This window comes from Roseibium sp., assembly GCF_965232425.1.
Taxonomy (GTDB): domain Bacteria; phylum Pseudomonadota; class Alphaproteobacteria; order Rhizobiales; family Stappiaceae; genus Roseibium.
In genome coordinates, this window is sequence record NZ_OZ246971.1 from 5,738,957 (window position 1) to 5,796,461 (window position 57,505).

Consider the following 57,505-nt stretch of genomic DNA (forward strand, 5'->3'; position numbering starts at 1 on the left):
TTGAACTCGTGAGTTACCCGGACGGCAAGGCCTACGAGGCGGATTTCGACGCGCGCCTCTGGGATCCCCGGTCCTGATCGATATTTGGAGGAACTGCAAATGGCTGATTTCAGCACCGATGTCCTGATCATCGGCACAGGTCCGGCGGGCTCCGCGACAGCGGCGCTTCTTTCGACCTACGGCATCGAGAACATGGCGATCAACCGCTACCGCTGGCTCGCCAACACGCCGCGCGCGCATATCACCAACCAGCGGACCATGGAGGTCCTGAGGGATCTCGGACGCGAGGTCGAGGACGAGGCCTACCTCTTCGCCGCGCACCAGGAACTCATGGGCGAAAACGTCTTCTGCGAGAGCCTTACCGGTGAAGAAATCGGCCGCATGAAGAGCTGGGGCAACCATCCGCTCTCAAAGGCCGAGCACCTGATGGCCTCGCCGACCATGATGAACGACCTGCCGCAGACCTTCATGGAGCCGCTTCTCTTCAAGACGGCCTGCTCCCGGGGAACCCAGGCGCGCATGTCGACCCAGTACCTCTCGCACGAACAGGACGCGGAAGGCGTGACAACCACCTGCCTCGACCGGCTGTCGGGCAAGGAGTTCACCATCCGCTCGAACTATCTCGTCGGCGCTGACGGCGGCAATTCCCTCGTTGCCGAGCATGCCGGCCTGCCGTTCGAAGGCAAGATGGGCGTCGGCGGCTCGATGAACATCCTGTTCCGGGCGGACCTTTCCAAATATGTCGCCCACCGGCCCTCCGTTCTTTACTGGGTGATGCAGCCTGGCGCGGATGTCGGCGGTATCGGCATGGGTCTGGTCCGGATGGTGCGCCCCTGGAACGAGTGGCTGATCGTCTGGGGTTACGACATCAACCAGCCGGCCCCGGAGGTCGATGAAGCCATGGCGACCGACGTGGCCCGCCAACTGGTCGGTGACCCTGAACTCACCATCGAGCTGATTTCGGCGAACACCTGGACGGTCAACAACATGTACGCCACGCACATGCAAAAGGACCGGGTGTTCATCATGGGCGATGCGGCGCACCGGCATCCGCCGTCCAACGGTCTGGGGTCCAACACCTCGATCCAGGACAGTTTCAACCTGGCCTGGAAGCTTGCTGCGGTCCTGAAAGGACAGGCGAGCGAAGCGCTGCTCGACAGCTACAGCGTCGAACGGGCACCCGTCGCCAAGCAGATCGTGACGCGTGCCAACCAGTCGATTGCCGAATTCGGCCCGATCTTCGAAGCGCTCGGCATGGGCGAAGGCGTCGATCCGGAAGTCATGCAGCAGAACCTGGTGGCCCGCTGCGACAGCACCGACGCCGCTGAAGCGCAACGCGAGGCGATCCGCAAGGCGATCGCCTTCAAGAAATACGAGTTCGATGCCCACGGCGTGGAAATGAACCAACGTTACAAGTCAAATGCAGTTGAAACGGACGGCCAGCCGGAACCGGATTTCGAGCGCGATGCAGAGCTTCACTACCAGGCGACCACCTGGCCGGGAGCCCGCATTCCCCATTGCTGGCTGTTCGATCACGACACGGGCGACAAGTTTTCGACGCTCGATCTGTGCGGCGGCGGAGCCTTCACCGTCTTCACCGGCATCGGCGGCGAAGCCTGGGAAGAAACCGCGAAGTCCGTCGGCGCGGAGTTCGGCCTCAATGTCGTGGTGCATGTGATCGGTCCGCGCCGGACATATGTCGATCACACTGGCGACTGGGCGCGGGCGCGCGAGGTCAGCGACAAGGGCTGCGTCCTGGTGCGTCCGGACCAGCATGTCGCGTGGCGCAGCACCGGACTGACAAGCGATCCCGCCGGCGATCTGCGCCGCGTCTTTTCCAAAATTCTCGCACGTTAAGGAGAGCCCGATGGAAGCTCATGAGCTTGGTTATTTCACCGAAGAAAATTCCGCAGAAGTGGTCACGGGCCGGAACAAGAACGCCAGTGACCCGCGCCTGAAGGAAATCATGGAAGTCGTGACGCGCAAGCTGCACGAGGCGGTCAAGGAGATCGAGCCGACCCAGGAAGAATGGTTCAAGGCCATTCAGTTCCTGACGGCCACCGGTCACAAATGCGACGACTGGCGCCAGGAGTTCATCCTGTTGTCCGACGTACTCGGTGTCTCGATGCTGGTCGATGCCGTCAACTCGCGCCGCCCGACCGGCGCATCGGAAAACACGGTCCTCGGGCCCTTCCACCTGGGCGATGCACCGGAATACGAGATGGGCCACAACATCTGCCTGGATGAAAAGGGCGAAGACCTGCTGGTGCGCGGCATGGTCAAGGACATCGACGGCAATCCCATGGAAGGGGTCAAGATCGATGTCTGGCAGGCCAATGACGAAGGCTTTTATGACGTCCAGCAGAAAGGCATCCAGCCGGAGTTCAACCTGCGCGGCGTGTTCCGCACCGGGCCGGACGGCAAATACTGGTTCCGGGCGGTGAAGCCGAAACACTACTCGATCCCGGCAGACGGACCCGTCGGCGACATGCTGAACCGGCTCGGACGGCACCCGTTCCGCCCCGCGCATCTCCATTACATCGTGTCCAAGGACGGCTACGACGAACTGACCACGCATATTTTCGACCCGGACGACGAGTACATCGATTCCGACAGCGTGTTCGGCGTCAAGAAAAGCCTGATCGCGGACTTCCGCATGATCGAGGACCCGGGACAGACCCGGGACGCCGGATTCAGCGGCCCTTCTTTTTGGGACGTCGAGTTCGATTTCGTGCTGGCTCCGAAGAAAGCGTAAGATGTCAAAGCCCTGCATCATCTGCGTCGCGATCACCGGCTCCCTGCCGCGCAAGGAGCACAATCCGGCGGTGCCGATCACGGTCTCCGAGCAGGTCGAGAGCACCCACGAGGCGTTCGAGGCCGGGGCGACGATCTGCCATGCCCATGTGCGCAACGACGATCAGACTCCGAGCTCCGATCCGGAGAAATTCGCCCGGCTCAAGGAAGGATTGGAAAAGCACTGCCCCGGCATGATCATCCAGTTCTCAACGGGCGGCAGATCCGGCGCGGGCAAGGCGCGCGGCGGCATGCTGCCGCTGAAGCCGGACATGGCCTCGCTTTCGGTCGGCTCCAACAACTTCCCGACCAGGGTCTACGAGAACGCCCCGGACCTTGTCGACTGGCTGGCCGGAGAAATGCGGACCCATAACGTCAAGCCTGAGATCGAGGCGTTCGATCTCAGCCATATCCACCAGGCGGCGGCGATGAACCGGGACGGACGCATCCCGGGCGAGATCTACATCCAGTTCGTTATGGGTGTGAAGAACGCCATGCCCGCGGACAAGGATGTGTTCGACTACTACGTCAGGACAGTCGAGCGCCTGATGCCGGATGCCGAATGGTGCGCCGCCGGCATCGGCGCCAGCCAGCTCACCTTGAACGAATGGTCGATCGCTGCCGGCGGCCATGCCCGCACCGGGCTTGAGGACAATATCCGCCTCGACCGGGACCGGCTCGCACCGTCGAACGCTGCCCTCGTCAGGCGAACAGCCGAAATCTGCGCCGCCAACAACCGGCCCGTTGCGTCGGCCGCCGAAGCCCGGTCGCTGCTTGGCCTTGCCCCCAAATCCCACTGAAAAACCCAGGAACCCGCAAATGAGCGATCCCTTCGAAGCCGCACACGTTGAAGCCAGAGAGGCCGCCCGCGCCTTCCAGGCCATGGAACATGCAGCGGACCCGACAACCCTCGAACTCCTGTTCACAGTCGCCCGAACCCACTACGGCTGGCAGGACCGCGATGTGTCCGAAGAGACGCTTCATGCGCTCTACGACATTGCAAAAATGGGACCGACCTCGATGAACCAGCAGCCCATGCGAGTGCTTTTCATCCGTTCGGACGATGCCAAGGACAGGCTCGAGCCGTGCCTGATGGAGGCCAACAGGCCCAAGATGCGCACCGCTCCCGTCACGGCGATCATCGCCTATGACCTGAACTTCTGGGAAGAGCTGCCGAAGCTGTTTCCGCCCAATCCCAATGCGCAGGACATCTTCCGCAACAACTCAACGGCAGCGCAGGTCAACGCCTTTCGGAACGGGACGTTGCAGGGCGCCTATTTCATGCTCGCCGCGAGAGCCGTCGGGCTGGATGTCGGGGCCATGTCCGGTTTCGACAACAAGAAAGTGGACGAGGAGTTCTTCCATGGGACGTCCCTCAAATCGAATTTCCTTGTCAACCTTGGTTACGCCGACACATCGAAGATTTTCCGGCGCCTGCCCAGGTTCGACTACACCGACGTCTGCCAGACGCTTTAGGAGGACCACGCCATGTCAGGCCCGCACATAACCAAGGACGACATCCTGAAGGCCTCGGCGGGGATGCTGCAAAAGCAGCTCTTCGTCGTCTTCACCAGCCCGACGAACGGAATGGGGCCGGTGATGGAAAACATCGAAGAACACCTGAAGTTCCAGGTCGACCTGGAACAGAGGGGCATCATGCTCGGCGCCGGCCCCTTCTGGGCCGATGACGAACACACCTGGAACGGCGAAGGCATGGTGATCATTCGCGCCGACAGCCTCGCCCACGCCCGAGAAATCGCCGAGACAGACCCGATGCATTCCTCGGGTGCACGCAGTTTCACGATCCGGCCCTGGCTGCTCAATGAAGGCCGGATCACGGTCGAGGTGAATTTCTCGACAGGACGCCACGCGGTCGCCTGATGACCGCCTTTTTGGGAGGAAAACGCATGAAACGCATGATAGCTGCACTCAGCTTTGCCGCCGTAGCGGCCATGGCACCGGCACAGGCCGAAACCTACAACCTGACCATGGCATCCAGCCATCCGACCGTCCTGCCCTGGGTCGGACAGCTGTCCACCCTGGTGGTCGGCGAATCCAACAAGCGCCTGGAGGCTATGGGGTCGGAAGACCGGATCGAATGGACGGAAGCCTATGGCGGATCGCTCTACGGCTTCAAGGATACACTGGAAGCCGTCGGCGATGGTCTGACCGACGCCGGCTGGGTCGGCACGCTCTGGGAAGGCTCCAAGATGCCGCTCCAGAACATGACCTACTTCACGCCGTTCGTTTCCGATGATCTTGTCGCGACGCTGAAGATCATGAACGAACTGCACCGCGAACTGCCCGCCCTGCAGAAAGCCTGGGACGATCAGAACGTCGTCTTCCTCGGCGCCAGCGGTGTGGAGACCTATCACCTGCTGACGAATTTCCCGGTGAACTCCCTGAAGGACCTGGAAGGCCGCAAGATCCTGGCGCCCGGCCCGTCCGCCAACTGGATCAAGCATCTGGGCGCGGTCCCGGTGAACGGCGCGTTGCCGACCTACTACAACCAGATCCAGACCGGCGTTGCCGACGGCATGGTCGTCATCGTGACCGGCGCCTTTCCGAACAAGCACTACGAGGTCGCCCCTTACGTCACGCTTGTCGGTATAGGCGCGCAGATGACCGGGGGTCTCGGCATCAACAAGGATGTCTGGGACGGGCTGTCGGACGATGTCCGCAAGGTCCTGACAGAGCTTGGCGAGGAATACACGGTTGCCCATGCCGAGGAAGTCATGGCGCGCTACGAGGCGTTCCTGGCCAAACTGCCGGAAGTCGGCGCGACCGTGACCACGCTGCCGGCAGAAGAAGTCTCGATCTGGGCCGACGGTCTTCCGAACCTTGCCAAGGACTGGTCCGACGCCAATGCCTCAGACGGCGCCGAGGACGTGCTGCAGGCCTACATGGCCAAGGTGCGTGATGCCGGCCTGGAGCCGCGCATCGACTGGACCAAGAAGTAAAGGGAGGTTTCGCCGTGGCGATCACATCAAGACAATTCCGCCACGGCGCCGACCGGACGGTGAACGGGGTTTCCGCGCTCACCGGTGCCGTCAGTGCGGCCGCCTCGATCTGGATCTTCTGCCTGATGCTCCTGATCTGCTCCGACATTATCGGACGCACCTTCTTCAATTCGCCCGTGCAGGGCGTTGCGGAGATCGTTGCCAACTCCATCGTTGCCATCGTTTTCCTGCAGGCCGGCCACACTGTCATGAGCGGGCGCATGACCCGCACCGACATCCTGATCGGCAGCATTGAGGAACACCGGCCCTTCGCTGCCGCCGTCATGCGCGTGTTCTTTCACCTTGCCGGCATCTTCGTCTTTGCCCTGATTGCCTGGGGCACCTGGCCGAAGCTGGTCGATGCCTGGGTCGAAAACGAGTTTTTCGGCGCGCAGGGCGTCTTCACCGCCCCGGTCTGGCCGATCAAGGCCTGTCTCTTCGGCGGCTCGATCCTGACGTGCCTGGCCTTCGCCACACAGGTCCTGACGGATGTGAAGGAAATCCTGAACGCTTCGCGTGTCGAATCCCTTACCGTCCGCCACTCCGTCGACCTGCCGCCCCGGGGACTGCCCATCCTGATCGGGTTCGCGCTGCTGCTGGTACTCGGCTACGGGGTGTTCTTTGCCGATCTCGGCCGGATCGAAATCGGTGTCGCCGCCATCTTTTTCATGCTGATGCTGATCTTCTCCGGCGCGCATATCGCCGTGGTCCTGATCCTGCTCAGCTTTCTCGGCATCTGGCTGATCCGCGACAACCCGAATGTGGCCATGCGCTCGCTGGCGCTGGCCGCCGACGGGGCCATCAACCGCTATCTCTTCGGCGTGGTGCCACTGTTCGTGCTCATGGGCCTGATTGTCGACACGGCAGATATCGGACGCGATGCCTACCGGGTCGCCGCCTGGATGCTTCAAAAAATCAAGGGCGGCCTCGGCATGGCGACAGTAGCCGCCAATGCCGTCTTTGCCTCCATCACCGGCATTTCCATCGCCTCGGCAGCGGTGTTCTCTCGGGTCGCGGTGCCGCAGATGGTGGCCAACGGCTATAACAACCGCTTCGCGCTCGGTGTGGTTGCCGGGTCGTCCGTCCTCGGCATGCTGATCCCGCCGAGCCTGCTCCTGATCATCTACGGAGTTCTGGCGGAACAGTCCGTCGGGGCGCTTTTCCTGGCCGCGATCGTCCCGGGCATCCTGCTGGCGCTAGTGTTTGGTGTCGGCATCTACCTGATGGCACGGTTCCGTCCCAGAATGGTGATGCAGAGCGACCGCCCGGCCGTGATCGAGGGGGAAACCTGGGGTACGGCCGTCGTCAAGCTGATCCCGATCACGGTTCTTGTCATCATCGTGCTCGGCGGCATCTATTCCGGGTTCTTCACGCCGACCGAAGCCGGTGCGGCAGGCGCCGCCGCCTCCATTGCCGTCGCCGTTGCCAAGGGCAGCCTGACCTGGGCGCGGTTCTGGAAGGTGCTGGTCGATACCGGTCTTGTCTCTGTCTCAATCCTGCTCCTGATCATTGCGGCCTCGATGTATTCAAGGATGCTGACGCTGTCGACGATCCCTCAGGAAATCACCATGCTCTTTTCCGATGCCGGGCTCGGGCTGATGGGCTTCATGATGATCTACCTGCTCTTGGTGATCGTTATGGGCATGATCCTTGATTCCACCTCGATCATGCTGATCCTTCTGCCGCTGTCGCTGCCCATCGTCACGGGGCTTGGCGGCGATCTCATCTGGTTCGGCATCGTCACCGTGATCGCCGTGGAGATCGGTTTGCTGACACCCCCCTTCGGACTGACGGTCTATGTGGTGAAGGCGACGATATCGGACAGCAGCACGACGCTCGGCGACATTTTCATCGGTACGTTTCCGTTCGTGGTCATGATGACCATCGTCACGCTGCTGCTCACCTTCATCCCGGCGCTCAGCCTAGTCTTTGAGTAGGAACCACCATGCATTTCGTCATCTTTGCCAAGGACCGCCCGGACGCCCTAAACCGGCGCCTCGACGTCATCGATCTCCACCGCGCCTATCTGGGCGAAGCCCCTGCCCGGCATGGCGTCAGGGTGCTGCTCTCCGGGCCGCTCACACGGGACGACGGCGAGACCATGAGCGGGTCGTTCTTCCTGCTGGATGCGCCGGACCGGGCGTCGATTGAAGCGCTTATCGAGGGTGATCCGCTCAAGGCGGCAGATGTGTGGGAGACGGTCGACATCTCTGCCGTCCATGTCAGGCAGAACAACATGACCGGTTCCTGAAACCGGTCAGGGGAGACGAAGAACATGCCAGGTTTCAAGGGCGGGTGCCTGTGCGGCGCGATCCGCTACGAGGTGTCGAGCGATCCGGTCAACATGTGGAACTGCCACTGCGACGACTGCCGCAAGTCATCCGGAGCGAGCTACGCAACCAATGTCTTTGTGAAGCTCGCGGACCTCACGATGACCAGAGGCGAAACGGCGAAGTTCCAGCACAGGTCGGACAGCGGCAACACCATGACCAAGGAATATTGCGCCGACTGCGGCGCGCAGATCTACAACGCCAATTCGGGCCGTCCGACCATTGACGCGACTTGCAATCATGCGCGCCTTGGCGCTGACAGTCTCAATCTTCAATGCCAGTGAACAACCTTTGTGATTGCGACACCGAGAAGCCGAAATGCAAAAAAGGCCGGGAGTTTCCCGACCTTTCCGTTCGTCTCATCAGTCCGTGCCAGTACATCCGTGGTCACGGACCCGGGACGGGAATCAGGCTTCTTGCAGATTGTCTGCGGCGGACTTGCCGGAGCGGCTGTCCTTGACCACGTCAAAACTGACTTTCTTGCCTTCTACAAGCGAATGCATCCCGGCGCGTTCAACGGCGGAAATATGCACAAAAACGTCCGACGCACCGTCTTCCGGCTGGATGAATCCGTAGCCTTTGGTTGCGTTGAAGAATTTCACGTTTCCGATGGTCATAACGACTTCCTTTCAATCGGTCATGAGAATGTGTGCGGCATGCCCTGAGGCGCACCGCAGCGAATATGTCGACGTTGAGAGGGAAGATCGTTCGAGGCGCAATTCGCGCAGAGACAAAGTTCATCAAGCAAAATCGATCGTGGCTACATAGGCGGAAAAAGAGATTTAAACAAGGCGGGCCGAAAAGAATTGTCAGACCCGATCGCTTCGGCAATCCGCTCCGCCCAATCTACAAGGTGTTCGCACACGCACATAAAAGTGGCCCGCAAACAGCGGGCCAGGTTGGGTTAATCCGTAAATCCAAGGTCAGGCTTCTGCGGCACCGCGTTTCCGGCGCGCGACAAGACCAAGTAACCCCAGGCCACCCAAGAGAAGCGGGAGTGCTGCTGGAACTGGAACGGGAGTGACACTGTACTCGACGAGATAGCCACGAATGTCGGAGTTGTCAGGTACATCATTCCAGCTTCCGGAAAGGCTGTCTTGCCACCAGGCCACAACATAGTCTTCCCCATTGTTCTGCTGGAAGTTATTCGGTTCTCCAGCACTCCAATTCGTATATGTCAGCGGATTGCCGCTCTCTGGTCCGCCAAGCCACTCAAAGTTACCTTCGGTGTTGCGATCTGTCGCGCCAATAAGGAAGAAACTGTAACCGTTAAATTGACCGGTAATGCTCCCTGCACCAGGCCAAGCCGAGTTCAAGAAAGCCTGTTCGGCGGCAGACGTTATTGTTGCCAAGTAGCCACCCAAGCCCATAAAGGAAGAAGATTCAGCAAGCGCTTCCGCCTGTGATGCCGTCAAAGATGGATCTCCGGCCCCGAGAGCAACAAACTCATACCAGTGATTGTTGGCACCAGATCCGGAAGACCATTGGACAGGTGCAGCTACAGCCGACGAAATCATTGCAAGGCTTGCAGTCATCAATAAAAGGATTCTTTTCATAAGGTTCCCCCAAACTATACTTAATCAGCTTCAAAAAGTTCCGGGATAGACTAACAGTTAATTTTTTGGCAAAACCGACAACATGCCCTCGATTTCCGCCAAATCGCGTCCGGTTGTCGTTATCGTCGTGTTTCCCGACGCCAAGCTGCTGGACATCACCGGTCCAATGCAGGTTTTCTCCGATGCGAAAATTTGCGGCGGTACAGACTACGAGATCGTACTTGCGTCTGCGAAAGGCGGCGTTCAGCTGATGGACACAGGCGTCGAACTCAGCACGGCGGCCATGAAGCAATTGCGTGGTAGGCAACTCCATACTCTCTTGATCTCAGGCGGCTGGGGCGCGCGCGCGGCAGCGCAGGATCCGGAACTTTTGCAAGACACCATCCAGTTGGCCGATCAAGCCACGCGAATTGGCTCCGTATGCACTGGCGCATTCGTCCTTGCGGCAAGCGGTCTGCTCGGTGGCCATCGCGCAGTGACACATTGGTATTCATGCGATGATCTCGCAAATCAGCACCCAGACGTGAAAGTTGAGCCGGACCGGATGTTCGTTAAAGATGGCAATGTCTGGACATCGGCGGGCGTGACCGCGGGCATTGATATGGCTCTTGCCATGGTGGCAGAAGACTCGGGGCGAAAGGTGGCGGTTCGACTGGCGCAAACATTGGTCATGTACATGATCCGCTCCGGTGGCCAGTCGCAGTTCAGCTCCGCGCTTCTGAGCCAAACCAATGATGCCAGCGGCCGGTTCGACGCACTTCACTCCTGGATTGGGGAGAACCTGAACCTGGATTTGCGCGTCGACCGCCTGGCTGAGCAAGTGGGAATGAGTGAACGGAATTTCACCAGGGTTTATCGGAAAACCACCGGCCGGACGCCTGCCAAAACCATCGAGCTGTTTCGTGTTGCAGCTGCGCGTGACCTACTTGAGGATACGGCACTTCCCGTCATGACGATTGCGCAAAGAACCGGCTTCGAGGATGACGAACGATTGCGACGAGCCATGCAACGTGTCCTCGGCATTTCGCCAACGGACTACAGAAAGAGATTTGGTGTCGAACAGGACTGACGCTTAGTGTCTGTTCCGGGTATATTTTTGAGCTTGCACAAGTGCTTAAAGGAAGCAGCTCTGATTGATCCACAACTGGGATGGAAAAAGCGCTTGAAACGGTGTTGGGATCGCAGATTCGCCGCGCCATCGCTTGTCGGACGCTTTCTGGTGCATGCAATTCGACGACTCTGATCTCCCACCCCTGGAGACAGTCGGACAACAAATCCCGGCTTTCGTCAGTGCCCGAATATCAGCAGGTTGCGCACAGCTCTCACAAAGCTATCCGGCGGGAAGCGAATTAGACTCTAAGTTATTGAAAGTGTTGGTCGGGGCAGCAAGATTCGAACTTGCGACCCTCTGGTCCCAAACCAGATGCGCTACCAGGCTGCGCTATACCCCGATCCGTTGATTTTGCGGGTGTACAGACGTTCGCAGATTGCGTCAAGCGGGAATGATGCGTGATGTTTTGTCCTTTGTGGACATGCACCAACAAAAATGTTCCCAGGCCAATTCCGCGAAACGGGCATCGTGCGGTCCTGTTTCGAACTGTTCCTGAAACAGCAAGAAAACCGACCACGAGACAACGAGCATTCGCACGGAATGCGCGCGATTCGTGTCTTTTGTGACGGATATCATAACGAAATTACCACGGCGTCGCTATTTCAGCATCCAAGCGAAGCCGGCACCTTGCCGGCCCAATTTGCATGGAGACTGATGATGAGTTCAGTGAAAGCGAAACGTGGCTACAAGGGGCCCTATGTCGAACAGTTGCAACGTCAGCTCAACCGGTCCTCAATCGGTATTACGCTCACACCGGACGGCGATTTCGGGTCCAAGACCGAAGGCGCGGTTTACGCGTTTCAAAGTCAGGAAAGCCTCATGGTCGACGGCGTTGTCGGCGCATTCACCGACGCTGTCCTGTTCGAAAAGGACCATCAAAAACTGAGGCAAAAGCCCAAGGAAGTCTTCCAGGGGGCAACGTCCAACTGTTGGGCCGCCGCCACCGAAAGCTGGCTGACCACGCGCTCCGGCCGGCGCAACTATACGCAAGAACAGATCATCTCCGGCATGATCTCGGAAGGCGGCGCAAGATCGAATGGCGCGTTGCGGATCCCGAGCGGCCAGACACTCTGGGAACTCTACTACGGTCTGCGTCCGCTCTCTGTTTCTTCAGACGAGTTCTACGCTGAAACGGCCTTCACCCGCATGTCCTGGCACGGGCCCCTCATGATCGGCTACAAACCCACCGGGTCCGATGTCGGGCATGTCGAAGTCATGTGGGGAACCACGATCCACAAGGGCAAGCCCGCCGTAATTACAATGGATCCCCTGAAGCAGACCAACCCCATGAAAGTGATCAAGATCCCTGAATTGCACGGCATGGGCGGACGGGTAACAACTTGGATGCCGAAAGTGCCGTTGCTGATCTAGTCGACGTCATGATCTGGCTGAGCAGGCGCAAAATAAGCGTGCAGAAAACGCGTTTTCTCTGGACCGCTATGGGTTCAGACAAAAGCGCAGCTGACTGGGTCTTTCTGGAAAGAAGTGGCAACCTCACGGGCAAACATAGGGTTACGGAGGATCACGCGCGAGGTTGCCAAGCGATGCCTTTGATCGCAATTTGACGTTACGGTATGTTTGTTAATGAACCGTTTCGTCTCAAAATTTGTTAACCCGCCTTCTGCAACAGAAATAGCGTAGTAGGCGGACGGCAATCCGGCAAAGCTGGTTAGATACGCGTCAAAGGACACCTTTGTTTTTCCGTTTCGCGCGCTCATTCACCCGTCATGGACGCGCTGGAGACCCTGTCGCCGACCTTGATGCCACGTTCTGCCGATGTTCCGGCGTTGAGTTCCAGGACGTATTTGGCAGGTGCGCCTGAGGGAATTGTCTGCTCGGAAAAGGGCGTCGTGTCGGCGGCAATGCTGACGATCCCGCCGGCCGCGTCGATATAGATGATATCGAGCGGCAGCGGCGTGTTCTTCATCCAGAAATAGCGGTCTCCCTCCTGTTCGAAAATGAACAGCATGCCGTGGTCGGCGGCCATTTCCTCACGGAACATCAGGCCACGGGAACGCTCGGGGGCGGTCACCGCGACCTCCACCGTGAACTCATGCGTTTTCGCGGAACTTTCAACCGTCAGAGGTTCGGTGCGAAGCCGCTTGCCGTCATCCTGTGCGACGGCGCCGGCCGACAAGCCCGTCACCATGATCAGGGCAAGGAACACCCGGGCGGCTGAGCGGAAATATTGGGACACTGTTTTCACCTTCAACACTTACACATCGACGGAGGTGCAGTTGCACATCTGCCGGTCAATTCGAATGCGGGACTGCGAGTTTTCAGGATCACCCCGCCTGTCCGGGGACATTCGGCAAACAAAAAGGCCGGAACAAGTCCGGCCGGAAGGAAAGTCCGCGCATGCGATCGCCGTTCAGTGCGACGCGGGAATATGTGTTCCGGTTCCCACGGGCCGGATCTCGGCCGCCATGCGCCCTTTCGGCCCCTGGCCGAAACGCACCTGCACATCCTGCCCGGGCCGTAATTCCGTGATCCCGAAGCGGCGCAGCGTCTCCATGTGAATGAAGATGTCTTCCGTGCCCTCGCCCTGTGTCAGGAAACCGAATCCCTTCACACGGTTGAACCACTTGACCGTCGCCGTTTCAAACCCGCCTTCGGGAACGACCTGAACATGGGTTCGTGACGGCGGCAGCTGCGAGGGATGGGTTGCCGTGGTCTCGTCCATCGACAGGATGCGGAACGCCTGCAGGCCCCGGGGCCGGTCCAGCACTTCGCAGACGACGCGCGCACCCTCGTAAGCCGTCTGGTAACCGTCGCGCCTGAGACAGGTCACGTGCAGAAGTATGTCGCCGTCTCCGCTGTCGGGTACGATGAAGCCATAGCCCTTGCCCACATCGAACCACTTTATTGTTCCGGCAATCTCGAATACGTCGACGGCAACGTCCTCTGTCGTCGTTTCGAGCGCGCGGGGTTCCCGTGCGGTTTTCACCCCCATAGCGATATTGTCCCGTCTCTGGTCCGCATCATTTGGCCGAGGGCAAGTTGCGACTCACCTCACGACCGATTCCTAATAAAAGGATAACATTGCGACTTATAGCGAGAAGCGAAATTGTGGAACTAACCACAGACCATTTACAGGTTTTGATCAAATTCTTCGACAAAACCTGAAAAAGTTTGTGCCAGCGGCGTTCGAATGACAGTAGAGGCCAGCGAATCGAGCGGCGTTTCTTGTCCATTGAGAATCACAAGTTCGGCGCGGTAGCGAACAGCATTTACCGGCAACTGGGCCGCGGGGTGCACCACAAGCGAGGTTCCCATCGCCAGAAAGACGTCGCAGGCCTGCGTGGCCTGAAAGGCGGCTTCCAGCTCGGCCTCGGGCATTTGCTGGCCGAAACTGATGACCGCGGCCTTGAGCAGGCCGCCACAGGCGGTACAGCGCGGCGAGCGCCTTTCTTCCACGTCCTTCCTCTGGTCGGCGAGTTCCGCCCGGCTGCCGCAATCCAGGCAGGTAGCAAACGTCGAGTTGCCGTGAATTTCGATCAGCCTGTCCTCCGGAAACCCCGCCGCCTGATGCAAACCGTCGACATTCTGGGTCACCAGGCATTTGAGCTGTCCCATCTCCGCCAGTTTCGTCAGGGCCCTGTGCGCGGCGTTTGGCTTGGCCTTTTTAAAGAAGTCCGCCATCTCGAAGCGCCTGTCCCAGTCTTCAAGACGGCTTTTTTCGGAGGCAATGAAATCCTGGTATTGAACCGGCCTGCGCTGGGACCATATCCCTCCCGGGGACCGGAAATCCGGAATTCCCGATTCAGTCGAAATTCCCGCGCCGGTCAAGGCAACGATGCTCAGGCCGTCATCCTGCAAAAAATCGGCTACAAAGTCTCTGGCTTCGGAAAGGCTGGTGATAAGGGTCATGAGCCGGCCGGGCACCTCTGGATAGATCCCTCGATTGAGGAAAAGGACAAGCTATGCGTTATCTGCACACGATGGTTCGTGTAACCGACATTGAAGAGTCCCTGGACTTTTATTGCAACAAGATGGGCATGACGGAGATTCGCCGTCACGAAAGCGAAAAAGGCCGTTTCACCCTGATCTTCCTTGCCGGTGGGGACGATATCGAGGCGGCAAAGGCGAACAAGGCTCCGCTTCTCGAGCTGACCTACAACTGGGATCCGGAAGAATACAGCGGTGGCCGCAATTTCGGTCACCTTGCCTTTGAGGTAGACGACATCTACGCGTTCTGTGACGACCTGCAGAAAAAAGGCGTGACGATCAACCGTCCGCCGCGCGACGGCCACATGGCTTTCGTTCGTTCGCCGGACAACATTTCCTTCGAGTTGCTTCAGAAGGGCGAAGCCCTTGAAATCAAAGAGCCCTGGGCGTCCATGCCGAATACCGGCGAGTGGTGATTCCGTCCGGTTTTCAACATGTGCGGGTCCGGAATACCGGGCCCGCAAAAAATTGTCGCAAAGGCTCTTGCGGGCAAGTCCATTCCCGCCTATAAGCCTCCCCACGACGCAGCCGCGTCGACCGCGCGCCCATCGTCTAGCGGTCTAGGACGCCGCCCTTTCACGGCGGAAACACGGGTTCGAGTCCCGTTGGGCGTGCCATCTTCCCTCTCGATATTCCGGGTCAGGCAGCAAACGCACTCGCGTGTGCGTCAACGCGTTGGTGAAACGTAGCGCCCTTCGATCGCCTGGGCCGGGTCGTCGCTTCCAAACAACGTTCTGCCCGGAAAATGGCGCCGGTAAAATGCGGCCAGGTCGCTCGCGCTCGGACCTGCATATTCAATCCTGCCATCTGGGAAGAAGACATCAAGATCGTCGTCCTCGTGATCCGAAGCGTAGGTTTCCTGCGACCCGTGCAGGATCATGTTGACGCCGATGCGGCTGTTCACGAAATTCTGGACATCGACGAATTTCGGCGAACGCGCGTGGGTCTGTCCGAGCCTTTTTTCCTTGACCCTGACGATGCGATCCGGGGCGTCCATGTCGACAATGCCGTAGAGATCAAAGTCGCCGTGGATGCATTTCCCGGCCGTGATCAGGGAGCCGGAGGTGAACTTGACACAGCCGAAATACGGATCATCCGGATTGCGTTCGACGAAGTACTGGCCGCCGGCGGGAATGTAGGTGAAGCTTTTCTGTTTTTCATGAGTGGACATTTCCGGATGCAGCTGGCCCGCGAATGAGCGCCACGCCGCCAGCGCTTTTGCATATTTTCCGTCGGTATAGGCGCCCTCCCCGAACAAATTCGGATCAACCACGAGGCCGGCAATCACACCCCGTTTGGCTTCCGGCAGACGTGCTCCGGTCGGCGCAACGTTGAAATCGGCTGTCTTTGCCTTGCAGTCCAGCCTTTTGGGCACCGCGTAGGGTTCACCGATGTGCTGCAGCGACGCGGTGTTCGTTCGCCTCACCAGAATCGCGACGTTGTAGAGCTTCGCCGCCGTCTTGAAGACACCTATGTGCGGGCCTTTCATGTGAGACAGAATATCTGAATGACCAGCCATCAAACCCGCTCCCGCTCGAACTCGATTGCGGCCATCCGGTATTGCCGCGTATTCGGTGCCATTCTACCAAGATCCGCTGCGGAACGTACGTGATCTTCATCACTCATCTTGTCTAATACCGAAGGATTGTCAGCGCCGCCGCCGGACAACTGTCCTCCATCTGTTCAAAGGGCGCCGCTTCTGCCGGAAATCGACAAAAAGTTGATACAAAAATCGTTGAAGCATCTGTGTGAACAGTGGAATCACGCATAAAGTTTGTCTATGATTGGGGCGGAGATTCAAGCGTTCTTGAAACTTCGCACTCGGGCAGGTGGGCATTTTTAAGAGCAATTTCACCAAAACGCATACTTGTGACACTTATTACACAACGATTAATGCCGCAGAGGTAGGTTTAAGAAGAAGAGGACACTCGCCTCAAATAAAGATCGGACAAACCGACGGGCAATATTGATCTTACGAGAGGACAGGACATGTTCACACGAATGATCGCCGTGCTGGCAATATTATTGGCAGGGACAATACCAGCTCTGGCAAAGCGCGTTGCACTTGTCATCGGCAACGGCGCCTACGAACACACGGTTCCGCTACCCAACCCATCGAACGATGCGGAAAAGATGGCTGCAAAACTGCGCAGCCTGGGTTTTGAGGTCGTTGCCGGTCAGGACCAGACCTACAACGACATGCGCCGTTCCGTCATGAATTTCGCGAAGAAGGCCTATGGTGCTGAAATCGCCCTGTTGTTTTACGCCGGGCACGGTATGCAGGTCGGCGGCCAGAACCTTCTCGTCCCGATCGATGCCCGGATCGAAGACGAGACGTCGCTCGATTTCGAAACCATCTCCGTCGACTTCATCATGCGCCAGATGTCCAAGGACGTTAAGGTGCAGATGGTGTTTCTCGACGCCTGCCGCGACAACCCGCTGGCGCGCACCCTCGCACGCCGCATGGGACCGAGCCGGTCCGGAAGCCTCGGTACAGGCCTTGCGGAAATCAAGGTCGAGGAAACCGGCGGCGAAGGCTCCGTGATTGCGTTTGCAACGAGCCCGGGCGATGTCGCCCTGGATGGCGAGGGACAGAACTCTCCGTTCACGTCTGCTCTCATTCGTCACATCGACACGCCGAACGCTTCGATCCAGACCGTGATGACGCGGGTTACCGGCGATGTCTACGACGCCACCGAAAAGCGTCAGCGTCCCTGGGTCAACGCATCGCTGATCGGCGAAGTTTTCCTGAACAAACAGGCTGCTCCGGCTGCTGCAGGAACCGAAGTCGCGTCCCTCGGAAGCACCGCGACAACAACGCCCGTGCCCAACCAGGCCGTGACCAACGCTGCGACCGCAGCCGCGGCCACACCCCAACCGAACCTCGACTGGGAACGCGAGAAGCTGATCTGGGAAGCTGCGAAATCCAGCGATACGGTTGCCGACTACGAATCCTACCTGTCGGCTTATCCGAAAGGGACTTTCGCGGACTTTGCCCGCAACTCGATCAAGCGTCTGCAAGGCGGCGCACAGGTTGCCGCGGTCAATCCGGCGGCCACGGCTCCGGCGAACGCTGCGCAGGGCGCAGTACCGGGTGCAGCGGTCACGTCCCTGCCGAACCCGCAGACAGCCGTTCCGGGCACTGCGGAAACCGAAGCCGCGCTCGGCTGGAACCGCACCGCACGCCGGGAAATCCAGACACGCCTGAACCTTACCGGGAACAATGTCGGACGCCCTGACGGTGCCTTCGGGCCCAAGACCCGCGCCGGCATCGTCGCGTGGCAGACGGCAAACGGACTGGTTCCGTCCGGGTTCTTCACGGCGTCTCAGCAGTTGCTGCTGACCAACCAGACGGCAGTGCAGTACTCGGCCTACATCGCTGAAATCAAGCGCAAGCAGCAGGCTGCTTCCGCCTCGCGCAGCACCACGACCCGCCGGAACAACACGACCCAGCCCCAGCGTGCGACCAACACGCAGCGGCGGAACACCGGCGGAGGCGTTAACCCGGCAGGTGCCGCGTTTATCGGCGGCGTTGTCGGCGGCATCATCGGTGGTGCGATCGGCCGCTAGGCGGGCACTACAAAAACAGGAGAGCCCGGCACATCGCCGGGCTTTTTTTTCGGTCAGTCCAGTTTGAGACCGACACGCTTGAGTCGCGAGGTTTTCGCGACATCCAGCACCCTGACCACCTGCTGAAAATCGATCGTGGCATCCGGGATGAGTACGGCGGTTGCCGCACCCGCCTCCGCGAGGTTGTCCAGTTCCTCCGCCAACTTGGCCAACGGTACATTCTTGCCGTTCACAACGAGACGCGGCTGCGCGTTGCCCGGTCCCGCCCTGAAATTGATCAGCACGGCGGGAACACCTTTTGCGGCAGAGGTATCAGAAACATCCGTTGCCTCTCCGCTGCCGAGAGCCACGTCCAGCGGCCGCCAGATGCCGAATGTCGAGGACAACAGGAAGAACATCACGAGAATGAAGATCACATCGATGAGCGGTGTCAGCGGTATCCGTCTGCGTTTTCCAATCGGTGGATGGATCAGGATCATCTGTCGCGTCTTCAATCACAAGGCTTGAGCGGTGCCGACCTTGTCATATTCCGTCTGTCTGCGTCAAACGGCACCGAAACGGCAAATTGACCCGCGTGGCGCTCCGTCATAGCGTAAGCATTCAATGATCAGAGAGTTCTTCCTCATGGCGAGAGCCAAGCATGCCGCGTATCGCATCCCATGCGCACGGCACTTCGACCGGGCCGCGGCCGTCCTGTGCGTTGCGTCAGTGCTGTTGTTCGTGGCCTCTCGGGATGCGCAGGCCGGACTTCGGGTGTGCAACGGGTCCGTCGATCTGGTGAACGTTGCCATCGGATACGACACCGACGAGGGTTTGCGCACCGAGGGATGGTGGACCATTACCGCGAACGCGTGCAGCCAGGTGCTGCAGGAACCCTTGAAGGCAGAAAACTATTATCTGCACGTTTCGGACGGTTTCGGCGAAGGCCGCCTCGGCGGTGACGTGACGCTGTGCATCCGGCAGGAAAAATTCGTTCTGTTCGACGGCGACCAATGCTGGCAACGAGGCCTGATCGAGGCCGATTTTTTCAAGATCGAGACTGAAGGCGCTGAAGACTGGACTGTTTTGTTGTCATATGACTGATTTTTGTGTCAGATGGCGTTGAGTGCTGATTTTGTTATCGTTTCAGCGTGATGTTTTCGGGGGAATTACATGCGGTTTTTGACGCAATTCGTCGCAATCTGTTTTCTGAGCATCGCCTCGGTCACGCCAGGCCTGGCGCAGGCACCGACCGGCAATATCAAACTTGAACTCAATCGGCTCGAACCGATGCAGGACGGTGGCTGCCGCCTTTCGATCGTCGCGCAGAACGGGCTTGAAAGACCGATCAACAATCTCGGCCTGGAAGTGGTGTTCTTCGATGCCGACGGTCTGATCGAACAGTTCCTGCGCCTGCAGTTCTCGCGCATATCCGCGGGCAAAACCAGAGTCCTGTTCTTCGACCTCGCCGGGAAGTCCTGCGACAGCCTGTCCAGACTGCACATAAACGACGTGACCAATTGCGTTCCGGCGAGCATAACAGACGTTTACTGCCCCGATTTGCTGGCCCTTGAAAACCGAACAGCGATCCAGTTCGGCGACTGACCGTGTCACCCGAGGCCGCATGGAGCCGGATCTGAATGCCTGAATCGTCTTCTTCACTCCTGGAACTTGGCGGGCCGGTCGTCCTGGTGCTGCTCGGGATTTCAATCCTGGCGCTTGCGGTCATCCTTGCAAAGGCGTTCCAGTTCTCGAATGCCCGCGTCGGCCGTCACACCCTGGTACGGCAGGCCGTCACCATGTGGCGGACCGGAGACCGGACCAAGGCGACACAGGTTCTGCTCAAGGACCGGTCCCTCTCCGCCGGGCTTATCCGCAGCGCAATGGATGCAATCCAGATGCTGGAAAACCAGCCGCTCGGATCACAGGAACGCGACATCCGCGAAGAACGTTTGCGGGAGGAGATTTCTGCGCGCGCGGCCGACCGGTTGTTCGGGTTGGCAAGCTGGCTCAAGGCGCTCGATCTGGTCATCCAGATCGCCCCCCTGCTCGGCCTGTTCGGAACCGTTCTGGGGATGATTGAAACCTTTCAGACGCTTCAGGAATCCGGTTCTGCGGCGAACCCGGGCACCCTGGCAGGCGGTATCTGGGTTGCGCTGCTGACGACCGCCTGCGGCCTTGCCGTCGCCATTCCCGTTTCGGTCGCAGTCACCTGGTTCGAAACGCGCCTGGAGAAGGAACGTGCCGCTCTCGAAGTGCTTCTGACAGGCGTCTTCACGGCGGGCACAGGCAACCCTCAACCGTCATCTTAGCATCCGGAAGGCCTCGATCGAGTAGACGCCGGGTTTTTCCAGGACACTCGAAATCCGGCTCGCCGGCAACGTCCGGAAGGCGGCCGGTTGATTTTGCTTGGGCCTGTTCCAGATTGCCAGCACCAGATTGTATTCGTCTTTTTCATTGGCTGGAAAAGACACGGGAAAACGGAAGCTCCAGCCTCCTATGGAAGCCGTGCTCGTTTCAGCACGAATATAGCTCCTTGCATCATGTATCTGTCCGTCCCGATCTATCAGATAGAGCTCGGGCGGCCCCTTCCCGTTCAGCTCCACTCCCGAAGCTTCCGCCTGCGCAATACGCCCGATGGGCAAATCGCGCTGGATCACGCCGGACAAAACCGATCCGTCTCTCACGACCGTTCTTGTCAACTCGACCAGGCCAGGCGCTTCGACGCCGTTCGAAGAACCGAGCGTGTCGAGCACAGCGCACTGCCGGTTCGAAACCAGGCGTACCTGCAAATCCGCTTCGTAACCCTGATCCTGTTGAAATCGTCCGTAGAACTCTGCAAATCGCGGGAAATCCGCGCCAAACGCTACAATCTGCGCTGTCTTTGTGCCTGCAGACACGACGGAGAACTGCGCGCACGCCCCAATGTCGTAGCCAGACACATAGTCCGTCACTTCCGTCAGAGGGTCGGTCGTTTCAGCTTCCTGCGCCGGGACCCTGGGTTCCGGACCTCCCACGACAGGCGTTGGCGGAATGTTCGGCAGATTGGGTTCGGTTGGCAGCAGGGAGGGTGAGACAATTTCGGACGGCTGAACAGCCGCCAACTGCTGCTCGGCGGGCGCGACTGTCGGCACCTCCACCGTTTCAGGTACAATCTGTGCAGGACTTGCGGTGACGGCCGGCGCTGCTGCGCTCTCGACGCGGTCGACCGGCGTGCCAGCGGCAATTGCAGCGCTTTCCGCTGGTCTGGTTGTCGGCGCGATCACCACGTCACCTGGCGACACGGACGCAACCGCCTGCGGGTCGGAGGCGACCACGACTGCCTCCGGACCGGAGTTTGCAGCAACGCTCTCTACCGGCCCGGAACCGGTCACATCCGAGGGTGCCACGGCCGATGGAGCCACTACCGGCGCCACCTGGACAGGTTGCGGACCGGCCGGAACAACGGCCACCTCGATCGACTGCGCGGGTTCGGCTGCCGTGACCAATGCGGCGTCATCGGCGCCACTCTGGTTCGGCTGCAGGTTTTCAGGAACGGTCTCCGGAACAGTAACGGGTGCAGGTGTTTCCGGAACGATGATCGTCGGTGGGGACACGGCGGCAATCGTGTCCTGCTCAAACGCTTCAACCGTTTCCGGCACGGCGGCAATGACCGCTTCAACCGGTGCGCTGGATACCGCTTCCGCGGAGACCCGAGGCGCTGCTTCAATGTCGCCTGCATCGGGGCTCGCCGCCGGTGCCACGGCAGCCGCACCTGCCTCGATCGTTTCGGGAACGAGCGCCGCCGCGCTGGACACCACCGTTTCGGCTTCTGGCGGCGACACTGCCTCACTGACGGTCGGCTGCACTTCAACAGCCTCGGGAGAGATCTGCGCTTGAGGAGCCGGCTGTACCGGCGGCAATTCTGCGAGCGCAGACGATTGCGGAACCAACTCGGGCGGGATCGGCGTTTGAACCGGCGCCGGCGCAGGTTGCACGGCATCGGCGACATCGGATTGCGCGGCTTCGGCAATGGTGGACTGGACCGCTTCCGCGGTCTCGAAAACAAGGTCATCGCTTTCGATGACGATTTCCGTTTGAGTTACGTCAGGGTCCTGCGCGTCTTCTGTGAACGTCAGCGAAATTCCGTAGACAACAAGCGCGATGTGCGCTGCGACGGAAACGCCGAGAACGGCCGTCCATACATAGGCCGGGATGCGGGCTTCACCGGCGAAATTGTAAACGGCAGCCGTCACGGATCTTCCGCCTCGATCGTGACGAAACTCAGCCGCGCTATTCCGGCGGCGCGAAGCGTCGCTGCCAAACGTGCGACGTCTTCCATTTGTGCATGCCGGTCGACCTGAAGCGACAAGGTGTCGATTTCCCCGCCAAGACCTTCCAGGAAATCGTCCACACCTGCCTCATCAAGGATCGCCCCCTCGAACCAGACGTCACCCGCGCGCGTGAGCACGAGAGTGTTGCGGACCTGTCCTTCACCCTTGGTTTCGGTTGTCTCGGCCCATTCAAATGCATCAGGCAACGGCGGCCGTAACGTTCCGGACACCAGAAGAAACACCAACAGCAGAAAGACGACATTGATCAGCGCAAGAGAACTGTCCGCTGACCGGCCAGGCAACGGTTTGGGCAAATGGATCGGCTTCGTGTAACGCTTCATTACGACCTATGATCCGCCTTCCAGGCTCCTCTGTGTTCACGGAACGACTTTGACGGTCGTTGCGGTTGCCCGCAAGATGGGGAGTTCATCCATCAACGCGGCAAAGTAGGCGTCGGCCTGCTTTTCACTGCGACCGGCGAGCTTCGCCACCAGGCCGTCCCCGACCAGGGAAATGATCAGGCCGGTTTCTTCCGAAGGCGTTTTCAGATTGAGCGGCACCACAAACCCGGCGCCGCCGTCGTCGGACTGAAGAAAGGGCGACAGGTTGACCACGCTTCCGCTGCTCGCGACGAACAAGAGCCCGAGTTCCCCGGTCGACGCATCGAAGCCGGAGATCCTGCCGGCCATGTTCTCGCCGTTCGGTACCACGGTCCTTTGCATGTCGAGCCGGAGTTCCGTCTTTTCGCTGCCCTGAGGCGTTGCCCTCAAAAAGGCAACAGCCGGACATTGGGCGTCCGACACGAGATTGGCCTGTATCTTTGCCTCGAATCCCTGCGACCGGGTGAAGTCGCTGTCGAATGCGATGAAGGGCGGCGTGCGCGACGCAAACCCTTCGATTTCAGCTGAATTGGCGGCGATCCTGACAGGCTGAAGATACATGCATTCGTCAGCCTTGTAGTTGTTCACATAGTTGCGCACGCGGTCTTCAGGCTTCGCAGGCTGCTGGGCCACGGCGTCCTGGACCGTGCCGTTGTCCTGCTTGTCCTTAGACAGCTGACTGAGGTCAGCCGCATCGTCCTGATCGTCCGTCCTGACCGGTATGTCCGGAACGGTGTTGTCCTGAACGCTGTTGTCAGAGGCCTGGTCCGTCGTGCCGTTGTCGGCAACGCCGCCTTGCGAGCCGGTATCTCCCGCCTGCCCCGTGTCTTGCACCGGCGGATCGGGCGCATTGTCCCTGGGCTGTGCGACCAGAACCGGTTTCTGGTCCTGCTGCGGAACGGATTGCCCTGCCAGGAAATAGACGCCGGCAGCGCCGACACCGGCAAATCCGAGCAGCGACAGCCCGACAAGAATGCGCCTCCCCCACCTGGCTTGCGGCGGTGGCATGTCCAGGGCCGTTTGTTCCGGAGGCGGCGCAGACGGCCTGATGATGGTCTTGTCTTCGCGCGGCTGGGACATGGGCGCACCCAGCGTCCACTGCGCAATGTCGGCCATCGATGCCGGCCTGTTCGCCGGATCGGGTTGCAGCATCGCCTCCAGCAGAGGCCGGAACCGATTGTCGATACCGTCCAATGACGGAACGATCCGGCGCTTTTCGACCATCTCGACCTGGGAACCGCCCATATCCGGCTGTCTTCCGGTCAGTGCTTCGGCAATGACGAGCCCGAGCGAATATATGTCACTTCTGGCCGTGACCTTGCCGTCGAACAGGCCAACCTGCTCCGGCGAAACGTAGTTCACCTTGCCCGCGAAGCCGTCGCCGATGATCGTCGGGCCGCCGGTGTTGGCCCGCGAGATCCCGAAATCAATAATCTTCGCCTGACCGACGTCGCCGTTCTGCAGGATAATGTTGTCGGGTGAGAGATCACGGTGGATGACCTCGCTGTCGTGCACATCCTGCAGGGCGGAGGCCAGGCGTATGACGAGCCTATAGGCCGCCTCGGGTTCCAGCGGACCGGATTCCAGCCGCGACTTGAGAGACGGGCCACCCACGAATTCCATCGCGAGGTAATAGACACCAAGCGTTGGTTCCTTGGCGAAAACGAAATACTGCGTCAGCGCGTCGTGCTTGAGTTTTCGAAGGATCTTGGCTTCACGCTTGAAGAGATCGAGGATCAGCGGATCCTTGGCAAAGTTGGCCAGCAGGACCTTGATCGCAACCGGATCACCGCTTTCGACATCACGCGCACGATAGACGATCCCGATACCGCCATCGGCAATGTGTTCCTCGATTTCGTAGAGGTTGTTCAGCCTGGTCCCGATCGGCAGCAAATGGTCATCCGGCTTCATGTACGGCCTGCTCCTTCACTCCGATTGACCTGGTCGAAGTCCACCACGACCACCGTGACATTGTCCGTGCCGCCCTTTTCCAAGGCCCCGTCCAATAGGTGCTGTGCCACCGATCTCTGTGCACCGTCAAGGAGCATGTTGGAGATGACCGCATCATCGAGATGGCCGGTCAATCCGTCTGAGCAGAGCAGAAAGCGGTCACCGTGCCGCAGATTGCCAGAAACCAGTTCGAGCTCAAGCTCCAGTCCGGAGCCTATCGCACGCGTGATCACATGTCTTCGGGAGAAATTCTTCGCCTCTTCGGGCGTGAGAACATTCTGATCCACGAGTTCCTGTGCCTCCGTGTGATCGGTCGTCAGCTGCTCCATCGTCCCGTTTCGCAGGCGGTAGACGCGGCTGTCGCCGGCCCACAGGCAAGCGAAATCCGTTCCGTAGGCCAGGAGTGCGGCAATCGTGGTGCCCATGGCGGCACCATTGGCCTTTGCCGCAACGCGTTCGATGTCTTTCTTCGCGTCGATGACCCGCCCTTCGAACTGGTCCAGCAGATCAACCGCGCTGCGGGGTTCTCGGATGAATCCGAGTGCGTTCTTGACAAGCCCGGATGCCATTGCGCCCGCATGCATGCCCCCGGCGCCATCCATGACTGCGAAGACACCCTTTGCTTCGTCGCAGAAATAGGTGTCCTGATTCTCGCTTCGAACGCAGCCGACGTGAGTCAGTGCGATCGAAAACCCCTGCAGTGCTTCGGAAACCTGCTGGTTCATGTTCGATGATCCTCCGCCTGGTATCGCCCATGGTGTTGCCCTGCCGTTTTCCCGTCATCCGAGCCTGCCTTGAAATCCTCCGGCAAAAGCAGCCAGCGGAATGCTTCTGGCGCAGGCAACCCGTTGCAGCCGAACCGGTATGTGCGCGGACCGGCCTGGCACCAGAACCGCGATGCGACCTGGTCCCGGGTTGCGTGGGCTGGCTCCATGTGTTCGCAAGAGGACTCGTCATCCCGTTCAGCGCCCTCGAACGGCGCGGCAAGTTCTGAAATTGCCTCCTGGAATTCCTTGAACGTTGCGTCTTCCCCAAGCGCACCGAGCAGAACTTCCTCCACACTGTCATACCAGGCCCCAGATGGCCGGCAGGCATCGCCGTACCCCTCTGAAGACCCGACCACCGTCAGCGGAAACTTGCGTCCCACCCTGTCGACACTCGGCATCAGCGCACCAGCCAGACACGTAGACGGCAAACCGTCCGGTACGGACGGCTTCATCCAGAAACGCCAAACAGGCATCGTCATATAGGCGTCCTCCCAGTCACCTCCGAGTTCCTGCCTCGATTGCGCGAGACCGTGTATCAGGAACGGTTCCCACAGTTTCAGGAACCCGTCCGGACAGCTCCCTGTTACAAAGTCCGCGCGGTCCGGCAGCTTCCCGAAATATCCGGCCAGGTTACGCTGCATCCGGTTCCCCTCAGAAACTCGTCGGACACTTGAAGTCGCCGACCGCCGACAGGAAGAACGGGTTCGGCTTGGTGCGAAGCGTGACCGTGAAAGCGACCTGGCGTCCGCCAAGCGTCTTGCGGATCACGAACTTGTTCTGTCCCGAGCTGACCCTGTTGGCCCTTATGAACCGGTAGAACGCCCAGTCTCCATGAACCTCCTGACGCGATCTGTAACCGGGTACTTCCGGCTGGATCACCAGAACGACGCGCGGTGTCGCGGTGTTGCTGGGCCAGTCAAAACTTGCCGGCAGAGGCTGAATGTCGGCATTGAAGCCCGGTCCGCGGGTGACCAGCACCAGGTTGCCGTTCACCTCAAGGCTTGCCGCGTCCGCCTGCTGCGACAGCGCGCGCGGCACCACCTGCAAGCCGATCGACGGGAAGGCATTTCCGGTCGGGAAAAACGCTTCCTTGATCAGGTCCGCCCGCTCGAACTGGCGCAGCGTGGCATTGGACAACCGGTCCGCCTGCGCCACCTCCGGCTTCCAGTTCCAGGGCCGTGACGACGTGTCCACGAGCGCCTTGAGGTTCTGATCGAAGAACTGCTGCATGATGCCCGCCGGGGAGAACAATTTCGCGAACTCGGTCATCGGCACTTCCGACCGCCCGTTCGTGAACGGATAGTTCCGCGCGACGATCCTCCGGCACTCATCGACCACCTGGGACTTGAGCTTCTCGTTCAGCTGCGTGATCGACGTTTCCTTGAACTCCTCGTCGAACTCCTTGGCAGCCTGCAGGATGAGCTGGTCAAAGGGTTTCGGGAACCGGGTCGCGTTGCTGCGGAGCAGCGAGGCCTGGATCTGCACGTTGGAGTTTGCCGTTTCGCTCTGGATCGGGTTGTTCGCAACTACAAGGAGATTGTCGAGAATGTTCTTGAAGTTGACCAGGAGTGCATCGATCTTGCGGCTGTTTTCGCCTTCGACCAGCACATGGTACGGCCGGAAGTGATCCTCGATGGCCTTGCCGGGAATGATCGCCGGCCCCCCGCCCCCGGTCGCCGCATTCAGGGCGTCCGCAACACTGCTGGGAGCAAGCGCCTTGATCCCGGCCTCCAGACCGATCCGCTTCAGGCCGCCGGCCCTGTCCAGAACATAGTACTGGAAGACCTTCTGACCGGCTTCCTTGCCTGCGTCCCCGGCATTGCCTCCACCAGCAAGCGCGCCGGAAGCGCCTTCCTGCGACAGGTCCTGCGTCAGGAGCGTTTCCCTGCGGATGCTTTCCAGAAGCTGGACGACCGGCGAGGTCGGCGCGGACACTGCCTGCAGCGTCGTGTAGAGCGGTTTGTCATTGCGCATCGACTTGAATTTCAGATTGCCGAGCGCTTCTTCCCAGGCCTCGATAAAGTCCTTGGTGTAAAGCGCGAGCACTTCGCCGGGCAACGACTGGTACTGGTCGGCAAAGGCATCGGCATCGCCGATCTCGCCGAACACCCATTTGTCGCGTTCAAGTTCCTCGCGAATGCCGGCCAGGTTGGGCAGCACGGAAAGGTGGAAGCCGGGATAGGTGTAGAAGCGGTCGACAAGAACCGTGTCGAGCGTATCGCCGTTCACCGTTTCGAACACGGTCTCCATATCCGGCCCACCGCGCTGCTCGGCGATCCAGTCCTCGCTTGCAATGCCCTTGGACCTTGACTTGAGCAGCGCGTAGCCGCGTTCGGCAAGGCTCACCCGCGCCAGTTCCCGCTGCACTTCCGCCACGAGGACGCCGTCCAGTTGGTCCGTCAGCACGTTGCCGCCGAAATCCAGATCCAGCATGGCCGCGATGTGGGAGTTCAGCTCATTGCGCAGAACCTCACCCTGAGGGCCCGGGAAGCTTTGCAGGAAATCGGCGCGGAACGAATTCTTGATTTGATCCTTGTCGATCTCCGGAGCGTCACCGGCGACCATCCGGTAGAGCTTGGTGAGATTGTAAAGCGTGTCGATGTCCTGGCCGCCGGGGCCCGTGCGATTGTCGAGAACGTCGGTCATCTGCTCTTCGATACGCAGCAGAAGACGCGGACGGAGCAGTCGTTCAAGGCCGCTGCGATAGGACGTGATCCCGGCCGCCTCCAGGCGTTCGCGCTGGCTCAGGCCGAGTTTTTCCATGAAGGGCGTCGGATCGTTCCGGCTGTCGTACCCGACCGGAAGACCCCGCAGGAGCGACAGGATGTAGACAGAATCGCGCAAGCTATCATCGCGCACGACCCTTTGATCAAGGACACCTTCCCCTTCCGCGCGCACCGTGGCGACCGCCTTTGCGGTTTCATCAATGAGCGACTTGTTGTTCAGGTAACTCATGGTCCAGAGACTGCCCAGACCAAGCGTCAGCAGCACGATCGCCGAATAGGCCGCGATCCGTGTGGCCGTCGCCATACGAACGGCCTGCCGGTTGTGCGTGACCCAGCCGGCTTCACCGATAATCACCTTGTTGACCAGGTCGCGGAGGAAATAGCTCTTGCCCTGCCCCGACAGCGCGGCTGCCTGATAGGAGGTTCCGAAGGCCTGGCTCATCGAACCGATCACCCGGTCAATCGCCGTTCCGGTCTGCGTTCCGGAGGTGAAATAGAAGCCGCGCAACACCGCGTTCGGGTAGTAGCGGCTGGGTTCGAAAATCGCGTTGAGGAACCCGGTAAGACGATCCTTGAGCGCAGCGATCTGGGTTGGGAACCCGTACAGCATCAGCCGCGCTCTCGGATCAGGCTCTTCCTGAAGCCGGTCGGCGAGTTCCTCGTTCAGGCGTTCGATCAGGAGATCGAACTCAGCCGGTGTTTCCGCGACCATGTTCTTGTTCTTTTCGCGGGTCTGGAATGTCGCGCCCCACACGAGGTTCCGCCTGCTTTCCGGATAGGAGCCGAAGAACTCCATGAAGCCTGCGACAGTGTCGGCCTTCGTGAAGATCACATAGACAGGGAAATCAATCTTCAGCGTCTTGTAGAGTTCGATCAGGCGCGCGCGAATGGCATCCGTGTGCTCTTTCAGCTCCGTGTCCGACAGGGTCATCAGGTCCTCGAGACTGATGGACACCATGACACCGTTGACCGGCTGGCGCGGCCGCGCCTTGCGCAGGATTTTCAGGAAGCCAAGCCATGCCTCGCTGTCATGCTCCTCATCGGAATCCTGGGTCGTGTAGCGTCCCGCCGTATCGATCAGAACGGCATTCTCGGCAAACCACCAATCGCAATAGCGGGTTCCGCCGAGACCTTCGATCTTCTGCGCTTCGCCCTTACCCCTGGAATTGGCGAACTTGAGCCCGGAATGCATCAAGGCCGTCGTCTTGCCGGCGCCCGGAGGGCCGATCATCAGATACCAGGGCAAGTCGTAGAGGTAGGTTCGCGTGTTGCCACTGGCCGTTTTCAGAGTCTTCAGCGCATCTTTCATGCGCTCCGACATGATTTGAAGGTCCTGTTCGCTGGCCTTGGGCTGAAGTATTTCCTGCTCCAGGGCGCGGTTCGCGGCGATGCGCTTGTAGATGCGGTAGCCGGTCCAACCGCCGATCGTCAGCAAGACGAGAGATACGAGAAGCAGGCGCACCCAAAGGGGCTCGAACGGACGCACGCCGGCAATCGCCAGGAACGGACCCCCGAACCAGATCAGAGCAATCAAGGCCAGAATGCCTATGATAATTGCCGTTATTCCGAGCCAGAATTTCATTGATAAGACCTTGTTTCTAACTTTGCCCCGGATTGACGTCTAGTTGTCGATGACCAGTCCCTTGGCCGGAGGTTTCAGGAACACCTCCACCCTGCGGTTGAGCGCCTTGCCGTCACGGCTGGTGTTGGGCGCGATGGGTTCTTCCGCGCCGCGGCCTTCCACTTCAACCCTGTCGGGTGTCTGCAACAGCGCCTGCATGACGGCCGCGACGGACTTTGCCCTTTCGACCGACAGGTGCCAGTTCGTCGGGAACCTTGGATTGTTGCGGATCGGATCGCTGTCCGTGTGCCCGACCACGAGAATTTCACCCTCGACCTGATCGAGGGTCTGGGCGACCTGTTCCACGAGCAGCTGGAATTCGGGACGCAACGTCGCTGCGGCCACGTCGAACTGCGCGCGCATCCGCAGCATGATGGCCGGACCTGCCTGCTGGATTTCCAATCCGTCGATGCCTGCAAGCTGTTCCGATATGGAATCGATCGGCGCATCCGCGGGCGGCGGCAGTGCCGGCGGCGGTTTGGGCTGGTATCCCTCGCGTGCAAGTTCGATCGGGCCGGTCGGGTAGAGCGCGCTGGACCGGCTTGCAATCACTTCGCTGCCGCTCGCCAGGAGAAGCATCAGGGTGACGTAGCCACCGAGCAGAAGTGCTCCGGCGACGGCCGCAACCGACCAGATCGGCACGGAAAATCCGGTGCGCTTCTGGATAAGTTCAAGCCCGCGCCAATGCGGTGACAGGTCGTCACCGGGGCGCGGCCGGACGCGCCTCAGGATCTCATGCAGATCCCTGCGCTCGCGTTCCAGCCCCTGCTGACCGCCCTGGATGGCCCGGTACTTGCCGTAAAATCCGAGGGACAGACAGGCGTGCATCACTTCCAGTACGCCGTAGTTCCGGCCGGGATCCTGTTTTGCCTTTTCCAGCACCTGATAGAACTCGACACCGCCGGTCGCCTGGCCGAAGAACTGGGTGAGCATGGAATATTGCGTCCACTGGTGCCTGCCCGAAGACGGCAGGTTCTGGACAATGTCGTCCGAGGTGGCGCAGAGCGCATACGCAGCCGACTGGATCTGGTCGTCCGTTATCCCGGCGCTGCGCAGGTCCTTCTCGAAGGTCTTGATCGCGTTGTAGACATCGCGCATGAGAGCGTCGAACTGCGCGTCCGTCATCGTCAGGTGCAGACGGCCAAGCAGCAGAAGCAGGGGCGCCGCTGCGCGTGATATCGGATTGCGGTTGGCGACCCGGATCTGGTTGATGTCCGGTGTCTGTGCAAGTTGCCCGGCGGGTTGCGCACCAGGAGCAGCGCCGGCAACAGGTGCCTGTTGCGGCGGTGGCGGTGGTGGCGGCGGAGATGGCGCCTGCGCGGGCGGCGGAGTCCTGATGTCAGGCGCTTTTTGCTGGCCGTATTCGTAACCGGCCGGCGTCGGTGCATATGGATCCTGGCCCGCGCCGCCGCCGCCCTGCCAGGGGTCCGGCGCGCCGCCAGGCTGCGGACCGGGAGGTGGCGGGGGCGGAGCTGCCTGGCCCGGTGCCGGTGCCGGGGCAGCGGGCGGCGGAGGTGGCGCAGGCGGCTGACCGGCCGGTGCACCCGGCTGGGATGTCTCGCTCCAGCGCCCTCCGGGGTTTGGACGGACGATCGTTTTTCCCTTGCGCTTGGAAACGCCGAAGGGATCGTCGTTGTCCGACATCAGCGGCCCTCCCGAATTGCATAGAACTCAAGCTGCAGGTCGGGCCAGTTCCCCGAGAACTGAAGTCCGATCGCCGAATCCTGACTGAATTCGCGCCAGAGCGGTGTCGACTTGTCGAGCCTGAAATAAACCCTGTCCGTCAGCGCGCGAATTTGCGCCGGCGGAACGGGCATGTGGATCAAGGGGATACCCGGCAGGTTCGAATAGACGATCTGGCGCATCTGGCTGAACGGACCGACCTTGAACAGCCGGGGGAATTCGGTCTGGATTTCGGTCAGCGGGCGGCGCGCGGCCACTTCGATCACGAAGTTTGCCTGAGAGAAAAGGTTGCGGTCGACGATCGTCGACTTGAAGGCGTTCGGCGCGAGCTGTTCCAGCGGCAGGCGGATCGCGCGGCGATCGTAACCAGCTGACAGAAAGGCCTGGATGTCCGCCAGGACCGGTTTGAAGATGTCGTGCAGCTTGTCGTGATCGTAGACAGGATAGTTGCGCGCCCGGCGCTCCTCGGTGGCGAAGGTCGCAAGTTCGCCGGCAAGCTGAAGGAACTCCGAATAAAGACGTTCAGGGTGAACATAGGCCGACTTGCGCAAATGCATGAGCTGCGGATGAAGCCGATTGAGCATCTGCAAGGTCAGGTAATCGAAATTCTGCAGACCGCCGCCTGCAGAGGTGTCGGCTGCGTAGCGTGCCAGTTCGCTCAGTTTCCGCTCGACCCAGCCGATGACAGAATCGATCCAGCCGGTCACGACCGGATGCACGTGACACGCCAGTACAGGCGGTGCAAACGTTCCGTCGGTGATGACGATGCGATCCTTGATCTCCGTGATCCTGGCGACCGGGAGGCAGACATGACCGGGGTGCGGTGTGGAGCGGATCGAATACGTCAGCCGTGGATGAGCAACATCGATTTCCTCTTCCTGCCGGATCGCCGACGTTGAATCGATGATGGTCTCGCGGCCCTGCATATAGCGCGTCGCGGCGTCTTCGCGCCCGTCCGCAACCTCGACGGCATTGACAGTGGTTTCGGGAATGCCGAGCCAGACGATCTGTCCGGCGGCGTCCTCGGGAACATCTATGGCAGGTGGCGGCGTGCCGTCGGCGGGGAAATTGAAGACGGTTCCATCAGGGAATATCCCGCGACCGAAGCGCAGGGCAAACCGGCACTGCTGGCCGACATCCTGATCGATCTCGATGTCGGAAAAGCCCCAGGGATAGGGAGAGGCAAGCCTGACGCGTTCATCCAGCAGGTGCTCCGCATAGCGGTCGCTCTGCTGAAGATGATGCGGCCTCAGAAACAGGCCTTCGGTCCATGCAACCTTGCTATACCATGACATTAAGGCACTGCTCCCTTACCTTGATGACGCCGATGCGCCCCTGACACCCGAACGCCTCAAAATTGCTGTTCGTCCTATTGCTCTGACTCATCGTTTGAAAATTCTTCGTAGCTTTCTGTAAAGTACTGCGTGAACACGCCAACGACACCGTCGTCATATGCACCTGTCAGCGACGTCCAGCGCTCCTGAAGCCGCTCCCACATCTTTGCCTTCTGGTTTCCAAATGTGCTCTTGGCGACCTGCCCTTCTTCCTCCACCGCCTTGGGCGAGAGCGTCTCATCGAACCGGGCGGCAGCCTTCTGCATGGCGGCGTATGTCCAGACGTGATGCTTCTGGATATCCTTGAACGCTTCCGACATTGCCTTCGGCAACGGTAGGTAGCCGGTTTCCTCAACATTCTGCGCGAGCATCGTCTGAAGCGCCATCTGCGGGGTCGGCGAGAATTTAAGTGCGTTGTTGCCGCTCCGGCTGATCAAGGTCCGGTTGGCATTCCGGGTCATGGCCTTGACCTTGCTGCGCGCCTGCAGCAGGCCCATGACATCGCTGGTGATGCCGTTCAGGATCGAGCCGACTTCACGCGCGAACGCCTCGGGATCGCGGTCCGCCAGAACGCTTTCGGGAATACCGGCACCTTCCGCGAATGCTTTCAAAATGTCGGGCCCGGGACCAGCCTCAGTCCTTGCCGGTGCAGCCTCGGCCGGTGCGGGCTCCGGCGCAGATGTCTGTGCTTCGGCCTCCACTTCTGGTGCGGCAGCCGTCTGCGGCGGTTCAGCAACCTCAACCGGCGCTTCAGCCGCCACTTCAGGAGCGGTTTCCACCTGGACAGGCTCGGCTGCCGGAACACTCTCCGGAAAGGGAGAGGCAGCGGCGGCGTCCTGTTCGGAATGAGCGGACGCATCCGGTGCCTCGGGAAAAACGCTGCCGGGCAACTCGGCGGAACCTTCGACGGGAAGGATCTCCTGCGCCGATTCGGCTTCGAGGGCCGGCATCTTGAACAGGGGCTCCGGTGTCCCCTGCTCTGCCGCTTCCGGAGCAGCCGACGGAAACGAGGCTGCGGGACCGGGTCCCGCAGATGGTGCGGCCGGCGCCTGAACGGGCTCGGTAGGAACAGGCGCTGGCGGAACTGGCGGAACAGGCGGTTGCATGCTTGGCTGGGCGGCAAGATGGTCGAGCGGATCCGCCTGAGCCGGCCGGACCGGTTCTGATTCCGGCTGCCTTGACTGCGGATCGTAAAGCGCCGGATCCGCGCTCCCCCATCCGTGGCCCTGCTGGCTCCAGACATCATCTGCAGGCGTGCCGATCCCGGGCGCCTGAGACGGCGGCGCGTGGCGCCCTTCCATGTCGGTCGAGGCCGGTGCGTCCCATGGACTGCCCGTCTCCTGGGCCGGGTAATGAGGTGTTGCCGCGGGCTGCGCCGCAGGCCACTGCGGTGAAGCGGGCGCGGCCGGAGCCTGTGCAGGCGACTGCCATTGCGCCGGCCCGGATGGGTATGAGGGTTCGGCACCTGCGGGTGCGCCGCCTGAAAAGCCGGCACCGGAACCTTCTCCGGCATCGAGTGTGACGGCGACGATGTAATCGCCGATCATCAGCCGATCGCCGGAGCGCAGGGCGTGGGCCTTGTCCATGCGATTCGGACTGCCGTTCAAAAACGTACCGTTGGTCGAAACGTCGTAAAGAACGAAGTTTCCGCCTTCGAACCGAACCTCGCAATGCTTTCCGGAAATCACACGCTGCGGGTCCGGCAGGCTCCAGTCCAGATGCTCGTGACGGCCGATGTCGAATCCCCGGTCAGCGCAGGAATAGGATACCTGCCCTCCGGTTTCGAGCCTGTCCACGTTTTCGATCTGGAGCGTAATCCGCATGCCCACTGGTCCCCCGATCACTTCAGACTGCCGCTTGCTGCTTTGCAAGAACAACAGGCATTGACCCACCTTCCGCGAAGGAAATTCCCGCGGTGATACAATCCGCAATCGCTTCCTCACGTACGCCAGGTCCGAGCGCTCCAACAGCGAGTTGCACAGCGCCATTGGCGCAAACTGCAGTCAGATGCGGGAGCGTGTCCACGCGAAATTCGGGATTTGGAGAGATGGACCCGCCTGACAGGCTTGCGGCGCGGCCAATCCAAAGCGAAGGGCCTTCGCCTTTGAACTCGTCCACGGCCGCCTGCACTGACAGGCGCGCCTCCTCGTCCTCGTCTTGAACCCATGCCGTGACCAGCTCCAGCATACTCAGATCTTCTGCTGTCTTGTTCTGATCAAGACCCGTCACGCAGCGCAACCCCCACCAGACGGCCTCCCGTTTCGGCAGGACATGCGCGAAAAAAAGGATTGCCGCATAGGGGTCTTCCCCTTTCAGGATCTCCAGCGTGTAGTCCTGAGGAGAGATGTCTCCTGCAGGCGGCTCCAATTCCTCTTGCAGATCCGGATACGTCTGAAAAACCTGAATTGCGCTTGTAAACCGGATACGAGATCCCATTTCCGTCACTCCGTCTGCGATCCTGCTCAATGCCACTGCGTCGCGTCAGTTAATGAGCACCAAACCGCCCTTGATCGTATTGAAGGCTTGTCCCTCGACAGTCGTGAACAGTCCTTTTGCATCCAGTTGCATCTGGCCGTGGATCTTAACCTGCAACGCTTTTATTTCTATGCCCATGGGGGTCATGACGATCTTGCTTGAGCCACACTTGAACTCGATCTTCATTCCCGCCTTGACTTTCCAGGTCTGACCTATTGTTTCCGTCACGTTGACGCCGACCTTCTCGGTCCGGTTGCCATCGATCTTGGTCGTGCGATCGTTCTTGACATGGAGATCGTCGTTGTTCTCGACGACGGTTTCCATGTCCTTTTGCGCGTGAATGCCAACTTTTTCCTGGTTCTTCGAATCGTCCATGACGAACTCGTTGTAACCGCCGCCGCCAACGGTCGAATCAGTCTTAATGCCTGATTTGTTCTTCTCGCCCGGCAACGGATAAGGCGGCATGTTGTCCGCATTATACACCGTTCCGATCACGATTGGCTGGTCCGGGTCGCCTTCCAGAAACTGGATGATGACTTCCTGGTCGACGCGGGGAATGTACATGCCGCCCCAGTTCTTGCCGGAAACGACCTGGGCCACGCGCACACGGCGCGACTGCGTCTTGTCCCGGTCCCAGTGGAACTCGACCATGATCTGACCGTACTCGTCGACATCGATCTCGCCGTCTCCGACGACCTTGGCCGTCTGCGGCCCCGGAATGCGCGGCTTGGGCGTGTTGGCCGGGGTTCTGAACGGAATATCGGAAGAAAGGACATCATACGTGCCCGTATAGGCCTCACCCTGAGCACCCGCATCGACCGAGCGATAGCTCTCGGCGATGATCTGGTGGCTCGCGCGGATGATGAGATATTCCTTGTTCTGCGGCTGGTGCGGATGATCCTTCAGCGTGAAGAGCCCACCTGCGTAAAAGCGCGGCACCTCACCGGCAGCCTCGACGCGGTTGTCACCGGCTTGCTCCGCCTGCAGACGGATGTCGCTGTATTTCGTACCCTTGTCCTTCTCCGTGTAGCGGCCCGGGTAATCGTACTTTTCCAGCGACCCGGCGCGGTACGACGATCCGGCATCCTTGTCCGCTTCCAGCGAAGCACTCGGTTTTTCGAAATCATAGTCGTTGATGGCAAATTTTCCGGTGCGAAATGCGCGGCCGCCCACCCAGTGATAAAGATGTTCTTCGTCGCGCTGGCTGTCTCCCCCCAAGTCGATGAAAGGAATGTTCGGATCACCTTCGATCGGACTGTAGGATGACTTGGCATCGGCGAGAATCATCGTGTGCTTGCCGTCCTTGTGCTCGAAGCAATAGGAAATGCCGAATTCCTCCATGATGCGGCAGCAGAAATCATAGTCCGATTCCCTGTACTGGACGCAGTAGTGAATCGGATCGTAACTCTCCGTCAGCTTGTTCTCGAAATCGGCAAAGTCATGTTCGCCGAGAACTTCCGCGATAATGTCCGGCGCCGACTTGTCCTTGAACATCCTGCAGTTGGAATTCTTGGTCAGAAGCCAGAACCATGGACGCAGGGTGAGTTTGTAACGGTAATAGCCATCCCTGTGACCGAGCCATTGGGCATTGGTGAGAAGCCCGTCGAAATACCGGGTATCACCGTTATTGGTCTTGACCTTTACCGTCATGTGGGTGGCAAGAGCCTGATCGAAATCCAGGTCTTCCTCCTGGCTCACGACATCCAGGCGAATATCGAATTCGTCGCTCAATCCCTCGTCGCATTCAAGCTTTACCAAGGAGAGCACATCATCGCCAAACACCGACTTGAGTTCGGCCATCCGATCGGTTTGTCTGAGTTGTCCAGTGGCCACGGAAGTCTCCTTAAAAAACTGCGGTTAAATACGGCTGCCGGTCACAGGCATCTGCACCTACATTTATGACGAATCTGACGAAACCGATGTGCTAGGGAACACAGTTATTGCAAAAATTTAAACACCGAATTCAAAAATTACCAAGAGTTGTTTGGCACTAAACCCGGCAATCAAGAAGACTCGAGAAAAATCACATTAGACTGTTAACTATCTCACGAATATCTCACGCTTTCCTCCTCTTGCTTATTCCCCACAAATCGACATACTGACATCAAAACGTACTTTAGTGACTTGCACCACATTAATATTTTCAGGTTATGGCACGATATATTTCAACATCCACTGCGAGTTCGCTCGCGCAAGCTCCGAAAGGGAGGATTGAGATCGTGACCCATCGCCAAATCGTCTCAGGCGTGTGCAATGTGAAAGTCAAAGCCGCTTCGTTCAAACCACGTTCCGTGCTGGCCGCCACACTGCTTTCGCTGACGGTTGCCGCAACGGGATTTGCTTCCGGGACTGCCTTTGCCCAGGACGCGACCTATTCGGCCGACGAAGTCAGCAAACACTTCAAGCAGCTCAAGACCCGGTCGCTGAAACCGACCGGTGCGACGCGCGCGCTTTGCATCGGCACCCGGGATGAATGCAATCCCAACGCCGCCAAGGGAGAAGGCGGCCAGGTGGCCGTGAAGCCTGAAAACGCAGAAGGCCAGACCAGTGAGACCGCGAGCACGGACACGCTCGTCGTTGATCCGGAAACAAAGGCCATCGATGCCGGTTTCAATCTCCTCGTTTCGTTCGAATACGCCTCGGCGCGCCTCAGCCCGTCCGCGCGAGCGAATCTGAAAGAGTTCGCCAAGGGCATTGCCGACCCGGAACTTGCCAGTGCGGTCTTTGTCATTGAAGGCCACACCGACGGCATCGGTTCGCTCAACTACAACCAGCGCCTTTCCGAGGACCGGGCTCAGGCCGTGACCGAATATCTGGTTTCGCTCGGCGTCGGCAGGAACAGGCTGAAGACGGTCGGTTACGGAAAGACGCGCCCGAAAGTCGCGGACGTCAATGATCCGGCCAACAGACGTGTCGAAAGCAAGCTGGTTTTCGAATAACGCCTGATGCGGCGGCTGCCCTGCCGGGGTCTTTCCGGCAGGGTTTTTGAAGTGGGGCACACAGATCTATGAATTTCGATCCGGAGAAATATGGCGTCGAAATCTCTCCCGGCGCCGGATGCGGACCCGACCTCTACGACACGGAACCGGCCTTCGCGGCGCTGATGGACTCCTGCGAGGAGATGCTGCCGGAACGGTTCTCCGATTTCGATCGTTCCGAAATCGAGTTTTCCGACATCTACAAGCAGATGGAGGGCTTTCTCAAGCAGTCCAGGGATATCCGGCTGCTGGTGATGCTCGGACAATTTTCACTTCTGAGTGGCCAGCTTCAACAATTTGCCGACTCTGTCCGGATCTTGCGAAAGCTGCTCGACGCGCATTGGGATGAGGTTCACCCGATGGACGCCGATTTCGGTTTCATGGAGCGCATCGGCGCGCTGGAATCTTTAAACAGCCGTCCGACCGTCATCCTGCCGCTTGAAGCCGCTCCCCTTCTGAAGACGCGCCGGAGCGGCCCTATCAGTTTCCGTGCCATCAAGATTGCGACCGGAGACATTCCGGCACGCGAAGACGAACATACCATTTCACTCGGTGCTATCGAGGCGGCCCTGACATCCGGCGAACTTGAACAGGACGATATCGAACAGGTTCTCAAGGATCTCTCCGAACTCCCTGACGAACTTCGTGGCATCTCGGAAACTTGTGCTGAAAAACTCAAGGCTGCTGACGCCAAGGCGTCGGCGCCGGACTACGACGCCCTGGTCACACTCCTCACTGACATCAACACCGAACTGAATATTCGCCTCGGTCGCATGTCGGCAGAAGACGCCGATTCGCCCAAATCAGACAGCGAAGAACCGAGCCAGTCGTCGAGCGCCGGCGCTGGAACGACGTCCAACCTGGAAATCAGAAATGCGGCGCAGGCAAAGCTGATTCTCGATGCCGTTGAGGACTATTTCTCGGTACGCGAGCCGTCTCATCCAGCCCTGTTCCTGGTACGCGAGGCACGAGGGCTGGTCGGCAAGTCCTATCTCGATGCGCTGAAAATACTCATGCCCAGGAGATTCGATGAAGTCGCACTGCTGCTCGGCGCAAGCGGACTTCAGCTTTCCAATGACCGGCTGCTCGAACTCAACGAAGGCGAAGACCGGGAACTCGGCGACATCGACGACTTTTCCGTGCTGGTCATCGAGAACCGGGCAGACGCGATAACCGGGATCGGAGCCGTCAAGGGCTACTATTCCGCAAACGAGCCAACCAGCCCGATTCCCATGCTGCTGGAAGAAGCCCAGAACATGAGTTCAGGATCGTTCACCGGTCTCCTGAACCTGTTTCTGCGCCCTGAAGAGGAGTGAGGCGGACATGGTCATCTTGCGGCAAAAATCCTTTATTTCCCTAGAGTTCCCACACTTGTCCTTGACTCAACGACGCAACGGGTTCTCAATATTTGGGGAAATTTTTCAAAGCGACACACATGTGACTGCCGTCACTTCAATTCTACGGCAAACGCAGTAAATATAAGTTCATCAGACGCGATGAACAGCAAGCAACGTCGCTACCGATTCTACGCTCTACAGGCATTTGACAATATTCGATTTAATTTCTGAGGTCAGAAACACGAAAGGCAAGTAAAATGGCATCAAATAGCGGGCAAGGCTTTATCAAGCGTAACAGACCTCCGAGGGTGCACATCTTCTATGAAGATCCGTTCGATGCGGAACAGAAGGTCGAGCTGCCGTTCGTGATGGGGATCATGGCTGACCTTTCCGGCGACAGCCCCGGCGTCGAAAAGGAAGATGTCGACGAGCGCAAGTTCCTGGATATCGACATGGACAATTTCACCAAGCGCATGGAAGCCATCGAGCCGGGAACCTCCTTCACCGTCGAAGACAAGCTGTCGGGTGAAGAGAACACCAAGATGAGCGTCCAGCTGAAGTTCAAGAGCATGGACGATTTCACGCCGGGCAAAGTTGCAGAACAGGTGCCGGCGCTCAAAAAGCTTCTTGATGCGCGCAACAGCCTTGCCGCTCTGCGCACCATGATGGACGGCCGGGTTCAGGCGATCAGCCAGCTTGAGGAACTGACCCGCGATCCGGCCCTGATGCAGGCCCTTGCTCAGAAGATGGAAGCCGAAACCGCCGCTTCAAAGGGCGACGGTGCCGATGACGGGGACAAAGAGGAGGCATAAATGAGCAACACCGACACAAGCGCTCAAACGAGTGGCGCGGCTGCCGCGGAAGCTGCAGGTGAAAAAAGTCCTGAGGAATTCGCTTCCATCCTGAAGCAGAACTTCCGCATCAAGAGCGAAAACGAAACCGCCAATGAACTTGTCGACAACGCGATGTCGACCTTCCTTGCGGAGGCTCTGTCCGACCAGGCACTCATCAAGGACGACGTCTACGACACGATCGACGAGATGATTGCGAAACTCGACGAGAAGCTGACGTCGCAGGTTAACGAAATCATTCACGCGCCCTCGTTCCAGAAGCTGGAAAGCGCATGGCGCGGCATTGATTACCTGGTCCACAATTCGGAGACCGACGCGTCCCTGAAACTGCAGTTCCTGAATATTTCCAAGCGGGAACTCGCCGGGGTGTTCAAGAGCTATCGTGGTGCCAAGTGGGATCAGAGCCCGTTGTTCAAGCAGATCTACGAAGCTGAATTCGGTCAGCTCGGCGGTCAGCCTTACGGATGCCTGGTCGGTGACTATGAATTCGGTTATGAGCCGCAGGACATCACCGTGTTGCGCGGCATGGCGAAAATTTCCTCCGCAGCGCACGCTCCGTTCCTGGCGGCAGCCGATCCGCAGCTCATGCAGATGGAAAGCTGGACGGAACTTCCGACGAAGCGCGACCTGTCCAAGGTGTTCGACACGGAAATTCATGCCCAGTGGCGCACGCTTCGCGAATCCGAAGACGCCCGCTACCTCGGTCTGTCCCTGCCACGCGTGCTGGCTCGTCAGCCCTATGGCGCGAAGTCCGACCCGGTCGAGGAATTCGCCTTTGAGGAAGAATTCGGTGAGGACAGCCACGACAACTATGCATGGATGAACTCGGCCTACGCGATGGCGACCAACATCAACCGTGCCTACAAGGAGTACGGCTGGACGGTTCGCATCCGCGGCGTGGAAAGCGGCGGCCTTGTTGAAGACCTGCCGACCCACGTCTTCGAAACCGACGACGGCGGCGTGGACCAGAAGTGTCCGGCTGAAATCGCGATCTCCGATCGCCGCGAACATGAAATTTCGCGCCTTGGCCTGATCCCGCTGATCCACCGCAAGAACACCGACCAGGCAGCCTTCCTTGGTGCGCAGTCGGTCTTCAAGCCCCGTCAGTTCTCCGGTCCGGACGGAAAGGATGCAACGGCTTCGGACAATCTGTCCGCACGGCTGCCCTACATGTTCGCGACCACACGTTTCGCCCATTACCTGAAGGTCATGGTGCGCAACAAGATCGGTTCGACCAAGGAAGCGCCGCAACTGCAGCGCTGGCTGAATGACTGGATCATGGACTACGTCGATGGTGATCCGAACAATTCGACAGAGGAAACCAAGGCGCGCAAGCCGCTCCGCGAGGCAAAGGTGACCATCATTCCGGACGAAGAAAACCCCGGCTACTACAGAGCCCAGTTCTTCCTGCGTCCGCACTATCAGCTTGAAGGCATGGATATCGGTATGAGCCTTGCCTCTCGCATTCCGCAAGACGGAAACTGATCGACAAGACTGCCATTCGGGCGCCAACCCGTCCGAATGGCCTGCATCCGAAAAGGTGCAACCCGGGACAACCGGGTGGAGGTCTAAACGAGACGCGTAAGCTCTCAGGGGTTCGGGCCGGAAGGTCTGAGTTAGATGCAAGTATTGGAAACCCAGCGCCGGATGAAATGACCGGCCTGAACAAATAAAGGATTAAACAAAATGGCTCAGTCTGATTGCTTTATTAAAATTGATGGTATCGAAGGTGAGTCTCAGGACAAGACTCACAAGAACGAAATTGACATCCTGTCCTGGTCGTGGGGCGCGTCCCAGTCCGGCACCACCCACATGGGTTCCGGTTCTGGCGGCGGTAAGGCACACTTCCAGGATATGAACCTGGTGATGTATATCGGCAAGGAATTCACGGCCCTGCTGAACCACCTTTCGACCGGCAAACACATTGGCAAGGCCGTGCTGTGTTGCCGCAAGGCTTCTGGTGACAACCCGCTCGAGTACCTGAAGATCGAGATGAAAGATCTTATCATCTCGAGCCTTTCCACCGGCGGCAGCGGAGCAGAAGACCGGGTCACCTACAACTGCTCGATCAACTTCGGTGAATACAAGGTGATGTACACCGAACAGAAGCCGGACGGCTCCAAGGGTGCAACACCGGAGTTCGCCTGGGATATCGCAGCGAACGAAAAGAAGTAAGGCATTTGCCGAAACGGCTGCCACCCAAACAGGTGGCAGCCGTTCTTTTTGGGGCGAAGATCTGAAAATGAAGGCGCATCGCGTTTTCCGCCTCCTGGAATACCTTGACAGCAGCTACCTCCCGGGCATTGCCGATGGCAAAATCAACTGTGAAGATTCACGCGCCTTTGATGTGGGCCTTCCGTGCCATGGACGACCCGGAGTACAGGGCTGCGCAGGAACGCCAGAAAGAAGAGGGCAAGGGCAAGAACCTCAAGTCCGGACGGCGACTTTCCAGAAGCTACGGCGTCACGGAGCACACGCTTCTGTCGGAGGTGCGCCGCGATCTTCAGGCCCTGCTGAATACCGTCAATCTCAATTCCACGCAGGACCTTTCCGATTTTCCCGAGGTCGAGAGTTCAATCCTGAACTATGGCCTTCCCGACCTTTCCGTTCATGTCGTCGACACCATCAAGATCGACCGGCTGGCAGACGACATCCGCGAGGCCCTCATTCGTTTCGAACCGCGCATGGACCCGCGCACGCTGCAGGTCATCCGGGACGACAGCATCGAGAGCGACACGTTCAAGGTGCGGTTTCTGATCAAGGCGGAAATACGATGCGATCCGGTCCGCATCGGAAGTGAATTCATTGCGGATGTCGACCCGGCATTCGGACGCATCAAGATCATCGGGGCGACTGCATGAACCGCGAATTTCTGGACCTCTACAATCAGGAACTCACCTATCTGCGTGAGCAGGGCGCTGCCTTTGCCGAATCCTACCCGGCCGTTGCCGAGCGACTGGGCGGGCTCCTGGAAGACCGGTCAGACCCGATGCTGTCCGGATTGCTGGAGGGCACCGCGTTCCTCGCAGCCCGGGTTCAGCTGAAGATGAAACACGAGTTTGCCGAGTTCACCTCCAACCTGTTCGAACAGCTCTATCCGTCAGCCCTTGCCCCCATCCCCTGCATGGTGCTGGCCCGCGTCACTCCCAAATATGGCGACGCGAACCTCAGGGCCGGGATCAAGGTAGACCGGCACGCTCCCATGGAAGCGGTCTTCCGGGAACGACAGGGAGAAGTCAGGTGCCGGTTCACGCTGTCTGCTCCGATCGTGCTTACCCCCCTCCAATTGACCGGCGCACGGTATCTGAGTTCCGCTGCCCAGGTGTCCGGGCTCGGGGCCGCGATGGCCGAAGACCGACGCGTGCGCGCGGGGCTTGCGATCAAGCTGACCCACCGGATGGCGGAAGACCCGGAACTTGAGGTCTCTGAAGAAGAAGCCCTGAAGAAGCCGGAATACCAGGTTGCCGGATGCCGCATCGATGAATTGCCGATACAGCTTGTCGGCCCGCTCGATCTGGCCGCGAAGGTTTACGAGCAGATTTTCGGTCATACGATCGCGGTCTACCTCAGAACCGAAGACGCGTTCGGACAGGCGACGCTTCAGCGCTTTCCGGTGGATGCGGTCACCCAGCTCGGTTTCGACGAGAACGACGCGTTGCTGCGCAACGACAGACGGCTTTTCGTCGGCTTCGACCACTTGCGGGACTACTTCAACTTTCCGCGCAGTTTCCTGGGATTCCGCCTGACGGGACTGCGGAAGTATCTTGACCGCGTGAATGCGAAGTCGTTCGAGGTCGTGTTCGTGTTCGATGAGGCGGATTCGCGCCTGCCCTCCCATGTCGAGGACAAGATCTTCGCGCTCCACACTGCGCCGGCAGTCAACCTGTTCGAACGCGCGACCGACCGGGTTCCGATCAAGAAGGGGCAGCACGAATTTGCCGTCATCACCGACCGGACCCGCCCGCTCGACTACGAAGTCCACGCCGTTACAGAGGTGAATGCCCATTTCTCCGGCGGTGAAAAGCGATCCGTGGAACCGCTCTACAGCGTCGCGCCCGACACGGAAAAAGCCGGTCACGAATGGTTCTACACGATCCGGCGCATGCCCCGCCGGCAGTCTTCCAGCGAGCTGAGAAGAATGCAGCCGAGTTCCTATATCGGAACGGAAACCTTCATCATGATTTCGAGCGGTGCGCAGGCTGCCGCGCTGCTGGAAACCGGAAACAAGCGCCTGGCGGAACTCTCCCTGAAGGTCATGGCTTCCAACCGGGCCCTGGCGGCGGAGCTTCCCGTCGGCAGCAACCCCGAGAAGTCGTCGATCGGTGACTTCCGCATCCTGGAAGACGTCAGCCTGAAGGTCGACTGCGTTGCAGGTCCGACGCAGCCGCGCCCGCCTCTCATATCCTATAACGAACGGCTCGGCGAAGAAGGACATGCCGGGGCGATTGCCTGGCGGCTGATCAACGTGCTGGCGCTCAACCATACCGGCCTTGTGCATGATGCCGCCGGGCAGGACGGCCGGTCCTTCAGGGACATCCTCAGCCTGTTCGCACCGCTCGCCGACAATGCCGCGGATCGCCAGGCCCAGTCGGTTCGATCCGTGTCGACGCGGCCCGTCGTGCGGCGGCTGCAGCAAAAGTCCGGAACCGGCGTGGCGCGGGGACTGGAAGTCACGATCACGCTTGACGACAAGGCATTCGAAGGCGCCAGTGCGTTTCTCATGGGGGCCGTGCTTGATCGCTTCATTGCCGAATATGCGTCCATCAACCATTTCACCCAGTGCGTGATCGCCACCACGGAACGCGGCGTCATCATGAGATGGCCTCCCAGGATCGGAGCACAAGGGATCCTATGAGCGACGCTGACGACGACGACCAGAAGACGAAAGTCGTTCCGAAGGGCAAGAAGCCGGCCGCCGACAAGACGATCGTGCAGGTGGCTGCTGCCCCTTCCGTCTGGCCGGACAGCCCTTCAGAGCCTGAGGAAACGCCTTCGCATGAAAGCGGCGAAGTCGCCGAGCTTTCACAAGAGGCGCTCCAAACCGAACCGGACACCGCGCTGTTCACGGAAGAAGAAATCCAGTCCGACACGATCATATCGCACACGATCGAGACGCCTTCTTCTCTGGAGCCAGGTGTCGAACAGGCGGAAGAAAACCAGACGGAAGAACTTGTTGCGGAGGCGGAGGAGCAGCCGTCACAAGAGGACTTGAAAGATCCGGAAGAAGAAGACCCGGAACCTGTCGAGGAAGCCAGGATAGAAGTTCCGGTGCAACAGCAATTCGCATCCTTGCTGGCCGCACTCAGCGACCGTGTGCAGAAACACCCGGGTGGCCACGATCTCCTGGCGGTGCTGCGCATGCTGGAGGGTCAGACGGGACCAGGCGGCGCGCAGTCCGGCATGGGGCCGAAGAAGCTCGACGAACCAGCCCCTCCCCGCATCGGCAAGAGCCGACGGACAATGGAAGACATCGTCCGGTTCGGGCAGGATCCGACCGGTGAATTCGCGACGTCGACGATTGAACGCGCCACCCGCGATGCGGATGATGGTCTTGTTCTGCTTGAAAAGTTCCTGGGCTTCCTGGGACCGCATGGAGCGCTGCCTTCGGCATATACCGACGAAGCCATCGTGCGCGGCCTGCAGGGCGACGACAGTTTCCCGCGATTCCTGGATGTCTTCAACAACCGCTTCGTTCAACTGTTTTTCCGAGCCTGGGCCGATGCGCGCCCGATTGTACAGCACGACCGCCCGGACGATGACCGCTTCCTGTCCTATCTCGGGTCGAGCATTGGTATCGGCAGCCCAATCTACCGGGATTTGGATGGGATCGACGACCGGATCAAACTGCTGTTCGCGGGCCTCACCTCCACGAAGGTCAAGAGCGCCGCACGATTGAAAGCCCTGATCACCGGTGTGTTTGGCGTTGAAGTCGAGATTGACCAGTGCGTGGGCACGTGGCTGCACCTTGACCCCGATGACCAGCTCAGTATTGGCGGTCTGGGGCCCGGTGGCGGCGGACAGCTGGGCATGGATACGATCGTCGGCTCCAAGGTCTACAGCGTCAGCGACAAGGTCCGGATCCGGATCTTCACAAGTTCGCTTGACGAATATCGCAAGTTTTTGCCGCCAACGCGGACACGGCCCAATCCCTGGACCGAGCAGCTTTTCGATCTCATCGATTTTTATCTCGGACTGGAGATCGAGTACGAAATCGAACTTGCGCTTCCGAAGAGATGCGCCTCTTCCGTCCGCATGGACAGCACCAGTTCCGCAACGCTCGGCCATATCGGTTGGCTGAAGCCTGTTGACGCTGCTCCGGCGGAGGACGACGCACTCGACGACGAAGAAGAAATGTTGACCGATACCCGGTTCCGGCCGGTTCGTCGGCATACCACCGTTTATCAATAGGTCTCCAATTTGAAAGGCCGGTGCCATGAGTGACATTCTGGTTGAAACAGTTGCCAACAAACTCACGACAGTCAGCTACGACTGTCTCGAAAAAGCCATGCGGCTCACCAAAAGTTCCGGTCACCGGCACCTGGAAATCCTTCATTGGCTCTATTATCTCGCACGCGACGAGAACACCGATTTCGTCCATATTCTGCGGCACTTCGGCATTGATGTCGGCGACGTCCACGGTGACCTCCAGAAGGCGATCGCGGACCTGAAGATCAATCAGACCGAACTTCCGTCGATGGCGACGCCCTTCCAGGAAGCACTTGAACGGGCGTGGTTCGAAGGAACGCTGCGCTACGGCGACTACAAGATCCGGTCCGCCTATGTGCTTATCGCGGCCATGGGCGACAAGACGACGTGGCGGCAGTTCCGCAGTTATTCGCCGGCGCTCGAGGGGCTGAACCGTGATGTGCTCACGCGCGACCTCGACAAGATCGCCGGATCTTCAAGCGAAGTCGGCGCGCGTCCGATCGACGGCTCCGGTCCGAAAGCCGCAGCGGCTCCCGGCGGAGAACCCGCGGAAACCGCACCGGGCAGCGGCGTCGGCGAGGATGCCCTTTCCCAGTTCACGGTCGACTTCACCGCCCGGGCGCGCGCGGAGGAATTCGATCCGATCGTCGGCCGGGACGAAGAAATCCGTCAGGTCATCGATGTCCTGATGCGCCGCCGACAGAACAACCCGATCCTCACCGGTGAGGCAGGTGTCGGCAAGACAGCGATCGTCGAGGGGTTCGCCCAAAAGATCGTCGCCGGCGATGTTCCCCCTGCCCTGCTCGGGACGCGCCTGTGCGCGCTTGACCTCGGTCTGCTGCAAGCCGGCGCGTCGATGAAAGGCGAATTCGAAAAGCGGCTGCGCGCCGTCATCGACGCCGTGCATGCCTCCATCGTGCCGACGATCCTCTTCATCGATGAGGCGCATACGCTGATCGGCGCCGGGGGCGCGGCGGGCACGGGCGATGCCGCCAACCTGCTCAAGCCGGCGCTCGCGCGCGGGACGCTGCGCACGGTCGCGGCCACGACATGGTCGGAGTACCGCCAGCATTTCGAAAAGGACCCTGCCCTCACGCGGCGTTTCCAGCCGGTCCAGGTCGATGAGCCGGATGAGGAAAAGTGTTTCGCGATGGTGCGCGGCCTGCTCGGCCCCATGGAAGAACACCACCAGGTGCGCATCCTGGACAGTGCCGTCAAGTCCGCGGTTTCGCTTTCCCATCGCTACATCCCGGCGCGGCAATTGCCGGACAAGGCGGTCAGCGTTCTGGACACGGCTTCGGCACGGGTGAACATTTCGCAGGCGGCGCAGCCTGCCAAGCTGTCCGACCTCGTGGCCAAGAAGGGTTTCCTGGAAACCGAGAAAAGTGCGCTAACGAACGACACCGAACTCGGCCTGGAGCATCAGGAGCAGCTGGATGCGCTGAACGAGGCCATTGAGGCGACCGAAGGCGACATCGAGAAGGTCAGGGAGGAATGGGAGCGCGAGCGCGGGCTTGTGGCGGCGATCCGCCGTCTGAACGCTGCCCTGTCGCAGCTCAAGGGCGGAGATCCCGCCCCTCATCCGGAAAGCGCGGAAATCGAGGATCCCGAGCATGACGGGCCGGCACTTGTCTCGATCGACGACATCGAACTTGATCTCGATGTCGACCTGGAAGACGAAGACGCCATTCGCACCGCCCTGCACGAGAAACGCGCGGAACTCGCCAAGATTCCCGAAGACGAGCGCATGGTCTATGCGTATGTCGATGACGAAGCTGTCGCGAGCATCATTTCGGACTGGACGGGCATTCCGGTCGGCCGGATGGTGCAGGACGAGATGGCAACCATCCTCAACCTGACGGACAGCCTGAACAAGCGCGTGATCGGCCAGGCCCACGGCCTCGCCATGATCGCGAAACGGATCGAGACCAGCCGCGCCCAGCTGGGCAATCCGGACAAGCCGATCGGTGTTTTCATGCTGTGCGGCCCTTCGGGCGTCGGCAAGACGGAGACCGCGCTCGCACTCGCCGAAACGCTCTACGGCGGCGAGGACAGCCTGATCACCATCAACATGTCGGAGTTCCAGGAAGCACACTCCGTCTCCGGCCTGAAGGGTGCTCCCCCGGGCTACGTCGGATATGGCGAAGGCGGGCGTCTGACGGAAGCGGTCCGCCGCAAACCCTATTCGGTCGTGCTTCTCGACGAAGTGGAAAAGGCGCACCCGGACGTCCATGAAATCTTCTTCCAGGTCTTCGACAAGGGCTGGATGGAAGACGGCATGGGCCGCAAGATCGACTTCCGCAACACGCTGATCCTGCTGACATCGAATGTCGGCACGGAAACGATCATGAATGCGGCAAGCCACATGCTGGACGCCCCGGTCTCGAGTGACCCGGATCTGGCAGCCACCGATCCGAATGCGCCCGACGCCGAACAACTGGCGGAAGCCTTGCGACCTGCGCTTCTGGACGTGTTTCCCCCGGCACTGCTCGGCCGGATCGTGACGATCCCCTATTATCCGTTGTCACCGTCCATGCTCGGCTTCATCATCCGCCTGCAGCTCAACCGCATCGTCAAGCGCGTGAAGCAGAACCGGGATGCGGAGCTGACATTCGGGGACGATGTCATCGCGCACATCGTATCGCTGTGCCGCGATCCGGACAGTGGTGGACGGATGATCGACAACATCCTGACGAACGACCTCCTGCCCAAGCTCTCCAGGGCGTTCCTGACCGCTCAGATGAACGGAGAGGAACTTACTTCCGTGGCGATCACGGCGGGTGAAGACGGTCTGGAGATCGCGGCAGGCGACGCCTAACACGCCCCTAAGCGTATGTGGCGGTGCTCCGGCACCGCCATTTTTTCGCGTTCACATGCGGGATCTGCTGCTCAATGCGGGACAGGCCAGAGCGTCCGGGCCCGGTTCAGACCGGCACCTGCCGGCGGTCCTCATTGGCTGCCTGCCAGCACTTCGCCGATCACGCCCTGATAGGCCTTGAGGTCCTTGCTGGCGACGGATTGCGGGGCATCCGCGCCGGTTTCCATTTCAAAAGACAGCGGATCGGCGGGCTCCCCTCTCTGACGGATTTCGAAATGCAGGTGCGGTCCGGTCGACAGGCCCGTCGTGCCGACATAGCCAATCAGGTCTCCGGCCTGGACAACCGATCCCAGTTCGATCCCGTCTGCATACTCGTGCATGTGTGCGTAACGGCTGGTGATCCCGTCCTTGTGGGACAATTCAATGAAGTTGCCATAGCCGCCGCGCACATCCTTGTAGGTGACCTTGCCGGAAAATGCGGCCCGGATGGGTGTGCCAGTGGGCGCCGCCCAATCGACGCCCGCATGCAACCGTGAGACCTTCTTGATCGGGTGGAACCGCATGCCGAATTTGGATGTCAGGACGCCTTTGACCGGCACCAGCATGGCGCCGGAAAGACTGATCTTGCCGCCCTCGCTGACGCAGGCAAAGCCCCTGTTGCCCGGTGCCTTGAGGACGTAACAGCGGATGGACCAGTCATCGCCCCTGCGGACACCTGCAAACAGTACGCGGCCACCGCCACGCTTCTCGTCACGAGCCATGTCGGTGAACACCAGCGTGAAACGTTCATCCGGCTTGATCGCCCGTTTCAGATCGGTGGTCGGCGCGAGATAGGCAATTGCCTCCCCGACGATTGACGCCGGAACGGCATTGCGGACCGCGGTCGCGTAAAGCCCGTCGATCAGGCGATGCGTCTTTCCTGCCTGATCGCTTTTGTCGCCTGCGACCTTGTCCTGTACGATTTCCTTTCCGAACCAGGGATCGGCCCCGTGGATATAGGCCTCACCCTCGCGCGTGGCGGAGTAGGCCGCGGTTCCGACATAACCATCAGCCGAGTAGAGCGACAGCTGCACAGGCCTGTAATAATCCCCGATCCGGCCAACCCGGTTCGGCATCCTCACGCCACGGATCGCGATCTTGTCGCCCGCGATCAGATCGGATCGGTCGAATTCAAGCTTCAGGAATTCCTGCAGCTGCTTGGAAACCTCCTCATCGAACCCGTTGTCTTTCAAAAGCGTGCCAACCGGAACCGTTTTGGTGATCGCCTTGCGCACTTCGATCCGGCTGGGGCCCTGTCCGATCGGACGTTCGGTCAAATAGAGATCGAGCGTGTCCGTCGACGGTTTCAGGAATACCGGAAGATCGGTGGCGCCGGTATCGTCGACCGGTTCCGGTTCATCCACGACCAGGCCGTCACTCTCCTCGCCGCCACCGAAATTGCCGAACTGGAAGTCCGCCTCGCTGCCCGGCGCGCGGATCACGAGATCCCCGTCGTCGTTCAACATCCGGCTGTCGAGCACAAATGCGCTCAGCGCGGGCAAGGCCGTGACGCCGCTGGTCTTGGACGTCTCCGGAATGGCCCGTTCCGACAGTTGAATCCGTTCGGCGGAAGCACCGTCATTCAACAACACCGGGTCGCCGGCGAGCGGAATGACGGCAGACACCGCCATGTCAAAGAAAGGATCGGCGGGAACGTCCAGGTCTTCACCCGTCCCGTCGTCGGTCGCAGCCAAATTGTCAGCGGGGTTCGCGTCGTCCTGCTGGTCCGCAGACGCCACGTCGTCATCATCCACGTTCTGGTCCGCTTCGATATCTGCGACCAGCGGTGCGTCCGCCTGCCCGCCGACAGCATCTTCGGGTGCCGAAAGCGAGATTGCGCCCGATGATACCAGATGGGCGATCCCGCCGATGCCGCCACCGATGACCAGGAACGAAAGAGCGAGTATCCCGTAAACCACGATGGGTGAACTCGCGCGCTTATCGCTCCTGGGTTGAGGCGCTTGCGGCCTCGCCTGAGGCGCCGGTGCCGCAGGCGGCGCTGCAGGCTTCCCCGCAGGGCGGATTACCGTCCGGTCAAATTCGGGTCTGTGTGCACCGTGGCTGTTATTGTCAGACCACTGAACCATCGCTCACCTTTGGCTACAGCAGTTTCTCTTGGTTTTCAGCTGCAGGGCCGATCATGCAGGATGAAGCCATCAGATGCAAAACGGCAGCTTCGATACGCGGCAAAAAGCGGTCAGCGCGGAAACTCGAGAAGATTTGATTTTGGCTGCCGGTTCTCATCATCGGAAGAAGCCGGGTTCTTTTCCATATATATTTCAGGGACATCCAGCGTGTAGACAGCGATCTCCGTGCTCAATCCCCGCAGCTGGCCTGTCCAGATTTCCTGTAGCGGGTACCGTTTGGGCAATCCGTCCGCGACCGATTGGCTGAGCGCCAGTCGAACCTTTTTGTCCTTGGCAACGGATTCGACCCTGCTGGCCGTGTTCACCGTCGTCCCCATGACCGTGAAAGACCGCCGGTGCTCGCCGCCGATATCGCCAACGAGAACGGGACCGGCATTCAGGGCTATCCGGAGATCAAGTCCCGCTTCTCCGGTGATCTCCTTGATCTCGTCGAGGCTCGCAATGATCTCATGCGCGGCATCGACGGCGGACTGTTCGGGATTGTCGACCGTGTTGGGTGCGTTCCAGACCGCCATGATCGCGTCGCCGATATACTTGTCGATGTACCCCTGATGTTTCGTGATTGTCTGTCCGATCCTGTCGAAACAGGCATTGACGACGCGCACGACGTCGCGGTCAGCCAGCTTTTCGGACATCTTGGTGAAGCCGACAATGTCGATAAACGCGACAACGACGTGCCTTGTGTCGCCACCGAGTTCCGGCAGCTGTTCCGAGGTCGCCATGTGCTTGATGACGTCGGGCGCAAGATAGTGGCCGAACAGCCTGACCAGCGACCTCTGGCGGCGCTGCAGGATGCTCACCTTGCCGACGGCCGCCGTGACCATGGCCATCACACAGCTGACCGGCGCGACACCCGGAGCAATGAGGATGCCCGCCTCCAGACCGGCAAGGCTCACGCCAATGCCCGCCGCGATGCCAAACACGGCGATTAAGGGCAAGACCATGAGAGGCAGGAAAAGGCCGGCGACAGCGCCGGCAATCGCGAAGGCGAACGACAATGCCGTCAGAAGCCCGCGTGGCGGCGCAACGGCATACCGGTCGGAAAGCGCGGCGCCGATCACGTCGGCCAGGATAAAGACACCCGCGGTCTGCGGCTGTACGCGTGGTCTGCCGCCGGGGCCGGTTTCAACGTCTGCAGCGGAGACGTGCGGCAGGAAGCGGTCCGAGTAGAGATGCTCGTCCTCAAAGGGCAGCAAACCGCCGAAAAGAACGATCCGCCCGGAGGAAAACTCCTTCAGTGCCGCGCGTCCTTCCTCGCTCTGGCTCAGCGTCAGGACGTCGATCAGGGACATGTACGGCAAGGAGGTCGCAAGTCTTGAATCCGGGATTGAAACGAATGCTTCCGACACGTCGGATCCTGCGGCCCCGAGAAGAGCGTCGATGAGGTGTGGAGAATCGTCGAGCGGAAGCTGCGGCGTATGTTTGCGCACGATGCCGTCGTTGTCGGTCGACACGATCACCGAACGGACGCCCCCGGCACCGATCGCCGCGGTGAAACTGCGGTGAGGCACGCCGATCTCGGTATGCGCTATGAAGACCTTGCCCCGGTTCCGGTAGGCAAAGGTCTGAAACGGCCTGTCAAAGCCGCTCAACCGCGCTTCTCCGGTGCTCGGATCGACAAAGGAGTCGGCACTGTAGGCAAAGACGAAATCAAAGCCGACAGCCGTCGCGCCTGCGTCAATCACGGCTTGCCCGGCTTCGGCCATCACAGGGGTCATCAAGACGCGGGGAATGCGGGAAAGGCGTTCGGAATCAAGTGAAGCCTGATCCAGGCCCACCACGGCAACCGGCGCCGATGCGGTTTCGCCGGACTGGATGAAATTGGCGCGCAGCTGGAAAAGCCGGTCCGTCACCCAGCCTTCCCAGATTGCCTTGTTCGCCGACAGGCCGACGACCAGTCCGGCCAAGGATGCAACAACGGCAATCAGCAGGACCAGTTGTTTTCGGCCGAGGGCCGAATCGGCGATTCGGCCACCTGGCTTCATTTCACGAGGACGACCGCGGTTTTGCGGCCAACCTGAGCCGGATCGATGGTAATCTTCCGCATCTCAACGCCAAAGTCCGGCGCTTTTCCCTGCAGGAAAAGCTCGACTTCAACAGCATCGTCATCGCTGTCGCGCTCCGGCATTTCGGTGACGATATTGTCGAGCACGTCGAACCGTTTCGGTTCGCCTCCGCCAAAGGAGACGAAGACCGAGCCGTACTGGTCCTTCGCCTTGTCATCGAAACGAAGCATCAGCGAAGCGGCTTTCTTGTTTTCCAGCGTCAGCCCGCGCAAGGTTACGGTCAATCCCTTGTCCGCGGTGCTCGAGCTGGTTCCGCTGTCGGCCTGCAGGCAGTTGCCCGCACGCAGGACCTTTTCTTCACCGCCGTCGATCGCGAAGCCGTCGGAGGACACCGTCAGGGTCCCTGACTTGATCCGCACTTCCTGGCAAGCGGAATAGTCCAGAAGATCCACGTGTCCCGATGCACCAAGATCAACCACGTCACCCGGCATCAGCTCCGAAAAGGCCGAAACAGATACCCCTTCGGACCGATCAAGGACAAGCGCAACAGGATCTGCAAGCGCGGCACCGGATACGATCGTGCCAAGGCCGAATGCGGCAGCCAAACCGGTCGGTTTCAGACTTCGTTTTGCAAATCGACTAAACAAATCTTTCATGACGGTCTCCAGGGTCAATGGTTTTTGCGCACAGACCCACTCGGAGTCGTGTCGCCAATTGAAGCAATGATACCAGAAAATCGCGAATTGAATGTGGCCTTGGTCACATAAACGCGAATTGGGAAGCAGGACCTAGCCCGCAGGTTCGGTATAGACCCCGGTTATGCCGACCGCCTCTGCAGAATTTCCGATCAAATTCAGCAATTTGGGTGCAAGGGCTGGATCCAGGGGCCTGCCCTCCATCGCGGACAGCACGCCAACCAGTTGCGGCATGGTTTCACGGGATCGAATCAGCACGATATGGTCGGCTCCGAACGGCAATGCGGCGCGGAGATTGAGCACGTAAGGCGCATCCGCCACGAGTTTGGTATCCTCGCCCAAAGGATCCGCTTTCCTGTTCGGTGCGAGCAGACGTACCGTGCCGTCGGCCTCCAGCGCGAACACGGCCATGAAGCCGCCTTCGTCGGACCGAAGCCCTACCTTGAGCGGCGAGCCTTCGGGGATATGACCAACCGCGGGTCGCAGGGTGCCTTCCACCGGTTTGCGCTCGCGCGACAGTGCGTAAAGTTCCGACAGGAAAAGCCATTTGGAGACAACTTGCGAAAAGCGGTCGGCATTCCCGGCGCTGTTGCGGAGCACGATATCTCCGAATTTCGTCAGGACATCGCCTTCTTCCACGTCCCAGAAAAGGTCGGCATTTCCATCGTCGACAATCTCAACGGCACCGCCGTGACGCGCCTTGAGGTTCTTCAGAACCGGAAGTGCTATGTCCGTGCTGGCCGAGATGGTCAGTCCGGTCGCGCCACGTGCCAGGATGTTGTCCTTGACCCGCGGGAGAACCGCAGCCCGCGAGCCGCCGCCAACCGTCAGGCTCGGCGTCTGCCGGCCTTCGGTCGCGACACGAACGGTTTCCTTGAGAAACAGGGTCAGTTCTTCCATCGAAATGCCGCCGTCCCGGTCAAGGTCGGCCCGACCCTCCACACCGCGCGCAAAGGACCAGCTCAAAGCGCCCCTGGGTTCGCCCGCGATCATAAGTTCGGGGATCACCTGGCCGTCGACCGTCGCGCCGACATAGATAACGTTGGCGAGGTCCTGAAGGTCGGACCCGTCACCTTCTTGCCGCTGCAGCAAGGGATGGCCCGGACGTGATCTCAAGAGGTCATTTTCGAAGGGCGGCAATCCGACGAGCCGCGTGCCGAGCCGGACGATCCTGGGGTCGATGGATCGCGTCATCGTGCCGGAGTGACAACTGTCGGCGAGTACGAGCACGCTCCGATCACCGGCCGCCCTGAGCATTGCCGAGAGATCATCATCGCGCAGTCTTTCCGCATTTCCCGGCGCGGAAACATCAAATCCCGCGAGAAGAAACACTTCGTCGAGTCCGTCAGCTTCCGAACCCTCGACCCATTCCTCTTCTTGCGCTCCGTGCCCAGCATAGGACAGCACGAGGACATCGTCCTCTGCCGACCGTTCGATCAGCCCCTGCCAGGCAGTCAGGATGGCATCTCTCGTTGCGGCACCGTCGTAAAGGGTTTGTAGGTCCTCGACACCAGCGGCCTGCAGCGTTTCCGCAATGTCCCTGGCATCGTTCACGGCGCCCTTGAGCGGTGAAACATGTTCATAGGCGTCGATCCCGATCACCAGCGCCCGCCACTCTCCTGCCTCAACCGGATTGAAGACGAAGAGCAGCGGTAACGCGCAGCAAAGCGATCGCAGTGCCCTGAACACCAGGGCCACTTTCGAAAACACGTACATGAGCAGCCTCACCAGTGGTGCGTGATCAGCCCCAGGAGCCGCCGCCGCCGCCGCCCGGTCCGCCACCGCCGCCGCCACCGCCGCCGCCATTGTCGTTGTCGCGGATGAGCGGGTCATTGATCGGATCCGAAACCGGGGTCGCGGCCGCCGGTGTGGCTGCAGGCGCAGTCGAGGTCGTGGTCGCCACCGAAGGTGTCACGGGGACCGGATCCGCTCCGGTCGATACCGTGGGCTGTGTCGCACACCCGGCGAGGAACAGCGCCATCAAGCCTGCTGAAGGCAATGCTAGTCTAATGTGTTTCATCTATTCCTCCTTAAGAAATCAGAACAAATCATATCTGGGACGGCTTTGTTCCCACTGATACTTCACAAGGGCAATCAGGGCCTCGTCGCCTTGAACAGGCGAAAGATCCGAACTGCTGAAAAACTTGTTCAACGCATCCCTGGTCTTGCGCCCGGGCTGGCCGTCGACCGGTCCCGGCTCGAAGCCGAGATCGGTGAGCGCCTGCTGCAAGACCATCGCCTTCAGGCGCTTGTTTGCGCCCTTCAGGTCCTCGCGGCCTTTTCCGGCCGCTGAAGAGGACGGATCGACAACGGCCGCCATCGCGAGCATTCGGATCCGGTCGCGGCCTGCGGCTTCTCCGGACTGCTGTCCGAGCATCCAGGCCGTGTTGTAGGCCCCCCAGGCATCGCCGCGCTTCGCGCTTTCGCGGAACCACCTGGTCGCCTCTTCGGCGCTCTTTTCGACACCCTGGCCGTTGAAGTACAGAAGACCGATCGCGGTGCCTGCTGCCGGATGGCCACCTTCGTGGGCCTTCTTGAACCAGCCAAGCGCAGCGTCGAAATCCTGCGGCGTACCCAGTCCATCCCGGTAGAGCGTACCCATGTTCAGATACCCGTAGATGTCCTCTCGGGACGCGGAACGATTGTAGTAATAGACAGCGCGGTCGACGTTTT

General features: G+C 59.9%; 50 protein-coding genes and 2 tRNA genes (2 of these 52 cut by a window edge). 27 read left to right on the forward strand and 25 right to left on the reverse strand.

Annotation, left to right across the window (positions count from 1 at the left end; genetic code table 11):
• The 10 genes from ACO08A_RS26245 to ACO08A_RS26290 form a co-directional block, all read left to right on the forward strand.
• A protein-coding gene (locus ACO08A_RS26245) for a VOC family protein (protein ID WP_422038786.1) crosses the window boundary here: on the forward strand, positions 1-77 show its final stretch. 502 nt of this gene lie to the left of the window's left edge; the window shows 77 of its 579 coding nt (coding positions 503-579); its start codon lies beyond the left edge, outside the window; the stop codon is at positions 75-77.
• 22 nt (positions 78-99) lie between these two features.
• Entirely contained in the window at positions 100-1,857 is a 1,758-nt protein-coding gene (locus ACO08A_RS26250; protein WP_422038787.1) for an FAD-dependent oxidoreductase, read from the forward strand.
• Positions 1,858-1,867: 10 nt separating this feature from the next.
• The gene (locus tag ACO08A_RS26255) at positions 1,868-2,755 is read left to right on the forward strand and encodes an intradiol ring-cleavage dioxygenase (RefSeq protein WP_422038788.1); all 888 of its coding nucleotides are present in this window, start codon (positions 1,868-1,870) and stop codon (positions 2,753-2,755) included.
• Between the two features lies 1 nt (position 2,756).
• Positions 2,757-3,593 carry a 3-keto-5-aminohexanoate cleavage protein gene (locus tag ACO08A_RS26260; protein WP_422038789.1) on the forward strand — a complete coding sequence of 279 codons (837 nt, stop codon included), beginning with the start codon at positions 2,757-2,759 and terminating at the stop codon, positions 3,591-3,593.
• Between the two features lie 82 nt (positions 3,594-3,675).
• Entirely contained in the window at positions 3,676-4,269 is a 594-nt protein-coding gene (locus ACO08A_RS26265; RefSeq protein WP_422041822.1) for a malonic semialdehyde reductase, read from the forward strand.
• A gap of 12 nt (positions 4,270-4,281) precedes the next feature.
• Positions 4,282-4,674, forward strand: a complete 393-nt coding sequence (locus ACO08A_RS26270) for a YciI family protein (protein ID WP_353996139.1) — start codon at positions 4,282-4,284, stop codon at positions 4,672-4,674.
• A gap of 26 nt (positions 4,675-4,700) precedes the next feature.
• A complete protein-coding gene (locus tag ACO08A_RS26275; protein ID WP_422038790.1) occupies positions 4,701-5,753 on the forward strand; it encodes a C4-dicarboxylate TRAP transporter substrate-binding protein in 1,053 nt (350 codons plus the stop codon).
• A gap of 14 nt (positions 5,754-5,767) precedes the next feature.
• On the forward strand, positions 5,768-7,729 hold the full coding sequence (locus ACO08A_RS26280; protein WP_422038791.1) for a TRAP transporter large permease subunit: 1,962 nt from the start codon (positions 5,768-5,770) through the stop codon (positions 7,727-7,729).
• 8 nt (positions 7,730-7,737) lie between these two features.
• On the forward strand, positions 7,738-8,043 hold the full coding sequence (locus ACO08A_RS26285; RefSeq protein WP_422038792.1) for a YciI family protein: 306 nt from the start codon (positions 7,738-7,740) through the stop codon (positions 8,041-8,043).
• 24 nt (positions 8,044-8,067) lie between these two features.
• Positions 8,068-8,406 (forward strand): GFA family protein, encoded by a 339-nt coding sequence (locus ACO08A_RS26290; RefSeq protein WP_422038793.1) that lies wholly within the window; start codon positions 8,068-8,070, stop codon positions 8,404-8,406.
• 123 nt (positions 8,407-8,529) lie between these two features.
• Here ACO08A_RS26290 and ACO08A_RS26295 read toward each other — a convergent pair whose 3' ends face one another.
• Together ACO08A_RS26295 and ACO08A_RS26300 are read right to left on the reverse strand one after the other, a co-directional pair.
• Positions 8,530-8,739 carry a cold-shock protein gene (locus ACO08A_RS26295; protein ID WP_422038794.1) on the reverse strand — a complete coding sequence of 70 codons (210 nt, stop codon included), beginning with the start codon at positions 8,737-8,739 and terminating at the stop codon, positions 8,530-8,532.
• Positions 8,740-9,045: 306 nt separating this feature from the next.
• Complete coding sequence (locus ACO08A_RS26300) at positions 9,046-9,678, reverse strand: C-type lectin domain-containing protein (protein ID WP_422038796.1); 633 nt, start codon at positions 9,676-9,678, stop codon at positions 9,046-9,048.
• Positions 9,679-9,760: 82 nt separating this feature from the next.
• On the opposite strand from ACO08A_RS26300, the gene ACO08A_RS26305 reads away from it, so the two are divergent.
• Positions 9,761-10,747 (forward strand): GlxA family transcriptional regulator, encoded by a 987-nt coding sequence (locus ACO08A_RS26305; protein WP_422038798.1) that lies wholly within the window; start codon positions 9,761-9,763, stop codon positions 10,745-10,747.
• Positions 10,748-11,052: 305 nt separating this feature from the next.
• On the opposite strand, the gene ACO08A_RS26310 is transcribed toward ACO08A_RS26305, so the two are convergent.
• Positions 11,053-11,129 (reverse strand) — tRNA-Pro (locus ACO08A_RS26310).
• Positions 11,130-11,446: 317 nt separating this feature from the next.
• Between ACO08A_RS26310 and ACO08A_RS26315 the strand changes: the two genes are divergently transcribed.
• A complete protein-coding gene (locus ACO08A_RS26315) occupies positions 11,447-12,160 on the forward strand; it encodes a peptidoglycan-binding protein (RefSeq protein ID WP_422038799.1) in 714 nt (237 codons plus the stop codon).
• 343 nt (positions 12,161-12,503) lie between these two features.
• On the opposite strand, the gene ACO08A_RS26320 is transcribed toward ACO08A_RS26315, so the two are convergent.
• The 3 genes from ACO08A_RS26320 to ACO08A_RS26330 form a co-directional block, all read right to left on the reverse strand.
• A complete protein-coding gene (locus tag ACO08A_RS26320) occupies positions 12,504-12,986 on the reverse strand; it encodes a DUF192 domain-containing protein (protein ID WP_422038800.1) in 483 nt (160 codons plus the stop codon).
• Positions 12,987-13,160: 174 nt separating this feature from the next.
• A complete protein-coding gene (locus tag ACO08A_RS26325; protein ID WP_421982847.1) occupies positions 13,161-13,742 on the reverse strand; it encodes a cold-shock protein in 582 nt (193 codons plus the stop codon).
• Positions 13,743-13,879: 137 nt separating this feature from the next.
• Entirely contained in the window at positions 13,880-14,659 is a 780-nt protein-coding gene (locus tag ACO08A_RS26330; protein WP_422038801.1) for an SIR2 family NAD-dependent protein deacylase, read from the reverse strand.
• Positions 14,660-14,712: 53 nt separating this feature from the next.
• Between ACO08A_RS26330 and gloA the strand changes: the two genes are divergently transcribed.
• Positions 14,713-15,153, forward strand: a complete 441-nt coding sequence (gene gloA / locus ACO08A_RS26335; protein ID WP_421982845.1) for a lactoylglutathione lyase — start codon at positions 14,713-14,715, stop codon at positions 15,151-15,153.
• Positions 15,154-15,278: 125 nt separating this feature from the next.
• Positions 15,279-15,354 (forward strand) — tRNA-Glu (locus ACO08A_RS26340).
• Positions 15,355-15,404: 50 nt separating this feature from the next.
• Here ACO08A_RS26340 and ACO08A_RS26345 read toward each other — a convergent pair.
• Complete coding sequence (locus ACO08A_RS26345) at positions 15,405-16,256, reverse strand: hypothetical protein (RefSeq protein ID WP_422038802.1); 852 nt, start codon at positions 16,254-16,256, stop codon at positions 15,405-15,407.
• Between the two features lie 470 nt (positions 16,257-16,726).
• Here ACO08A_RS26345 and ACO08A_RS26350 point away from each other — a divergent pair, with 470 nt between their 5' ends.
• Entirely contained in the window at positions 16,727-18,307 is a 1,581-nt protein-coding gene (locus ACO08A_RS26350) for a caspase family protein (RefSeq protein ID WP_422038803.1), read from the forward strand.
• A 53-nt stretch (positions 18,308-18,360) separates the two neighbouring features.
• Here ACO08A_RS26350 and ACO08A_RS26355 read toward each other — a convergent pair whose 3' ends face one another.
• A complete protein-coding gene (locus ACO08A_RS26355; RefSeq protein ID WP_422038804.1) occupies positions 18,361-18,786 on the reverse strand; it encodes an ExbD/TolR family protein in 426 nt (141 codons plus the stop codon).
• Between the two features lie 145 nt (positions 18,787-18,931).
• Here ACO08A_RS26355 and ACO08A_RS26360 point away from each other — a divergent pair, with 145 nt between their 5' ends.
• The 3 genes from ACO08A_RS26360 (at position 18,932) to ACO08A_RS26370 (ending at position 20,598) form a co-directional block, all read left to right on the forward strand.
• Positions 18,932-19,390 carry a DUF1036 domain-containing protein gene (locus tag ACO08A_RS26360; RefSeq protein ID WP_422038806.1) on the forward strand — a complete coding sequence of 153 codons (459 nt, stop codon included), beginning with the start codon at positions 18,932-18,934 and terminating at the stop codon, positions 19,388-19,390.
• A gap of 69 nt (positions 19,391-19,459) precedes the next feature.
• Positions 19,460-19,891 carry a hypothetical protein gene (locus ACO08A_RS26365; protein WP_422038807.1) on the forward strand — a complete coding sequence of 144 codons (432 nt, stop codon included), beginning with the start codon at positions 19,460-19,462 and terminating at the stop codon, positions 19,889-19,891.
• A gap of 35 nt (positions 19,892-19,926) precedes the next feature.
• The gene (locus ACO08A_RS26370) at positions 19,927-20,598 is read left to right on the forward strand and encodes a MotA/TolQ/ExbB proton channel family protein (RefSeq protein ID WP_422038808.1); all 672 of its coding nucleotides are present in this window, start codon (positions 19,927-19,929) and stop codon (positions 20,596-20,598) included.
• On the opposite strand, the gene ACO08A_RS26375 is transcribed toward ACO08A_RS26370, so the two are convergent.
• From ACO08A_RS26375 to ACO08A_RS26425, 11 genes are all read right to left on the reverse strand, one after another.
• Complete coding sequence (locus ACO08A_RS26375) at positions 20,590-22,521, reverse strand: hypothetical protein (RefSeq protein WP_422038809.1); 1,932 nt, start codon at positions 22,519-22,521, stop codon at positions 20,590-20,592. The two genes, ACO08A_RS26370 and ACO08A_RS26375, sit on opposite strands and share 9 nt — an antisense overlap.
• Entirely contained in the window at positions 22,518-22,940 is a 423-nt protein-coding gene (locus ACO08A_RS26380) for a biopolymer transporter ExbD (protein WP_422038810.1), read from the reverse strand. The genes ACO08A_RS26375 and ACO08A_RS26380 overlap by 4 nt, the downstream gene beginning before the upstream one ends.
• 36 nt (positions 22,941-22,976) lie before the next feature.
• On the reverse strand, positions 22,977-24,890 hold the full coding sequence (locus ACO08A_RS26385; protein ID WP_422038811.1) for a serine/threonine protein kinase: 1,914 nt from the start codon (positions 24,888-24,890) through the stop codon (positions 22,977-22,979).
• On the reverse strand, positions 24,887-25,654 hold the full coding sequence (locus ACO08A_RS26390; RefSeq protein WP_422038812.1) for a PP2C family protein-serine/threonine phosphatase: 768 nt from the start codon (positions 25,652-25,654) through the stop codon (positions 24,887-24,889). The genes ACO08A_RS26385 and ACO08A_RS26390 overlap by 4 nt, the downstream gene beginning before the upstream one ends.
• On the reverse strand, positions 25,651-26,337 hold the full coding sequence (gene tagF / locus ACO08A_RS26395; RefSeq protein ID WP_422038813.1) for a type VI secretion system-associated protein TagF: 687 nt from the start codon (positions 26,335-26,337) through the stop codon (positions 25,651-25,653). The genes ACO08A_RS26390 and tagF overlap by 4 nt, the downstream gene beginning before the upstream one ends.
• A 10-nt stretch (positions 26,338-26,347) precedes the next feature.
• Complete coding sequence (gene tssM / locus ACO08A_RS26400) at positions 26,348-30,004, reverse strand: type VI secretion system membrane subunit TssM (protein WP_422038814.1); 3,657 nt, start codon at positions 30,002-30,004, stop codon at positions 26,348-26,350.
• A gap of 39 nt (positions 30,005-30,043) precedes the next feature.
• Positions 30,044-31,687, reverse strand: a complete 1,644-nt coding sequence (icmH, locus tag ACO08A_RS26405) for a type IVB secretion system protein IcmH/DotU (RefSeq protein ID WP_422038815.1) — start codon at positions 31,685-31,687, stop codon at positions 30,044-30,046.
• Positions 31,687-33,021 (reverse strand): type VI secretion system baseplate subunit TssK, encoded by a 1,335-nt coding sequence (gene tssK / locus ACO08A_RS26410; RefSeq protein WP_422038816.1) that lies wholly within the window; start codon positions 33,019-33,021, stop codon positions 31,687-31,689. The genes icmH and tssK overlap by 1 nt, the downstream gene beginning before the upstream one ends.
• Positions 33,022-33,095: 74 nt before the next feature.
• Positions 33,096-34,883 (reverse strand): type VI secretion system-associated FHA domain protein TagH, encoded by a 1,788-nt coding sequence (gene tagH / locus ACO08A_RS26415; protein ID WP_422038817.1) that lies wholly within the window; start codon positions 34,881-34,883, stop codon positions 33,096-33,098.
• 22 nt (positions 34,884-34,905) lie between these two features.
• The gene (locus ACO08A_RS26420) at positions 34,906-35,496 is read right to left on the reverse strand and encodes a DUF6931 family protein (RefSeq protein WP_422038818.1); all 591 of its coding nucleotides are present in this window, start codon (positions 35,494-35,496) and stop codon (positions 34,906-34,908) included.
• A gap of 45 nt (positions 35,497-35,541) precedes the next feature.
• Positions 35,542-37,368: a type VI secretion system Vgr family protein gene (locus ACO08A_RS26425; RefSeq protein WP_422038819.1), complete on the reverse strand. Its 1,827-nt coding sequence runs from the start codon at positions 37,366-37,368 to the stop codon at positions 35,542-35,544.
• Positions 37,369-37,754: 386 nt separating this feature from the next.
• Here ACO08A_RS26425 and ACO08A_RS26430 point away from each other — a divergent pair, with 386 nt between their 5' ends.
• From ACO08A_RS26430 to tssH, 9 genes are all read left to right on the forward strand, one after another.
• Entirely contained in the window at positions 37,755-38,474 is a 720-nt protein-coding gene (locus ACO08A_RS26430) for an OmpA family protein (protein WP_422038820.1), read from the forward strand.
• Positions 38,475-38,542: 68 nt separating this feature from the next.
• Positions 38,543-39,829, forward strand: a complete 1,287-nt coding sequence (locus ACO08A_RS26435; protein WP_422038821.1) for an ImpA family type VI secretion system protein — start codon at positions 38,543-38,545, stop codon at positions 39,827-39,829.
• A gap of 278 nt (positions 39,830-40,107) precedes the next feature.
• Positions 40,108-40,662, forward strand: coding sequence for a type VI secretion system contractile sheath small subunit (gene tssB / locus ACO08A_RS26440; RefSeq protein WP_422038822.1), 555 nt, complete (start codon positions 40,108-40,110; stop codon positions 40,660-40,662).
• The gene (tssC, locus tag ACO08A_RS26445) at positions 40,663-42,186 is read left to right on the forward strand and encodes a type VI secretion system contractile sheath large subunit (protein WP_422038823.1); all 1,524 of its coding nucleotides are present in this window, start codon (positions 40,663-40,665) and stop codon (positions 42,184-42,186) included.
• Positions 42,187-42,387: 201 nt separating this feature from the next.
• Positions 42,388-42,876 (forward strand): Hcp family type VI secretion system effector, encoded by a 489-nt coding sequence (locus ACO08A_RS26450; protein WP_422038824.1) that lies wholly within the window; start codon positions 42,388-42,390, stop codon positions 42,874-42,876.
• 134 nt (positions 42,877-43,010) lie between these two features.
• On the forward strand, positions 43,011-43,562 hold the full coding sequence (gene tssE, locus ACO08A_RS26455; RefSeq protein WP_422038825.1) for a type VI secretion system baseplate subunit TssE: 552 nt from the start codon (positions 43,011-43,013) through the stop codon (positions 43,560-43,562).
• The gene (tssF, locus tag ACO08A_RS26460; RefSeq protein WP_422038826.1) at positions 43,559-45,556 is read left to right on the forward strand and encodes a type VI secretion system baseplate subunit TssF; all 1,998 of its coding nucleotides are present in this window, start codon (positions 43,559-43,561) and stop codon (positions 45,554-45,556) included. The genes tssE and tssF overlap by 4 nt, the downstream gene beginning before the upstream one ends.
• On the forward strand, positions 45,553-47,109 hold the full coding sequence (gene tssG, locus ACO08A_RS26465; RefSeq protein WP_422038827.1) for a type VI secretion system baseplate subunit TssG: 1,557 nt from the start codon (positions 45,553-45,555) through the stop codon (positions 47,107-47,109). Before tssF ends, tssG begins: the two co-directional genes overlap by 4 nt.
• 25 nt (positions 47,110-47,134) lie before the next feature.
• Positions 47,135-49,945, forward strand: a complete 2,811-nt coding sequence (tssH, locus tag ACO08A_RS26470) for a type VI secretion system ATPase TssH (protein WP_422038828.1) — start codon at positions 47,135-47,137, stop codon at positions 49,943-49,945.
• Between the two features lie 131 nt (positions 49,946-50,076).
• On the opposite strand, the gene ACO08A_RS26475 is transcribed toward tssH, so the two are convergent.
• The 6 genes from ACO08A_RS26475 to ACO08A_RS26500 all read right to left on the reverse strand — a co-directional run.
• Complete coding sequence (locus tag ACO08A_RS26475; RefSeq protein ID WP_422038830.1) at positions 50,077-51,903, reverse strand: M23 family metallopeptidase; 1,827 nt, start codon at positions 51,901-51,903, stop codon at positions 50,077-50,079.
• 278 nt (positions 51,904-52,181) lie between these two features.
• Positions 52,182-54,116, reverse strand: a complete 1,935-nt coding sequence (locus ACO08A_RS26480) for an adenylate/guanylate cyclase domain-containing protein (RefSeq protein WP_422038831.1) — start codon at positions 54,114-54,116, stop codon at positions 52,182-52,184.
• Positions 54,113-54,793, reverse strand: coding sequence for a hypothetical protein (locus ACO08A_RS26485; protein WP_422038832.1), 681 nt, complete (start codon positions 54,791-54,793; stop codon positions 54,113-54,115). The genes ACO08A_RS26480 and ACO08A_RS26485 overlap by 4 nt, the downstream gene beginning before the upstream one ends.
• 132 nt (positions 54,794-54,925) lie before the next feature.
• Positions 54,926-56,665, reverse strand: a complete 1,740-nt coding sequence (locus ACO08A_RS26490; protein WP_422038833.1) for a caspase family protein — start codon at positions 56,663-56,665, stop codon at positions 54,926-54,928.
• A complete protein-coding gene (locus ACO08A_RS26495) occupies positions 56,574-56,852 on the reverse strand; it encodes a hypothetical protein (protein ID WP_422038834.1) in 279 nt (92 codons plus the stop codon). The genes ACO08A_RS26490 and ACO08A_RS26495 overlap by 92 nt, the downstream gene beginning before the upstream one ends.
• 18 nt (positions 56,853-56,870) lie before the next feature.
• Positions 56,871-57,505: the 3' portion of a caspase family protein gene (locus ACO08A_RS26500; protein ID WP_422038835.1), read on the reverse strand. It continues 2,080 nt past the right edge of the window; only the last 635 of its 2,715 coding nucleotides appear in the window; its start codon lies beyond the right edge, outside the window; the stop codon is at positions 56,871-56,873.

What these genes read in the sequence shown, in the direction of transcription:
- ACO08A_RS26250 (WP_422038787.1), top strand. Translation starts at nt 100, where the DNA reads ATGGCTGATTTCAGCACCGATGTCCTGATCATCGGCACAGGTCCGGCG.
- ACO08A_RS26255 (WP_422038788.1), top strand. Translation starts at nt 1,868, where the DNA reads ATGGAAGCTCATGAGCTTGGTTATTTCACCGAAGAAAATTCCGCAGAA.
- ACO08A_RS26260 (WP_422038789.1), top strand. Translation starts at nt 2,757, where the DNA reads ATGTCAAAGCCCTGCATCATCTGCGTCGCGATCACCGGCTCCCTGCCG.
- ACO08A_RS26265 (WP_422041822.1), top strand. Translation starts at nt 3,676, where the DNA reads ATGGAACATGCAGCGGACCCGACAACCCTCGAACTCCTGTTCACAGTC.
- ACO08A_RS26270 (WP_353996139.1), top strand. Translation starts at nt 4,282, where the DNA reads ATGTCAGGCCCGCACATAACCAAGGACGACATCCTGAAGGCCTCGGCG.
- ACO08A_RS26275 (WP_422038790.1), top strand. Translation starts at nt 4,701, where the DNA reads ATGAAACGCATGATAGCTGCACTCAGCTTTGCCGCCGTAGCGGCCATG.
- ACO08A_RS26285 (WP_422038792.1), top strand. Translation starts at nt 7,738, where the DNA reads ATGCATTTCGTCATCTTTGCCAAGGACCGCCCGGACGCCCTAAACCGG.
- ACO08A_RS26290 (WP_422038793.1), top strand. Translation starts at nt 8,068, where the DNA reads ATGCCAGGTTTCAAGGGCGGGTGCCTGTGCGGCGCGATCCGCTACGAG.
- ACO08A_RS26295 (WP_422038794.1), bottom strand. Translation starts at nt 8,739, where the DNA reads ATGACCATCGGAAACGTGAAATTCTTCAACGCAACCAAAGGCTACGGA.
- ACO08A_RS26300 (WP_422038796.1), bottom strand. Translation starts at nt 9,678, where the DNA reads ATGAAAAGAATCCTTTTATTGATGACTGCAAGCCTTGCAATGATTTCG.
- ACO08A_RS26305 (WP_422038798.1), top strand. Translation starts at nt 9,761, where the DNA reads ATGCCCTCGATTTCCGCCAAATCGCGTCCGGTTGTCGTTATCGTCGTG.
- ACO08A_RS26315 (WP_422038799.1), top strand. Translation starts at nt 11,447, where the DNA reads ATGAGTTCAGTGAAAGCGAAACGTGGCTACAAGGGGCCCTATGTCGAA.
- ACO08A_RS26325 (WP_421982847.1), bottom strand. Translation starts at nt 13,742, where the DNA reads ATGGGGGTGAAAACCGCACGGGAACCCCGCGCGCTCGAAACGACGACA.
- ACO08A_RS26330 (WP_422038801.1), bottom strand. Translation starts at nt 14,659, where the DNA reads ATGACCCTTATCACCAGCCTTTCCGAAGCCAGAGACTTTGTAGCCGAT.
- gloA (WP_421982845.1), top strand. Translation starts at nt 14,713, where the DNA reads ATGCGTTATCTGCACACGATGGTTCGTGTAACCGACATTGAAGAGTCC.
- ACO08A_RS26345 (WP_422038802.1), bottom strand. Translation starts at nt 16,256, where the DNA reads ATGGCTGGTCATTCAGATATTCTGTCTCACATGAAAGGCCCGCACATA.
- ACO08A_RS26350 (WP_422038803.1), top strand. Translation starts at nt 16,727, where the DNA reads ATGTTCACACGAATGATCGCCGTGCTGGCAATATTATTGGCAGGGACA.
- ACO08A_RS26355 (WP_422038804.1), bottom strand. Translation starts at nt 18,786, where the DNA reads ATGATCCTGATCCATCCACCGATTGGAAAACGCAGACGGATACCGCTG.
- ACO08A_RS26360 (WP_422038806.1), top strand. Translation starts at nt 18,932, where the DNA reads ATGGCGAGAGCCAAGCATGCCGCGTATCGCATCCCATGCGCACGGCAC.
- ACO08A_RS26365 (WP_422038807.1), top strand. Translation starts at nt 19,460, where the DNA reads ATGCGGTTTTTGACGCAATTCGTCGCAATCTGTTTTCTGAGCATCGCC.
- ACO08A_RS26370 (WP_422038808.1), top strand. Translation starts at nt 19,927, where the DNA reads ATGCCTGAATCGTCTTCTTCACTCCTGGAACTTGGCGGGCCGGTCGTC.
- ACO08A_RS26380 (WP_422038810.1), bottom strand. Translation starts at nt 22,940, where the DNA reads ATGAAGCGTTACACGAAGCCGATCCATTTGCCCAAACCGTTGCCTGGC.
- ACO08A_RS26385 (WP_422038811.1), bottom strand. Translation starts at nt 24,890, where the DNA reads ATGAAGCCGGATGACCATTTGCTGCCGATCGGGACCAGGCTGAACAAC.
- ACO08A_RS26390 (WP_422038812.1), bottom strand. Translation starts at nt 25,654, where the DNA reads ATGAACCAGCAGGTTTCCGAAGCACTGCAGGGGTTTTCGATCGCACTG.
- tagF (WP_422038813.1), bottom strand. Translation starts at nt 26,337, where the DNA reads ATGCAGCGTAACCTGGCCGGATATTTCGGGAAGCTGCCGGACCGCGCG.
- tssM (WP_422038814.1), bottom strand. Translation starts at nt 30,004, where the DNA reads ATGAAATTCTGGCTCGGAATAACGGCAATTATCATAGGCATTCTGGCC.
- icmH (WP_422038815.1), bottom strand. Translation starts at nt 31,687, where the DNA reads ATGTCGGACAACGACGATCCCTTCGGCGTTTCCAAGCGCAAGGGAAAA.
- tssK (WP_422038816.1), bottom strand. Translation starts at nt 33,021, where the DNA reads ATGTCATGGTATAGCAAGGTTGCATGGACCGAAGGCCTGTTTCTGAGG.
- tagH (WP_422038817.1), bottom strand. Translation starts at nt 34,883, where the DNA reads ATGCGGATTACGCTCCAGATCGAAAACGTGGACAGGCTCGAAACCGGA.
- ACO08A_RS26420 (WP_422038818.1), bottom strand. Translation starts at nt 35,496, where the DNA reads ATGGGATCTCGTATCCGGTTTACAAGCGCAATTCAGGTTTTTCAGACG.
- ACO08A_RS26435 (WP_422038821.1), top strand. Translation starts at nt 38,543, where the DNA reads ATGAATTTCGATCCGGAGAAATATGGCGTCGAAATCTCTCCCGGCGCC.
- tssB (WP_422038822.1), top strand. Translation starts at nt 40,108, where the DNA reads ATGGCATCAAATAGCGGGCAAGGCTTTATCAAGCGTAACAGACCTCCG.
- tssC (WP_422038823.1), top strand. Translation starts at nt 40,663, where the DNA reads ATGAGCAACACCGACACAAGCGCTCAAACGAGTGGCGCGGCTGCCGCG.
- ACO08A_RS26450 (WP_422038824.1), top strand. Translation starts at nt 42,388, where the DNA reads ATGGCTCAGTCTGATTGCTTTATTAAAATTGATGGTATCGAAGGTGAG.
- tssE (WP_422038825.1), top strand. Translation starts at nt 43,011, where the DNA reads ATGGCAAAATCAACTGTGAAGATTCACGCGCCTTTGATGTGGGCCTTC.
- tssF (WP_422038826.1), top strand. Translation starts at nt 43,559, where the DNA reads ATGAACCGCGAATTTCTGGACCTCTACAATCAGGAACTCACCTATCTG.
- tssG (WP_422038827.1), top strand. Translation starts at nt 45,553, where the DNA reads ATGAGCGACGCTGACGACGACGACCAGAAGACGAAAGTCGTTCCGAAG.
- tssH (WP_422038828.1), top strand. Translation starts at nt 47,135, where the DNA reads ATGAGTGACATTCTGGTTGAAACAGTTGCCAACAAACTCACGACAGTC.
- ACO08A_RS26480 (WP_422038831.1), bottom strand. Translation starts at nt 54,116, where the DNA reads ATGAAGCCAGGTGGCCGAATCGCCGATTCGGCCCTCGGCCGAAAACAA.
- ACO08A_RS26485 (WP_422038832.1), bottom strand. Translation starts at nt 54,793, where the DNA reads ATGAAAGATTTGTTTAGTCGATTTGCAAAACGAAGTCTGAAACCGACC.
- ACO08A_RS26490 (WP_422038833.1), bottom strand. Translation starts at nt 56,665, where the DNA reads ATGACCCGCTCATCCGCGACAACGACAATGGCGGCGGCGGTGGCGGCG.
- ACO08A_RS26495 (WP_422038834.1), bottom strand. Translation starts at nt 56,852, where the DNA reads ATGAAACACATTAGACTAGCATTGCCTTCAGCAGGCTTGATGGCGCTG.